Origin of the sequence: Pseudomonas sp. GD04158 (assembly GCF_029834875.1) — a bacterium.
GTDB lineage: Bacteria > Pseudomonadota > Gammaproteobacteria > Pseudomonadales > Pseudomonadaceae > Aquipseudomonas > Aquipseudomonas hydrolytica.
Map to the genome: position 1 here is coordinate 1 of NZ_JAODYT010000009.1, position 55,489 is coordinate 55,489.

Genomic DNA, 55,489 nt, shown 5'->3' on the forward strand with positions numbered 1-55,489 from the left:
GCCAGTACCTGGGCGGCGAGCAGGCTCAGGCCCAGGCAACCGGCCTGGATCAACTGCTTGTGAATCATGGCGTGCTCCTTATCGGGCATCAGAAACTGACGCCAAAGCTCAGGGCGACGAAGTCGCGGTCGGTGTTGGTGTTGAAGTCGCCGCCGAAGTAGTCGGTGTAACTCAGGCTGGCGCTGTACCTGGACAGGTAGTCGGCGTCGATGCCGATGCTGAGCGACTGGTTGCCCTCGGTGAAGGTCGGCCCGTAGCCCTCGACGTCGTGGGCGAAGGCCAGGTTGGGCTTGAGGTTGACCCCGGCGATGGCGCTGTTGAACTCGAGCATGGCGCGCAGGCGGTAGCCCCAGGAGTTCTGGGTGTAGAAGCCCTTGTCGCTGCACTGGTCCGGGTTGGCACTGTTGAGCAGCGCGGTGCACAACTGGTTGCCGCTCAAGCCCAGGCCGCTGGCCGAGTCCGGCAGCACGCCGTAGCCGTAGACGCTGCTGCGGCCGAAGCGCAGGTCGGAGCCGTCGCTGGGGCCCAGGTCGCCGATATGGCTGAAGCCGACTTCGCCGACCAGGGTCAGACGGTCGGCGCGCAGCACCTGATCGAACACCTGCACCGCGCTGAGCTGGGCCTGGGTAAAGGGCATGCGCTTGTAGCCCTGTACCCGGCTGCCCGGGGCGGTGGCAGCCCAGCCAGTGTCGAAGATGGCCAGGCCGTCGAGGCCGAGCAGGTCGTTCAGCTGGCCGACGCTGGCGGCGGTGGACACCTCGGTGCCGTTGAGCGCCAGCGGCATGTTCGGCCGATGGCTGATCTCCCCCGACAGCGCCGTACCGTTGGCCAGGCTGGTGGCGAAGCTGAGGCCGTAGAGGCGGATGTCCTCGGGGTATTCCAGGCCGTAGCGGGCGCTGGCCGGGCCGGGGGCGCCGCTGATCGCGGCGAAGCTTGGCTGGCCGGTGCGCCACGAGCTTTCCGGGGTGCGGCTGTGGTAGTTCAGCGCGTAAACGCCGAACTCGGTGTCGTTCAGCGCCGGCACCAGCCAGCGCAGCGCCACGCCGAACTGGCCGCCGTCGCGCGCCTCCTTATCCGCCAGGCGTGGCACCCAGCCGTACACCGCCGGGTCGCGGTTAAAGTCGCTGCCGAAGGTGGTCATGCCCAGGTCGCAGCCCTGGGGCGCGACGTCGCCGCCGAAGAAGGTGCCGCAGTTGTCCAGCACGGTCTTCTCCCACTGCAGCTGGTAGAAGGCTTCGATCGACAGGTTCTCGCTCAGGCCTTGGGTCAGGTAGAGCATGTTCACCGGGATCAGGCCTTCCTTGATCTCCGAACCGGGGCGGCGGAAGGCGGCGACGTCGGCCGGGTTGATGGCGTTGATGCCGTTGCCGATAAAGGTGCTCTCGCCCCAGCTGACCACCTGGCGACCGGCGCGCACGCTGCCGGGCAGCTCGCCGAGCTGGTAGTTGTGGTAGACGAAGGCGTCCAGCAGTTCGCTGCCCGAGGCCTTGGCGGCGCGGTCGCGGCCGCTGTCGTCGATATCGTAGAGCAGGCGGCTCTCGTCCTTGAGCTCGAAGTCGTACCAGTACTTGCCGCGCAGGAACAGGCCGCTGTCGCCATAGCTGAGCTGCAGGTCGTGGATGCCCTTGAAGATCTTCGAAAAGGTCTCGCCGCGCTTGAAGTTGAGGCGGCCGTCGTCGCTGGTGCGGGTCGAGGCCGTGCCGCCGTTGGCGCGGCCGATGAAGCGCTTGTCCGGTGCGTCCATCGCCCAGCTGGCGCCTATCGACAGCGAGGAGTCGAAGCGCGCCTCGATCTCGCCGATGTTGAAGCTGGCGGCCTGCGCCGGCAGCGTGGGAGCCAGGCCGAGGGCCAGGCTCAAGACCGTCGGACGCAGGGCGCCGAGGCGGGTTGTTGTTGTCATGCCGTACTCCCCTGATATCTGCTCGATGTCCGCCTGCGGTTCTGGTGCCGCAGGGCGTGCAGCCTGGGAACAGGTGCGCGGCCATGCTAAGGGCGGGATCGGCCGGCTGACCTCTGAATAATCCTTATGCCCATAGCCAAAGGTGAGAGCGGCGCTGCGCGCCGGCCGGAGAACCCCCTGGCAGGGACCCGGCGGCATAACCGCCGGTTATCCCGATAGGCAGGACGGCCGCTTCGCGGCGCTTGCCGCCGGTGGCCGGGCCTGGTGTATAACGGACGGGCAGCCGTATCCGCCGCCGGAGGATTGCCCGTGAACCAAGCCATCGAAACCGACAGCGCGGTCTACAAGACCCTGCTCGAATCGACCCGGGCGATCCCCTGGAAGATCGACTGGAAGACCATGACCTTTGCCTACATCGGCCCGCAGATCGAGACGCTGCTGGGCTGGTCGCAGGCCAGCTGGGTCAGCGCCGAGGACTGGGCCGCGCGCATGCACCCGGAGGATCGCGAGCGAGTGGTGGGCTTCTGCGTGTCGCAGTCGCAGAACGGTGTCGACCACGAGGCCGACTACCGCGCGCTGACCGCCGCCGGCGACTACGTGTGGATTCGCGACGTGGTGCACGTGGTGCGCGACGACAAGGGCGAGGTGGACTCGCTGATCGGCTTCATGTTCGACATCAGCGAACGCAAGAAGACCGAGGAGCAGCTGCTGACCCTGCAGAAGCAGCTGGAGGAGTATTCCTACCAGGACGGCCTGACCGGCGTGGCCAACCGGCGCATGTTCGACCGGGTACTCACCAGCGAGTGGGCCAGTGCCCAGCGCAGCCAGCAGCCGCTGTCGCTGATCCTGCTGGATATCGATCACTTCAAGCAGTACAACGATCATTACGGCCATGTTCAGGGTGATGACTGCCTGAAGAGCGTCGGCCAGGCCCTGACCCGCGCTGCCAGCCGCCCGCGGGACTTCGTCGGGCGCTTCGGTGGCGAGGAGTTCGTGCTGGTGCTGCCGGAAACCGACGAGGCCGCCGCCCGGCATATCGCCGAACGCTGCCGCCAGCAGGTGCGCCAGCAGCGCATCGCCCATGAACGCTCTGCGGTGTCGTCCCTGCTCACCATCAGCCTTGGGGTCGGCACCATGGTGCCGGGCGCGCAGGATCGGGCGCTGGATTTCCTCAACGCCGTCGACAAGCTGCTCTATCAGGCCAAGCAGCGCGGGCGTGACCGCCTGGAAGTGGCGAGCATGACCTCCCGATCCTCGGGGGGCGATGCCGCCGACGCCCGTGTTTGAGCAATCGTTAACCTGAGCGTAACGATTGCGCGTCCTGCTTGATTGATGACCCGAGGGTCACGCTCCTAAGGTGCCTCCACGACAGCGGAACTCGTGGAGTCATCGATGACAACAACAATATCCCCACCGCCGCAGTGGTCGCGCCGTCGCGCGGAAAAGGCGCGGCGACTCGATCAGGTGCGTCACCTCGCCGATGGCGTGGTACTGCCCGGCGACAAGATCGTGGCAGCCCTCGAAGCGCTGATCGCCCCCGGCGATCGCGTGGTGCTCGAAGGCAACAACCAGAAGCAGGCGGATTTCCTTTCCCGCTCGCTGGCCAAGACCGACCCCGGCCGTCTGCACGACCTGCACATGATCATGCCCAGCGTCAGCCGCGCCGAGCACCTCGATCTGTTCGAACGCGGCATCGCGCGCAAGCTCGACTTCTCCTTCGCCGGGCCGCAGAGCCTGCGCATCGGCCAGCTGCTGGAAGACGGGCAGATGGAAGTCGGCGCCATCCATACCTATATCGAGCTGTACTCGCGCCTGCTGGTGGATCTGATTCCCAATGTCGCGCTGGTCGCCGGTTTTCAGGCCGACCGCCACGGCAACATCTACACCGGCCCGAGCACCGAGGACACCCCGGCACTGGTCGAGCCCACCGCGTTCAGTGACGGCATCGTGATCTTCCAGGTCAACGAGATCGTCGACGAGCTGCCGCGCGTGGATATTCCCGCTTCCTGGGTCGACTTTGTGGTGGTGGCCGACAAGTCGTTCTACATCGAGCCGCTGTTTACCCGCGACCCGCGCCATATCAAGCCGGTGCACGTGCTGATGGCGATGATGGCGATCCGCGGCATCTACGAAAAACACCAGGTGCAGTCGCTCAACCATGGCATCGGCTTCAACACCGCCGCCATCGAGCTGATTCTGCCCACTTACGGCGAGTCCCTCGGCCTGAGGGGCAAGATCTGCCGCAACTGGACGCTCAACCCGCACCCGACGCTGATCCCGGCCATCGAGACCGGTTGGGTCGAGAGCGTGCACTGCTTCGGCACCGAGCTGGGTATGGAGGGCTACATCGCCCAGCGCCCGGACGTGTTCTTCACCGGCCGCGACGGTTCCATGCGTTCCAACCGCATGATGTGCCAACTGGCCGGGCAGTACGCGGTGGACCTGTTTATCGGCGCCACCTTGCAGGTGGACGGCGATGGTCATTCCTCCACCGTGACCCGTGGGCGCCTGGCCGGCTTCGGCGGTGCGCCGAACATGGGCCACGACCCGCGCGGCCGACGCCATAGCACGCCGGCCTGGCTGGACATGGCGACGCCTGGCGGCGAAGGCCCGGTGACCCTGCTCGAGCGCGGCAAGAAGCTGGTGGTGCAGATGGTCGAAACCTTCCAGGAAGGCGGCAAACCCACTTTCGTCGAGCAGCTCGATGCCGTCGACGTGGCGAAGAAGGCCGGCATGCCGCTGGCGCCGATCATGATCTACGGCGATGACGTCACTCACCTGCTCACGGAAGAGGGCATCGCCTACCTGTACAAGGCGCGCACCCTGGAAGAGCGCCAGGCGATGATCGCCGCGGTGGCCGGGGTGACTGCCATCGGCCTGCGCCACGACCCGAAAGAGACCGCACGCATGCGCCGCGAAGGGCTGATCGCTCTGCCCGAAGACCTCGGCATTCGCCGCACCGATGCCAGCCGCGAACTGCTCGCGGCCAAGAGCATCGCCGAGCTGGTCGAGTGGTCGGGCGGCCTGTACAACCCGCCCGCCAAGTTCAGGAGCTGGTGATGAATGCACTCACTGCAATTCAGCCACAGCTCTCTTTAGGCGACTGGCTGGCGGATCTGGCCGTCGACGCGCTGATTGACGAGGCCGACCTGTCGCCCAAGCCGGGGCTGGTCGACCGCCGTGGCAGCGGTGCGCACACCGACCTGCACCTGGGCCTGATGCACGCTTCGGCGCTGGCCCTGTGGCCGAGCTTCAAGGCCATGGCCGAGGCTGCCCAACAACGTGGCGAGATCGATCTGCACCTGCGTGAAGCGGTGGGCCGTATCGGCCGCGAGGGCGAGGGAGAGATGCTGCGCGTCACCGGCGGCGTCAACACCCATCGCGGTGCGATCTGGGCGTTGGGGCTGCTCAGCAGCGCGGCCGCACTGGACGTCAGCGAACTGGCTCCCGCCCAGGTCGCCCTGCGCGCCGCCCGCCTGGCCTTGCTCAATGACCGGGCTGCGCCCGTCACTGGCGACAGCCATGGCGCCCAGGTCTGCCGCCTGTACGGCGTGCATGGAGCCCGCGAGGAAGCGCAGCTGGGCTTTCCATCGGTGATCCAGCAGGCGCTGCCGCAACTGGCGCGCAGCCGCGCCGCTGGGGCCGGGGAGCAGAACGCCCGCCTGGATGCGCTGCTGGCGATCATGACCCAACTGGCCGACACCTGCGTGCTGTACCGTGCCGGCGTGGCCGGGCTGACCCGCATGCAGAGCGGCGCCCGCGCGGTGCTCGCCGCCGGCGGTTGCGCCAGCCTCGACGGGCGTCGCTGCCTGCGCGAGCTGGAGCGCGACATGCTGCACCTGCGTGCCTCGCCTGGCGGCGCTGCCGATCTGCTCGCCGCCACCCTGTTCCTCGACCGCCTGCAGCATGGCCTGCCGGCGCAGCTTGGGAGTCTGTGAAATGGAAACCCTGTCTTTTCAATTCCCCGCCGGGCAGCCGGCCAAGGGCCGCGCGCTGGTGGGCTGCGTCGGTTCCGGCGATCTGGAAGTGATGCTCGAACCCGGCCAGGCCGGCACCCTGGCCATCGAAGTGATCACCTCGGTCAACGGCAGCGCGCCGCGTTGGCAACTGCTGTTCGAACGCATGTTCCGCGAGCAGCAACTGCCGGCGCTGAACATCGCCATCCATGATTTCGGCGCCACGCCCGGCGTGGTGCGCCTGCGCCTGGAACAGGGCCTGGAGGAACTGAGCCATGGCTGAGCAGAACATCCAGCGTCTGCTGGCGCAGCGCAGCTTCACCGAACTTGGTGCCCGCGAGCGGGCCCGCGCATTGCTCGATGCCGGCAGCTTCCGCGAGCTGCTCGATCCCTTCGCCCGGCTGATGTCGCCCTGGCTGCCCAAGCAGGGCATCGTGCCCCAGGCCGACGACGGCGTGGTGGTGGCCAAGGGGCTGATCGACGGCGCGCCTGCGGTAGTCATCGCCATCGAAGGCGCCTTCCAGGGCGGCAGCCTTGGCGAAGTGGGCGGGGCAAAGATCGCCGGCGCCCTGGAGCTGGCCGCCGAGGATAACAAGGGCGGCACACCGACCCGCGCCGTGCTGCTGCTGGAAACCGGCGGCGTGCGCCTGCAGGAAGCCAACCTGGGCCTGGCGGCCATCGCCGAGATCCAGGCCGCCATCGTCGAATTGCGCCAGTATCAGCCGGTGATCGGGCTGGTGGCCGGGCCGGTTGGCTGCTTCGGCGGCATGTCCATCGCCGCCGGGCTGTGCAGCTACCTGCTGGTCACCCGCGAGGCGCGCCTGGGCCTCAACGGCCCGCAGGTGATCGAACAGGAAGCCGGGCTGGATGAATACGACTCGCGCGACCGTCCCTTTATCTGGAGCCTGACCGGCGGCGAGCAGCGCCATGCCAGCGGCCTGGTCGACGGCTACGTGGCCGATGACGTCGAGGCCATTCGCAGCGAACTGCACGGCCTGTTCGCCAAGGGCAAACCTGAGCTTGAGCGCAGCCGGCGCCATGCCTGGTTCCTCGAGCGCCTGCGCGCCGTCGATACCTCGGTCCAGGCCGATGCCGCTGCCGTGCGCAGCGCCTACCAAGGAGCATGAACATGACAACAGCACAGGAACAACGCGGCCTGCACTGGTTCCAGGCCCTGGCCGGCGATGCTCAGTCGATCCCCGGACTGCCTGCCTCGCTGCGGGTGGCCGATGGCGAGCTGGCGGGGCAGGCGGTGCGCTATCTGGCGGTGATCGCCGATGCCAACAATTCCTTCCCCCGCGCCCGCAATGGCGAGGTCGGCCTGCTCGAAGGCTGGGGCCTGGCCCAAGCCGTGGACGAGGCCATCGAAGCGGATCGCGATCAGTCGCACAAGCGCGCGCTGATCGCCATCGTCGATGTGCCGAGCCAGGCCTATGGCCGCCGCGAGGAAGCCTATGGCATCCATCAGGCGCTGGCCGGCGCGGTGGACGCCTATGCCCGTGCTCGTCTGGCCGGCCATGCGGTGATCGGCTTGCTGGTGGGCAAGGCCATGTCCGGCGCCTTTCTCGCCCACGGCTACCAGGCCAACCGCCTGATCGCCCTGCGCGACGCCGGGGTGATGGTGCACGCCATGGGCAAGGCCGCCGCCGCGCGCATCACCCTGCGCAGCGTCGACGAGCTGGAAGCGCTGGCCGCCAGCGTGCCGCCCATGGCCTACGACCTGGACAGCTATGCCTCGCTGGGCCTGCTGGCGGAGGTGCTCGACATCGAGCAGGTGACGCAGCCGACGGCCGCCGACCTGGCCCGCGTGCAGGACGCCCTGAGCCGGGCATTGGCCGATATCGCCGAGGCCCCGCGCGATCTGCGCAACCGCCTGGGCGCCGCGAATCGCGCGGCTTCCTCGAAGGTGCGCGAGGCCCTGCGCGCGCAGTGGTGAACATGAACGCCGCCGTAGGGTGCGCCGTGCGCACCACAGCGGTATCTGCTTATAGCCCGGTGCGCACGGCGCACCCTACGGCCGAGGATCATTTGATGTATCACAACCCCCGTCCACATGATCTGCTCTGGGGCCTGCGCCCCGAGCGCCTGCCACAGGAGGCGCCGGGCTGGGCTAGTGCCGCCCTGAGCGGGCATGTGCCGGTGGTGGTGCGCCGTGCCCCGGCCGAGTCCGGTTGGGTGGCGGTCGGTATCCGCGGTATGGCGCGCGAACAGCGGCATGCCACCTGGATGCGCGTGAGCGAGATCAGCCGTCTGGTCAGCCCGCAGGCGGTGGCCCGGGCCGGGCACTGGCGCAGCCACGCTCAGCCGCAGTGGCCGGCATTGCGGGCGCTGAACCAGGTGGCGCCGCGGCTCGACGATCTGGGCCTGGCCTGGGGCGTGACCGGAAGCCTGGGCTTCGAGCTGGCCAGCGGCATCAGCGCCGCGCACCCGGACAGCGATCTCGACCTGTCGCTACGTGCGCCCCATCAGCTTTCGCGCGCCGAGGCGCAGACATTGTGCGCACTGCTGGATCAAGCGCCGGGTCGTATCGACCTGCAACTGGAAACCCCGCACGGCGCTGTGGCGTTGCGCGAATGGGCCGGCGAGGCGCCGCGCGTGCTGTTGAAAACGCAAAACGGCCCGCTGCTGGTCGGCGACCCCTGGCATCTGCAGCAGGTGGCGGCGTGAGTTCGCTCTGGGCCTTCCCCGGCCAGGGCGCGCAGCAGCCCGGCATGCTGCATGCCTTGCCCGAGGCACCGGTGGTGCAGGCCTGTACCGAGCAGGCCGGCGAAGTGCTGGGTGAGGACGTGCGTCTGCTCGATTCGGCCGAAGCGCTGCAAGATACCCGCGCCGTGCAGCTGTGCCTGCTGATTGCCGGCGTCGCCGCCGCGCGTTTGCTCTGCGAGCGCGGCCATCGCCCGGATTATGTTGCCGGTCTGTCCATCGGCGCCTATGCCGCCGCCGTGGTGGCCGGCGCGCTGGAGTTTGCCGATGCCGTGCGCCTGGTCGCCCTGCGTGGCGAGCTGATGCAGCGTGCCTATCCCGATGGCTACGGCATGACCGCCATCCTCGGTCTCGACCAGGCCCGCATCGAGCGCCTGCTGGCCGAAGCCGAAGGCCCGGTGTACCTGGCCAATATCAACGCCGAAACCCAGCTGGTGATCGCCGGCAGCGATGCCGCCATGGCCAAGGTCGCCGAGCGTGCCCGCGCGCTGGGAGCGGGCGCCGCGAAACGGCTGGCCATGAGCGTGCCGTCGCACTGCGAGCTGCTCGATGAGCCCGCTCGCGAGCTGGCTGCCGCCTTTGCCCACATCGACTTGCGCGCGCCACAGGTGCGCTACCTGAGCGGCAGCTCGGCGCGTCTGATCCGTGACCCCGAGGCCCTGCGCGACGACCTGGCTTACAACATGAGCCGCGTCGTCGACTGGCAGGCCACGCTTGTCACCGCCTATGAACGCGGCGTGCGCCTGCATCTGGAACTGCCACCCGGCGGCGTACTGACCGGGCTTGCCCGGCGCGTCTTCGAACCCGGCCAGGTGATCGCCTTCGAGAGCGCGCGGCTGCATACACTCGACGCCATGTTGCGTCAGGAGGTAAGCCTCGACCGCTGAGCGTGGCCTTTACCGAAGCACAAGAACAACAACTTCAAACGAGGACAACGACAATGATCATCTACGGTGTCGCCTTTCTGGCGTTCTGCACCCTGGCAGGCATCTTCATCGGAGAGCTGCTGGGCAAACTCATCGGCGTACCCGCCAACGTCGGCGGTGTCGGCATCGCCATGCTGCTGCTGATCTTCCTCGGCAGCTACCTGAGCAAACGCGGCCTGTTCACCGGCAAGTCGGAACAGGGCGTGGAGTTCTGGAGCGCCATCTACATCCCCATCGTGGTCGCCATGGCCGCCCAGCAGAACGTTTACGGCGCCCTCAGCGGCGGCCCGATGGCAATTCTCGCCGGCACCGCCGCCGTTGCCCTGGCTTTCGTGCTGGTGCCGGTACTGAGCCGCGTCGGACAAAAGAAGTCCGCTAGCGAAACGGCCCCCTCCCTGACCAAAGCACCGCGGTGACCGCCATGTACGAATCTTTGATGAAAGTCATCTCCGGCTACGGGATGCTCAGCGGTTTCGCCATCATCGGCATCACCATGTGGGTGTCGTACTGGATGTCCGACAAATTCACCAAGGGCCGCCTGCACGGCTCGGCCATCGCCATTCTGCTTGGGCTGCTGCTGTCCTATATCGGTGGCCTCTACAGCGGCGGGCAGAAGGGCCTGGTGGACATCCCGTTGTTCGCTGGCCTGGGCCTGCTGGGCGGCGCCATGCTGCGCGATTTCGCCATCGTCGCCACGGCTTTCGGTGTCAGTGTGGAGGAGCTCAAGCGTGCCGGTTTCGCCGGGGTACTGGCGCTGTTCGTCGGTGTGCTGTCGTCCTTCGTGGCCGGTGTCGCGGTGGCCATGGCCTTTGGCTACACCGACGTGGTCAGCCTGACCACCATCGGCGCCGGAGCGGTGACCTATATCGTCGGCCCGGTGACCGGCGCGGCGTTGGGCGCCAGCTCCGACGTGATGGCGCTGTCCATCGCCGCCGGCCTGATCAAGGCGATTCTGGTGATGGTGGCCACGCCCTTCGTCGCCCCCTATATCGGCCTGAACAACCCGCGCAGCGCGGTGATCTTCGGAGGTCTGATGGGCACCTCCAGCGGCGTGGCCGGCGGCCTGGCGGCTACCGATCCCAAGCTGGTGCCCTACGGCTGCCTGACCGCAGCCTTCTACACCGCCCTGGGCTGCCTGCTCGGCCCGTCGTTGCTCTACTTTCTGATGCGCGGCCTTCTGGGCTGACTCTTTGCCCGCCCTTGTGGCGGGCTTTTTATTCCGCAGTACCGGGGCGCCATGGCGTGTGCCGTCTGAATACCCCGGTGCGCGCGGCGCATCCCCCAGGGGCTCAATCCCAGCGCGGCGCAAACCCCGGGTTGGCCACCCGCTCGCCGCGCTCCAGGGTAGCGATGGCGGCCATGTCTTCGGTGCTGAGGCGCAACTCGGCAGCCGCCAGATTGGCAGCCAGGTTCTCGCGCTTGGTCGAGGAGGGGATCACCGCATAGCCCTGTTGCAGCGACCAGGCCAGGGCGACCTGCGCCGGGCTGACGCCATGGGCGGCGGCGATGCGCTGGATCTCCGGCTCGGCCAGCACCTTGCCGTAGGCCAGCGGCATGTAGGCGGTGAGGTGGATACCCTGCTGGCGGGTGAAGTCGACCAGCTTGCGATTCTGCAGCAGCGGGTGAATCTCGACCTGGTTGGTGGCGATCTCGTCGGCACCCACTGCCTCGATAGCCTGCTGCAGATGGGCGATGGTGAAGTTGGACACGCCGATGGCCGCGGTCAGTCCCTGGCGCTTGGCCTCCAGCAGCTCACCCAGGTACTGCGCCACGGGGATCTCGTCACCCGGCGACGGCCAGTGGATCAGGCACAGGTCGACCCGCTCCAGGCCCAGGCGTTGCAGGCTCTCCTGCAGGCTGGCGATCACCCGGCCAGGGCCGAGGTTCTCGGTCCAGATCTTGGTGGTGACGAACAGCTCGTCGCGCGCCACGCTGCTGGCGGCGATGGCCTGGCCGACCTCGGCCTCGTTGCCGTAGATCTGCGCCGTGTCGATATGCCGGTAGCCCAGCTCCAGGCCGGTGCGCACCGAGTCGATGGCGACCTGATCCTTGAGGCGAAAGGTGCCAAGGCCGAAGGCAGGGATGAATTTCATGGGCAATCTCCTTGATGACGAACAGGTGGCCGACCGCCAGAGCGGACCGGGACAGAAAGGTTCGGCCCGAGCACACGCAAAAAAGTTGCAGGTCCAGGGCCAGGCCGCCTGCTGACGTGGCTAGCAGGGTTGATGGGGAGCAGTATCCGCGCCAGACTCCTGCGGAAAAAAGCCGAGAACATGGCAAAGACTTTTGACTGAAGATCAACGATGAAGATCAGCCTGGAAGAAATGCTCGCGTTCGTTCGCGTGGTCGACAGCGGCTCCATCAGCGCGGCGGCCGAGCAACTGGAGCAGACCGCCTCTGGCGTCAGCCGCGCCCTCGGTCGTCTCGAGGAGAAGCTCGCGGTGACGCTGCTGCGCCGCACCACCCGACGTCTGGAACTGACCGAGGAGGGCGAGGTGTTTCTCGTCCAGGCGCGGCGCATTCTCGACAGCGTCGAGGAGGCCGAGGAACAGATGGCCGTGCGCCGCCAGGCGCCGGCCGGACGCCTGCGCATCAATACCGCCTCGCCCTTCATGCTGCATGTGATAGTCCCGCTGATCGGCGATTTTCGCGCTCTTTATCCGCAGATCGAGCTGGAGCTGAACAGCGATGACCGCATCATCGATCTGCTGGAACGGCGTACCGACCTGGCCATCCGGATCGGCCATCTGCCCGACTCCAGCCTGCATGCACGCCCGCTATGCCATAGCCGCCGTCGCGTGCTGGCCAGCCCGGAGTACCTGGCCAGGCATGGCCAGCCGATGCGCACCGAGGAGCTGGCCGGGCACAGCCTGATCGGCTTCACCGAACCGGACAGCCTCAATGAATGGCCGCTGCGCCATGCCCTCGGCGAGCGCTGGCGCATTACACCCAGCCTGCACGTTTCCAGTGGCGACACCGTGCGTGAGCTGGCTCTGGCGGGTCAGGGCCTGGTCTGTCTGTCGGACTTCATGACCGACGCCGACCGCGCCAGCGGCCGTCTGGTGGAGGTGCTGGCCGAGCAGCGCGTGGAGGTGCGCCAGCCCATCAACGCGGTGTACTACCGCAATACGGCGCTGGCCTCGCGCATCACCTGTTTTCTCGATTTTCTCAGCGAACGACTAGGCTCGCCCGGGCTGACGCCCCACGACTGACGACAACCGACGGTAGCCCGGACTGCATCCGGTCACACGACAGCACAACGAAAAAGGGCGACTCATCGAGTCGCCCTTTTTGTATCAGCGCCAGGTCACTGCGCGGCCTGCATGCTCCATTCGGTCAGCTTCTGCTGCTTGTAGCTGAGCGCGGCGGCCGGCACCGGCGTCACCTTGCCGGTCTCCATCCAGCGCTTGAGGCGGTTGGCGTCGGCCATATGGGTGTACTTGCCGAACGCACCGAGCACGACGAAGGCCACCGAACGCTGGTTCATCGAGGTGAGCATCACCAGGCAGCGCCCCGCGGCGTTGGTAAAGCCGGTCTTGCTCATGCCGATGTCCCAGTCGGGCTTGCGCACCAGTGCGTTGGTGTTGCGAAAGCCCAGGGTATAGGTCGGCTTGCGGAAGGTGACGGTCGCCTCGGAGTCGGTGCTGAACTGGCCGATCAGCGGGTACTGCTGGGTGGCCTTGATCATCAGCGCCAGGTCGCGGGCGGTGGCGACGTTGCGCTCGGACATGCCGGTGGGCTCGACGAAATGGCTGTTGTGCATGCCCAGCGCCTTGGCCTTGGCGTTCATCGCCGCGACGAACGCCGCGTGGCCACCGGGATAGTGGTGGGCCAGGCTGGCGGCGGCGCGGTTCTCCGAGGACATCAGGGCCAGATGCAGCATGTCGCGCCGGCTGATCTCGCTGCCGATGCGTACGCGCGAGTAGACGCCCTGCATCTCCTTGGTGTCGCGGATGGTGATGGGCAGCACCTCATCCAGCGGCAGCTTGGCATCGAGCACCACCATGGCGGTCATCAGCTTGGTCACCGAAGCCACCGGCAGACGCAGGTCGGGGTTGCTGGAATAGAGTTCCTTTCCGGTCTTCAGGTCGATCAGCAATGCGCTGCCCGCGGCAAGTTCCTGTTGCGGCTGGGCCGGCGCGGCCTGAAGGTTCGAGACAACAAGGCCGGCGCTCAGCAGCAGGCCCAAAATCGAATATCGGAGTTTCACGGTTCACTTCACCAGTTGGCTGGAGGACTGCAGGGTGGAACTCTCAGCAGTATAGGGAAGTTACAGGCGCGGCGCCCTAGGATGCGGCCTGCGCATGGCATGCGCCGACCTGCGGCTAGATCGCGACACCCGCCCAGCCACCTCGCGGCGGCTGCCGCTGCAGGCTGGCCAGCTCGTCCTGCAGCCAGTCGACGAAGCAGCGCACCAGCCGCGCACGCCGCTTGCGCTCGGGCATCACCACGTAATAGCCATAGGCCGAGCGGATCGAGGTATCCAGCATGCGCACCAGCAGCCCCTGGGCCAACAGCTCGTCCACCAGGTAGCGCCAGCCGATGGCCACGCCCTGGCCGGCGATGGCGGCCTGGATCAGCAAGGTGTAGTTGTCGAAGCGCAGGGCGCCGGCAGAAGGGGGCTCGACAATGCCCAGGGCGCGGAATACGCCATCCCAGGCAAACCAGTTGGCGCGCGCCTCCGGGCGCAGATGCAGCAGTGGCAGGCGCGCCAACAATGCCGCCGAGTCCACCGGCTCGCGGCCGTGCAGCAGGTGCGGACTGCACACCGGAAACACTTCCTCGCCGAACAGCAGCAGGCTCTCGCCGTGCTTGCAGCGGCCGTCGCCGAAACTGATGGCCACGTCGATCTCGCCCGGCAGGTTGCCGCCCAAGTCGCGCTCGGTGGTCACCAGGCTCACGTCCACCTCCGGGTGCAGCTGATGGAAGCGCTGCAGACGCGGCATCAGCCAGTAGGCGGCGAAGGCGAAATCGGTGGCCACCTGCAGCACCTCATGCTGCTGCCGCGCGACCACCGCCTGCAGGCCGCTGTCCAGGCTGTGCAGGCCCTCCTGCACGTAACGCAGCAACAGTTCGCCCGCTTCCGTCAGCACCAATCCGCGATGCACGCGGTCGAACAGGCGTACCGCCAGCTGCTGTTCCAGGCGCTTGATCTGCTGGCTGATGGCCGGCTGGCTGCTGCCCTGCTCGTTGGCCGCCGCGGTGAAGCTCAGCAGGCGGGCGGCCGATTCGAACACCCGCAGGCTGTCCAGGGAAATCTCATCGAGCACTTTACGCATAAGCCATGCTTATCCAAACCATGTTTAGTCCGCGGGTTTACCGCGTCTTACGCTGAAACCATCATGAGGCAAGGCAATCTCGCATAAACATAAGATATGGGACACCGGCACAGCATGAAACGCCCGAACATCCTCTTCATCATGGCCGACCAGATGGCCGCACCGATCCTGCCGCTGCACGATGCCGCCTCGCCGGTGCAGATGCCCAACCTGATGAAACTGGCCGAACGGGCCGTGGTGTTCGACTCGGCCTACTGCAACAGCCCGCTGTGCGCGCCGTCGCGCTTCACCCTGGTCAGCGGCCGGCTGCCGTCGCAGATCGGCGCCTATGACAACGCCGCCGACTTTCCCGCCGACGTGCCCACCTACGCCCACTACCTGCGCCGCCTCGGCTACCGCACGGCGCTGTCGGGCAAGATGCACTTCTGCGGCCCGGACCAGCTGCACGGCTACGAGGAACGCCTGACCAGCGACATTTACCCGGCCGACTACGGCTGGGCGGTGAACTGGGACGAACCGGACGTGCGTGCCAGCTGGTACCACAACATGTCCTCGGTGCTGCAGGCCGGCCCCTGCGTACGCAGCAATCAGCTGGATTTCGACGAGGAGGTGGTGTTCAAGGCCCGCCAGTGCCTCTACGACCACGTGCGCCTGACGCCGGAGCAGCCGTTCTGCCTGACCGTGTCGATGACCCACCCCCATGACCCCTATACCATCCCGGCCGAGTACTGGGAGCGCTACGAAGGCGTGGACATTCCCATGCCGCGCCAGCACATCGAGCAGGCCGAGCAGGACCCACATTCGCAGCGCCTGCTCAAGGTCATCGACCTGTGGGACAAGCCGCTGCCAGAGGACAAGATCCGCGACGCCCGCCGCGCCTACTTCGGCGCCTGCAGCTATATCGACGACAACATCGGCAAGCTGCTGAAGACCCTGGAGGAATGCGGCCTGGCAGACGACACCCTGATCGTCTTCTCCGGCGACCACGGCGACATGCTTGGCGAGCGCGGCCTCTGGTACAAGATGCACTGGTTCGAGATGGCCGCCCGTGTGCCGCTGCTGGTGCATGCGCCGCAGCGCTTCGCCGCGCACCGGGTCAGCCAGTCGGTTTCCACCCTCGACCTGCTGCCCACACTGGTGGAACTGGCCGGCGGCCGGGTCGAGGAGGGCCTGGCGCTGGAGGGCCGCTCGCTGCTGGCGCACCTTGAAGGTCGCCAGGGCCACGATGAAGTCATCGGCGAATACATGGCCGAAGGCACCACCAGCCCGCTGATGATGATCCGCCGCGGGCCGTGGAAATTCGTCTACTCGGAGCAGGATCCGCTGCTGCTGTTCCATCTCCAGCAGGACCCGCAGGAGCGCGAGAATCTGGCCGGCTCGGCGGACCACCAGGGCGTGCTGGCCGAGTTCCTCGCCCAGGCAAGGGCGCGCTGGGACATCCCGGCGATCCACGCCGCCACCCTGGCCAGCCAGCGCCGTCGGCGCCTGGTGGCAGAGGCTCTGAGCCAGGGCAAGTTGACCAGCTGGGACCATCAGCCCTGGGTCGACGCCAGCCAGCAGTACATGCGCAACCATATCGATCTCGACGACCTGGAACGTCGCGCCCGCTATCCACAGGTTTGAAACGCACTGCCTCCCACTACTATCAGAACAAAGGAGATACGCCATGAACCGAATCAACGCACTGTTGCTGGCCGGGGCGCTGTCCGCCAGCGCCAACGTCTGGGCTGAGGACGCGGCCTGCGCCACGGTCAAGCTGGGCGATCCGGGCTGGAGCGACATCGCTGTGACCAACGGCATCGCCAGCTTCCTGCTCGAAGGCCTCGGCTACCAGACGCAGAGCCAGACCCTGGCGGTGCCGATCATCTACGCCGGGCTGCAGAAGGGTCAGCTCGACGTGTTCCTCGGCAATTGGATGCCGGCGCAGCAGAGCAACTACGACAAGTTCGTCGCCAGCGGCGAGGTGGACCAACTGGCGCAGAACCTCGACGGCACCGAGTACACCCTGGCGGTGCCGACCTATGCCTACGAGGCCGGGGTGAAGACCTTCGCCGACCTCGACAAGCACGCCGACAAGTTCGGCAAAAAGCTCTACGGCATCGCCTCCGGCTCGCCGGCCAACGAATCGATCAAGCAGATGATCGCCGCCGACGAGTTCGGCCTGGGCGACTGGCAACTGGTGGAGTCCAGCGAGCAGGCGATGCTGGTGCAGGTCGGCCGCGCGGTCAAACGCGAGCAGTTCGTGGTGTTCCTCGGCTGGACCCCGCACCCGATGAACGTGCAGTACGACATGAAATACCTGCGCGGCGGCGAGAAGTATTTCGGCGACAGCGGCCAGGTCAACACCCTGGCGCGCAAGGGCTATGCCCAGCAGTGCCCCAATGCCGGCAAGCTGCTCGCCAACCTCAAATTCACCCAGGAGATGGAGAACAGCATCATGGATCGGGTGCTCAGCAAGCAGGCCAGCAACGCCCAGGCGATCAAGGACTGGCTGCAGGCCAACCCGCAGGTGCTCGATGCCTGGCTGGACGGGGTCACCACCCGCGACGGCGGCGACGGCCTGGCCGCGGTCAAGGCGCGGCTTTGAAATAGCCGGGGCAATTGCGTAGGGTGGGACGCAGCGCGTAGCCCGGATGCGATTCGGCGCTACGCTAGGCTCCCGCTAACTGCCCGAATCGAATCCAACCTGCCTGGCCCCAACGATGCCGCTACCCGACCTGCAGACCCTGTTGCCCTTCCTGCGCTGGCTGCCCGGCACCAGTCGCAAGACCCTCGGCAACGATCTGCTGGTCGGCCTCACTGGCGCGGTGCTGGCCCTGCCGCAGTCGCTGGCCTACGCGCTGATCGCCGGCCTGCCGGCCGAGTACGGCCTGTACGCGGCCATAGTGCCGGTGATCGTCGCCTGCCTGTGGGGCTCATCCTGGCACCTGATCTGCGGGCCGACGGCGGCCATCTCCATCGTCCTGTTCACCAGCGTCAGCCCGCTGGCCAAGGCCGGCAGCGAGCAGTTCATCGCCCTGGTGCTGCTGCTGACCTTCCTCGCCGGGCTGTTCCAGTGGCTGCTCGGCCTGCTGCGCTTCGGCGCCCTGGTCAACTTCGTCTCGCAATCGGTGGTGCTCGGCTTCACCCTGGGCGCGGCGCTGGTCATCGCCATCGGCCAGATTCCCAATCTGCTGCGGGTGGAGATCGTCAGCCAGGCCACCGCCCTGGCCAGCCTGCTGCAGATCGGTCAGCACCTGAACGACGTGCACTGGCCAAGCCTGGCCCTGGCCGCCTTCACCCTGCTGCTCTGCCTGGCGGTACGGCGCCTGTGGCCGAAGGCGCCGGCGTTGCTGGTCGGCCTGGTCGCCGGCAGCGCGCTGGTGTGGCTGCTGCCGGAACGCCTGGTCGGCGGCATCGCCCTGGTCAGCGCCTTCGAAGGCGGCCTGCCGCCCTTCACGCCGCTGCAGTTCGACCTCAACAGCCTGCTGCAGCTGCTTCCGGCGGCGGTGGCCTGCGGCATGCTCGGGCTGGTCACCAGCCTGTCCATCGCCCGCGCTCTGGCGGTCAAATCGCACCAGTTCCTCGATGCCAATCAGGAAGTGCGCGCCCAGGGGCTGTCGAACATGCTCGGGCCCTGGTTCGCCGGTTCGCTGTCGGCCGGCTCCTTCACCCGCTCGGCGCTCAACCTGCAGGCCGGCGCGCGTACGCCGCTGGCCGGGGTGTTCTCGGCGTTGCTGGTGGCGCTGTTCGCCCTGTTCGGCGCCGCGCTGCTGGCGCATATTCCGCTGCCGGTGATGGCCGCCGGCATCCTGCTGATCTGCTGGGGCCTGGTCGATCTGGCGGCGATCCGCGCCCTGCGCCGCGTCAGCCGCGCCGAGTTCGCGGTGATGCTGCTGACGCTGCTGGCCACCCTTCTGCTGGAGTTGCAGACGGCGATCTACGCCGGGGTGCTGGCCTCGCTGTTCTTCTACCTCAAGCGCACCTCACAACCGCGCGTGCGCCTGTGGCAGGACGGCGACGACGAGGTGCTGCGCATCGAGGGCTCGATCTTCTTCGGCGCCTGCCACTACATCCAGCAGCTGCTGCAGCGCAGCCGCGGCCAGCGCCTGGTGATCGACGCGCGGCATATCAACTTCATCGACTACGCCGGGGTGGAAATGCTGCACCAGGAGGCACGCCGCCTGCTGGCCGGACAGCGCAGCCTGGTGTTGCGCCAGGCCCGGCCGCAGGTGGTGGAGGAGATTCTCAAGCTCGAAGGCGCCGAGCGCTGCCCGGTGCAGTTCGAGGATTGAGCGAGAGGGGCGCGGTGCGCTCGGTGCTACACCAACCGCTGCCGCGTGGTGGCGATCAGGCGGTGCACCTGACGCTCCACCGCCGGCTCGATCGGCTGCTCCGGCCCACGCCCATGCGGGCAGGGCAGGTTCGGCGTGGTGCCGAACAGCCGGCAGATCAGCGGGCGCTGGTCATACACCTCGCAGCCGTTCGCTCCCAGATGTACGCAGTTGTACTCGGCCAGCGCCGCGTCGTGCTCGGCATCGCTTTTGACTGGCAGACGCGCCAGCTCCTCGGACGAAGCGGTGACCGGCCCACAGCAGTCGTGGCAGCCGGGCACGCAGTCGAAACGTGGGATCTGCCGGCGCAGGTGGTCGATCTTGCGGTCGGTGCAGCTCATGTTCGGACGCCTTGGGTAACGATGCCGACAGTCTACTGCGCGACGGTGATGCACGGGCAACGTAGCCCGGATGCAATCCGGAAGCTGTTGGGCGAGCGCGGAGCCTGACGCAGGTGTCTACCTCTCGCGACGCACCCTGCTGAGAGCGCTTTTTTCCCCTCCACCCCTTGGCGGCGAACGGATTCCGCGCTTATGCTGCGTTGAATTTTCCACACACAAAAATCAGGATTTCGCACATGAACGCCCGCGTTCACCAGCCCGTCCATGGACCGCAGCACGCCGCCTCCTATTACGCCGCCAGCGTCAATCGCCAGTTGGCCTACCCGCCGCTGGGCGGCGAGTTGCAGGTGGATGTGTGCGTGGTCGGTGGCGGCTTCAGCGGCCTGAACACCGCCATCGAGCTGGCGCAGAAGGGCCTGTCGGTGGCGCTGCTGGAGGCGCGCAAGATCGGCTGGGGCGCCAGCGGGCGTAACGGCGGACAGCTGATCCGCGGCGTCGGCCATGGCGTCGAGCAGTTCGAGTCGTTGGTCGGCAAGGACGGCGTGCGTCAGTTCAAGCTGATGGGCCTGGAAGCGGTGGAAATCGTGCGCAGCCGCGTGGCGCAGTTCCAGATCGACTGCGACCTGACCTGGGGCTATTGCGACCTGGCCAACAAGCCGTCTCATATGCAAGGTTTCGCCGAGGACAAGGCGGAGCTGGAAAGCCTCGGCTACCGCCACGAGCTTCGCCTGGTGCCGAAGGAGCGCATCCATGAGGTGGTCGGCTCGGACAACTATCACGGCGCCATGATCGACATGGGCTCGGGCCATCTGCACCCGCTCAACCTCGCCCTGGGCGAAGCGGCTGCCGCCCAGTCACTGGGGGTGCGGCTGTTCGAGGACTCGCCGGTGACCCGCATCGACTACGGCCCCGAGGTTCGCGTGCACACCGCCCACGGCCGGGTACGGGCCAGGCATCTGGTGCTGGCCTGCAACGCCTACATCAACGGCCTCAACCCGCACCTGAGCGGCAAGGTGCTGCCCGCCGGCAGCTACGTGATTGCCACCGAGCCGCTGTCCGAGGAGCAGGCCCGGCAGTTGATCCCGCAGAACATGGCGCTGTGCGACCAGCGCGTGACGGTGGACTACTACCGCCTCTCGGCCGACCGTCGTCTGCTGTTCGGCGGCGCCTGTCATTACTCCGGGCGCGACCCGGCGGACATCGCCGCCTACATGCAGCCGAAGATGCTCAAGGTCTTCCCGCAACTGCAGGGCGTGCGCATCGACTACCAGTGGGGCGGCATGATCGGCATCGGCGCCAACCGCCTGCCGCAGATCGGCCGCCTCGAGGATCAGCCCAACGTGTTCCACGCCCAGGCCTACTCGGGGCATGGCCTCAACGCCACGCACCTGGCCGGCAAGCTGCTCGCCGAAGCCATCGCCGGGCAGGAAAGCCGTGGCTTCGATCTGTTCGCTCAGGTGCCGCACATGACCTTCCCTGGCGGCCGCTACCTGCGCTCGCCGCTGCTGGCGCTCGGCATGCTCTGGCACCGACTCAAGGAAGTGCTGTAGCGGTTACGCGCTCATAGCTGCCAGAACGGCAGACGTGCCTCGCGCTCGGCCTGGGCGCGGGTCAGGCCGACATCGGCCAGAGCCTGATCGCTCAGACGCAGCAGCGCCCGACGGGTGCGCAGGCGCCGCCAGAAGCTCGGCCAGTCGCGACCGAAGCTGCGGGGCTGGCAGGGCCGCACAGTCCGGGCACTGCCGCCCGCCACACCGGCCATTTCATCGAAGGTACGCATGGCGCCGTCCTCCTGGTTCGCTCATGGGAGACCAGAATGCGCCTGCAAGAAAAACCATGACAGATTCAAATAACCTCTATTAAATCCGTACAGATACGACGTATCTGCATCTGAATTGTCGCTTTCGCTGCAATCTGTACTGGTTCACACCGAGGTGCCCCATGACGCTCTACCTGAACCTCGCCGAGGAACTGGCCGCCCGCATCGAGCAGGGGCTGTTCCGTCCCGGTGAACGTCTGCCTTCGGTGCGAACCCTGAGCCAGGAGCACGGGGTCAGTCTCAGCACCGTACAGCAGGCCTACCGCCAGCTGGAGGATCAGGGCCTGGCCACGCCACGGCCGAAGTCCGGCTATTTCGTCAACCAGCTGCGCCAGCAGCCGGAGCTGCCGCAGATCAGCCGCGCGCCGCAACGCCCGGTGGAGGTCTCGCAGTGGGAGCAGGTGCTGGAGCTGGTCAGCGAGCCGCCCAGCAGCGACGTGCTGCAGCTCAGCCGGGGCATTCCCGACATCGACGTGCCCACGCTCAAGCCGCTGCTGCGCAGCCTGTCGCGCCTGAGCCGACGGCAGAGCCTGCGTGAGCTGAGCTACGGCGCAGTCGAGGGGGAGATCAGCCTGCGCCAGGAAGTCGCCCGCCTGACGCTGGACTCCGGCTGCCAGCTGGCCGCCGAGGACATCGTCATCACCACCGGCTGTCATGAGGCGCTGTCGGCGGCGCTGCGCGCCATCTGCCAGCCCGGCGACATCGTCGCGGTGGACTCGCCGAGCTTCCACGGGGTGATGCAGGCGCTCAAGGGCTTCGGCATGAAGGCCCTGGAACTGCCCACCGACCCGCTTACCGGAATCAGCCTGGAAGCGCTGGAGATGGCCCTGGAGCAGTGGCCGATCAAGGCCATCCAGCTCACCCCCAGCTGCAACAACCCGCTCGGTTACGTGATGCCGGAAGCCAACAAGCGCGCCCTGCTGGCGCTGGCGCAGCGCTTCGACGTGGCGATCATCGAGGACGACATCTACGGCGACCTCGCCTATCACTACCCGCGCCCGCGCAGCATCAAGTCGTTCGACGAGGACGGCCGCGTGCTGCTGTGCAGCTCCTTCTCCAAGACCCTGGCGCCCGGCCTGCGCATCGGCTGGATCGCCCCCGGCCGCTACCTGCAGCAGGTGCTGCACATGAAGTACATGGGCACGGGGATGAGCGCCCAGCTGCCGCAGCTGGCGATCGCCGAATTCATTCGCGACGGCCTGTACCAGCCGCACCTGCGCCAGATGCGCAAGCAGTACGCCCGCGGCCGCGAACAGATGACCGGTTGGGTCAGCCGCTACTTTCCGCCGGGTACTCGGGTCAGCCAGCCGCAGGGCGGCTTCATGCTCTGGGTGGAGATGCCGCAGGGCTTCGACAGCCTGCGCCTCAATCGCCGCCTGGCCGCATCCAAGCTGCAGGTGGCGCCCGGCAGCATCTTTTCCGCAGCGGGCAAGTACCGCAACTGCATCCGCCTGAACTTCGCCTGCAGCCATCAGCCGAGCATGGAGGCGGCGATTCGTCAGGTCGGCGAAACCGTTACCCAGCTGCTGGCCGAAGACGCCTGATCAGGGCAGGCGCTCCACCAGTTCCACCCGCCGGTTGAGCGCACGCCCGGCCTCGTCGCGGTTGCTCGCCACCGGCGCCGCCATGCCCACGCCCACCGCGCTCAGCCGCTGACGGGCGATACCGTGTTGGCTGACCAGGGCTTCGACGATCGACTGCGCCCGGCGCTGCGACAGGTCGCGGTTGTAATCCAGCGCACCCTGGGCGTCGGTATGCCCCACCACCAGCACCTGCAACTGCGCGCTGGCCTGCAGCAGCTTGGCGATCTCGGCCAGCTGCGGCTGCGAGTCGGCGCGCATGTCCGCCTTGTCGGTATCGAAATACAGGCCATACAACGCCACCCGCCCCTGAGCGTCCAGGCCACGCTGCAACTCGCCCGCCTCGACCAGCACCATGCGCTGCTCCATCGCCTTGCGCTCGAGCACGTCCAGCTGGATCAGGCTGCGGCCCTTGTTCGGCCCGCCGCCGGACTGATTGAGCACCACGTAGAGAGCGGCATACAGATCCCCCTCGGGGCGTGGCAGGCGGGCATACAGATAGCGCTGATCCTGGTGGTACTCGCGAAAGTGCATGTCCAGGGTGATGGCGTGGTTGAAGTTGCGCCCGCCGCAGTCCTCGCGTTCGCAACTGTAGAGCGTCTCGAAACCGGCCTCGCTCAGCGCCTGCTGGTAGTTGCGAAACACCTCCAGCGGCGTGCGCTCGGCCGGCGCGCGATAGCTCAGGCGGGTCAGCTTGCCTTCCAGCGTCTCGGTGGCGTCGAGGTTCTTCTGCAGGCCGCCATAGACGGTCGCCGGCGCTCTGAAGAAGCGCCAGTCGGTATAGGCCTGGGTCTGGTAGGCGTAGATTTCCGCCCCTTCGTAACGGGGGATGGCCGGGTGATCGGCGCTACCGGCCACGTCCGCCGCGGCCCCGGCCGCCCACAGCATTCCCAGGCACAGCCCAGCGATGATGCGCATGCTCGTTCTCCTTTGCGCGCCCGGCCATCGTCGACCGCTGACGTTCAGAAAAACTAGCCGGCAACGCCAGAGCGCGCCAGGCGTGCTTCAGCGCTCGGCCTGCGCCAGATCGGAGCCGAGCGAGCCGCGAAACGCCAGCACGATGAAACCGGCCGCACCGAGCGCCATCATCAGCGGCAGGGCGTGGCCGCTGACCCACTGGCTGACCGCGCCGGTAGCCAGCGGCCCGATCAGGCAACCGATGCCCCAGAGCTGGGCGACATGGGCATTGGCGCGCACCAGCTCATCGTCGCGATAGCGCTCGCCAATCAGGATCAGCGACAGGGTGAACAGACCGCCGGCGCTGGCGCCGAAGGCCACCAGCACGGGCCAGATCACCGGCGTGTGCAGCAGCACCGGGATCGCCAGGCTCGACGACAGCAGCACCACGCCGCAGGCGCGGAACAGGGTCTGCCGCGACATGCGGTCGGCCAGCCAGCCAATCGGCAGCTGCAGCGCCGCATCGCCGACCACCACCACGCTGACCATCAGTAGCGCCACCTCCTGGGTAAAGCCCTGGCGCAGGCCGTAGATCGGCAGCAGGGTGAGCATCATCGCCTCGAAGGCGGCGAACAGCACCACCGCCCAGGCGATCGCCGGCAGCTTGCGGCAGAATGCCGGCAGGCCACGGCCCGAGGCGCTGTGCGCATCGACGCGGGGCGCACCGCTGCGCCCGAGCAGCACCAGCGAGCCGCCAATCAGCAGGCCGACGCCCGTCCAGAAGCCGCTGTCGGTGGCGGTGCCGATGGCCGTCAGCAGCAGCGGGCCACTGAGCTGACTGAGCGCATAACCGGTGCCATACAGGGCCACCAGACGCCCCCGCCACTTCTCCACGGCCAGCTGGTTGATCCAGCTCTCGCCGAGGATGAACACCACGGTCAGGGCCACGCCGAGGAACAAACGCAGGACCACCCACACCGCGTAGTTCTGCACCAGCGCCAGCAACGCCACCGACAGCGCACCCAGCAGCAGGCACAGCTGCATCAGCCTGGTGGTGCCGACGCGTGCGGCCAGGCGCCCGGCCAGCGAGGCGCCGAGCAGCACCCCGACCGCCGGCGTGGCCGCCATCACGCCGATGGCGAAGGAGTCGTAGCCCCAGCTCTCCAGGCGCAGCGACACCAGCGGCATGGTCACGCCCAGCGCCAGACCGATGCTGATCACCGCGGCGCAGACTGCGAAATAGGTTCCCCAACGCATTGCCAGACTCCTTTATGTCGTGGCCCTGAAACAAATGACCATGCCCCTGCTCGGCAAGGACACTGGGTGGCGTGCGCTGCCTGCGCCAGCACCAGGTGACAAACGCTGGTGCGCGCGGCGCACCCTACGCTCCCGGACCATCGCGCACTCGTCGATGACAGCTGGCCTACACGGCATTGATCCATCGCCAAACAAAACGGCCGGACTTCCCCAAGGAAACCCGGCCGCAGGTGTGACTCATGACGAGTCGGCCCCGAAGGGCGGACCTTCAGGCGGCCAACGGCCGCCCGTGACGCAGCGTTACAGCTTGATCCAGGTGGACTTCAGCTCGGTGTACTTGTCGAACGCGTGCAGCGACTTGTCGCGGCCGTTGCCGGACTGCTTGAAGCCGCCGAACGGCGCGGTCATGTCACCGCCGTCGTACTGGTTGATCCACACGCTGCCGGCACGCAGGGCCTTGCCCACCAGGTGAGCGCGCGACAGATTGCTGGTCCACACCGCCGCGGCCAGGCCGTAGATGGTGTCGTTGGCAATGGCGATGGCCTCGTCCTGATTGTCGAAACCGATCACCGACAGCACCGGGCCGAAGATTTCCTCCTTGGCGATGCGCATGGCGTTGTTCACGCCGTCGAAGATGGTCGGCTCGACGTAGGTGCCGCCGGTCTCTTCCATCACTCGCTTGCCGCCGGCCACCAGCTTGGCGCCGTCGTCGTGGCCGGCCTGGATGTAGCTCAGCACGTTGTTCATCTGCGTGGTGTCGACCAGCGCACCGACATTGGTCGCCGGGTCCAGCGGGTTGCCCGGTTTCCAGGCCTTGAGCGCCTCGACCACCATGGGCACGAAGGTGTCCTTGATGGAATTCTCCACCAGCAGGCGCGAGCCGGCGGTGCAGACCTCGCCCTGGTTGAAGGCGATGGCGCTGGCGGCCGCCTCGGCAGCGGCCTTGAGGTCCGGCGCGTCGGCGAAGACGATGTTCGGGCTCTTGCCGCCGGCTTCCAGCCAGACGCGCTTCATGTTCGATTCGCCGGCATAGACCATCAGCTGCTTGGCGATCTTGGTCGAACCGGTGAACACCAGGGTGTCGACGTCCATGTGCAGGGCCAGGGCCTTGCCGACGGTGTGACCGAAACCCGGCAGCACGTTGAACACGCCGGCCGGAATGCCGGCCTCGATGGCCAACTGGGCGATGCGGATACCGGTCAGCGGCGACTTCTCGGAGGGCTTGAGGATGATGGAGTTGCCGGTGGCCAGCGCCGGGCCGAGCTTCCAGCAGGTCATCAGCAGCGGGAAGTTCCACGGCACGATGGCGGCGACCACGCCAACCGGCTCGCGGGTGACCAGGCCCAGCTCGTCATGAGCAGTGGCGGCGACTTCGTCGTAGATCTTGTCGATGGCCTCGCCGCTCCAGCGAATGGCGTTGGCGGCGCTGCTCACGTCGATGCTCAGCGAATCGCTGATCGGCTTGCCCATGTCCAGGGTTTCCAGCAGGGCCAGCTCCTCGCCGTGCTGCTCGATCAGCTCGGCGAAGCGGATCATCACCTTCTTGCGCTTGACCGGGGACAGGCGCGACCACACGCCGGACTCGAAGGTGGCGCGCGCATCCTTGACCGCCAGTTCGGCGTCGGCCTGGTCGCAGCTGGCCACCAGGCCGAGCAGACGACCGTCGACCGGGCTGATGCATTCGAAGGTCGCACCGGACTCTGCCGCGCGATATTCGCCGTGGACGAAGGCGCGGGTTTCGATGGTCAGGGTCTTGGCACGCTGTTCCCAGTCGGCACGGGTCAGGCTAGTCATTGCGGCATCCTCTCGGGTGAACGTGGCGCCTCGTCGAGGTGCGCACTGTAAATAATTCTGCAAGGCCGCCGGAGCGGTCGAATCCTGTGCGCCACACTAAACCAGAGGGCTGTGGCTTTTCAATATTTTTGACAGAGCCTGGCAAAACCCCTTGTATCGTTCGTTTTTTTAAACATAGACTGCGAACAGATTTTTCCTGCTGCGGCCTTCGGACCGCACTGTCGTCGCCACCGAACACCACGGAACCCTCAGATGAACATCGAGCAGATCGTCGACTTCGCCCAGGCCGCCACGGCCGCCGACCACTATCGCCCCGCCCCGGAGAAAGTGCTCAAGGGCGACCCCGAGCAGAGCGTGCGCAACCACTACGGCAGCCCCTGTGGCCAGTTCAGCAGCGGCATCTGGGAAGGCGCGGTGGGCCAGTGGACGGTGAACTACACCGAGCATGAATACTGCGAGATTCTCCAGGGTGTTTCCGTATTGCGCGATGCCGATGGCAACGCCAAGACCGTACGTGCCGGCGACCGCTTCGTCATCCCTGCCGGCTTCTCCGGTACCTGGGAGGTGCTGGAAGCCTGCCGCAAGGTCTATGTGATCTTCGAGCCCAAGTAAACGCCCCGGTTCCTGTTGCTTGTCACCCTTTGGCCCGCCTCGCGCGGGCCTTTTTCTGCGTGCGCGCTGACCATTCACGCACCTGGAGCACGGGCGCCGGCCGAACGCGCCAGGCCGCCGGCAAGCGCCAGCAGGGTGAAGACGATCACCGCATGATCCAGGGTCAGCCAGCTCAGCAGCAGACCGAAGGCCGGCGCGCCGAGCATCTGGCCGATGGCGATGCTGAGAAAGCTGATGGTCAGCCCGGTGGCCGGGCGCTCGGGTAGCGCGCACACGCCCCAGACCAGATAGACGCCGGTGAGCATGATGTACGCCGCGCCGAACAGCACGCCGCCAACCAGTGTCAGGGCCGGCTGGGTCCCCATGCCGACCAGAAGGATGGCCAAGGCCATCGCAGCCAGCGACAGGCGGTGCACCCAATCGATACCCAGCCTGCCGATCAGGCTGCCGGCGCCAGCGCCGGCGATGCCGGCAACGCCGATGACCACCCAGAGCAGGCCGGCCCCGGCACTGCCCCAGTCCAGGCGCTGCGCCAGGATCTGGCTGCCGAACGACCACAGCGCCGTACTGGCCGCGCCCATCAACAAGGACGCGACGATCAGTTGCCTGAGCATGGCATTGAGCGCGGGCCGACCGGGCGAAGGCTGCGCTCGCGGCCCGGCCGTACTCGGCACGCAGAAACTGGCCAGCACCGCCAGGACCAGCGCCGAGGCGGCGAACACGCCATAGGCCAGCCGCCACTCGGCACCGATCAGCAGCGCCACCGGCCCGGAGAGGATCACCCCGGCGCTGGTTCCGGAATTGATCAGGGTATTGGCCGCATCCTGCCGCTGCGGCTGCACGATGGCCGCCACGGCGGCGGCCATGGGGGGCGACACCAGCCCGGTGCTGATTCCGGCCAGCAGCACCGCTGCGGCCAGCCAGAGCGCCGAGGGTGCCAGGGCGATGCCGAGCATGCCCAGCGCGGCGATCAGCCCGGCAGCCATGGCCACGGCTCGCGCGCCGACCCGCTCGGTCAGCTGCGCGGCGACGACGATGGCGATGCAGTAACCCAGGAACGAGCCGCCGGCGATCAGGCCCCCCACGGCCGCCGGCAGGTCGAGCTCGGCATCGATCTGTGGCAGAAACAGCCCGAAGGCGAAGCGGGCGAAGCCGTAGCACACGCCGATCAGGCCGAACCCGGTAATGCCTAGGCGCAGCGCGGGGCTCAAGGTCGCACCTGCCGCAGCAGCAAGGTCGCAGCCCTGCGCGCCACCGCCACCGCCTCTACGCCACGGTAGCTGGCAGCGGCCGTGGCTCCCTCGAAGAGGATGACGATCTGCTCGACCAGCTCATCCTCGACGCCGGTGCCGAGTTGGCGCGTCAGCACCTGGTGAACCGCGTCGCTGAAACGCGCCTTGTAGGCGGCGACGGCTTCGCTGATCTCGCGTATCTGACCGCCGGTTTCGCCCTGCACGCGCAGAAACAGGCAGCCGCGTGCCCCTTCCTCGCGCAGCCAGCTCGCCAGTGCATCGAACAGCGCCTCGACGCTGTCTACCTCGAGACGCTGCAGGAAACGCTGCCCACGCGTCATCAGCACGGCCGCGATAAGCTCATTCTTGCTGCCGGCATGCTTGTACAGCGTGCGGCTCGACATGCCGGCAGCCTGCGCCAGCCGATCCATGCCGGTGGCGTTGAAACCGTATCGGCCGAACAGCTCTTCGGCCGTTGATATCAGCTTTGAATCGATATTCATGGAGGCAAGGTAAAACCATCGTTTTACCTCGTCAACCATAATATCTATTCAGGCCAACGGAATGCCAAGGCAACTTCCATGTCGGCCAGTCCTCAGCTTTGCGCCCACACGCGCGGCTCGTTGACATGCGGATTGGAGGCGACCCTGGGCGAGTTCTGGTTCATGGCATTGCTCAGGCCATCCTTGGCGAAGTCCCTGGCCTGATCTTTGGCGTAGTCTTTCAAGCCATCCTTGGTGCCCTGAATCGCGGCATCCTTGAACTCTCGTTTCGCGGTTTCCTTGACCGTGTCCTTGGCCACCTCCTTCACGGTGTGCTGGGCGGCCTGCTTGGCCGCCTCCTTCGCTACGGTAGTCGCGGCGACCCGTCCTGCAGTCGCGGCCAGGGTGGCGGCGCCAGCGCCCGGAATCAGCATCATCACGCCGGAGGCGACATAGCTGAAGATTTCCAGAAACTTGAAGATACCGCCGCCCTTTTCCTTTTTCTGATCGGGTTGGGTTTCCTGCCCCATGTGCATATCGTTCTGCGCCGCAAGCGCCGCGCCGGTGGCGGGCTTGGCGAGCTGCGGTGGGCCCGCGACCTCGTTACTGCCTTTCTGCAGGAAGGCATTCAGGTCGCCCTTGCTGATGTTGCGGTCATTGGCCTTGTTGAAGAAATTGCCGCCGGCACCATGCTTGGCGTTGTCGAGCATGGAGAACAGCATCGAATTGGGCTGGCTCAGCAGGTTGGCGGCATCGCGAACCTCCTGGCTGTTTTGCGGGTCGTTGGCGATCTTGGCCAGTTTGTCCGGCTTGATGCCGCCGCCCTTGAAGAAGATGTCCTGGTTGTTCTTGAGCGTCTCCAGCGCCTTGCTCTCCTGGGGTGAGAGCTTGATGTTCTCGGTCGCCAGGTCGCACAGGCGATCGCGGGAGATCTTCGCCGAGGGATCATCCTTGCCGCTGAATTGCTGCCATTTGTCCGGGTTCTGGACAAAGAACTTCGCTGCGGCCGCGACCTGCGGCGGGCACTTGCCCATCGACTGGGAACCATCGGCGATCTTGCCGAGGGTCTCCAGATTGAGTTTCTTGGGCAGGCTTTCCGAGTACAGATACAGCTCGCGCATTGCATCGTTCTCGGTCATCTCCCGCGCGGCAGAACCGGGCGCAGCGTCGGAAGGCACGTAGTTGTGGGTGTAGGTTTCCGCCTTGGCGTCGGCGTACTGCCTGATCAACGGGTGCTGCTGCAGTTTCTGCACGTCCTTGGCGCTGATCTTGCCGTCCGTGCTTCCGGTCTTCGCCTGATCCAGAGCTTCGTAGTACGCGGGGTTCTTCAGCACCGCATCCAGCGCCTTTTTCGCATCCGTCGGTGTGTTGGGGTCGTCGCGCAGCTTTTCCAGGCCTTCGCGATCACGCGGCTTCTTTAGCAGGTTCTCGTTGCGCCCAAGGACCGAGACCACTTCCTCGAAGGGCATCTCATCGCTGCTCTCCTTTGCCGCCTCCGCCGCCATATTGCGCTGGGTGGCCGGTTGCGAGGCCGACTGGACTTCAGTGGCGCTCGGCGCAAACAGCCTCAGCACCGCCTCTCTCAATGCCGCCAGCCCCTGACCGCGCAGGGTATCGCCGGCGGCAGCGGAGTGACTCGGCGTGGTCTGACTCTGACCTTGCGGCGCCCAAGAAACGCCACCGCCACCACAGGCAGATTGCCGCGGGTTCGCCGGTGCCTGGGGCTTTGCACACTCACGGGATGGCTCACGGCCGTCGAGCGCGGGAGGAATCGAATTCGAGAAACCTGAAACACGCATCGTCGTAATCCTTCGCTGGGTAGCCTGTTGCCGCTGAGTGGCGATCAGCCGCCTGCGGTTCCACGACAGGTGAGATCGGTCGCACATCACCGCTGAAAGTGCTTACGCGACCCAAACGAAAGACGAGTGCCAGTAGACCTAGGCAGAGATGACGAGGAAAGGACAGCCAGCGCGGCTGCAGAACGAGACACGGCCAGCTACGCGTAGCTGGCCGTGCAGGAGAACAGTGCGGACACGCCAGGGCGGCGTGCCCGCTATCGGGCTCAGGCCAGTTCGTCGAAGCACTCGGCGACGATGGCGATGCCTTTTTCCAGCTGCGCGTCCGGGATGGTAACGGGCATCAGGAAGCGGATGACGTTGTAGTAGGTGCCGCACGACAGCAGGATCAGGCCCTTCTCGCGCGCACGGGCGACGATCTTGCCCACCAGCTCGGCCGCCGGCTTGCTGTGGTCGCCGCCTTCGAACAGCTCGATGGCGACCATCGAACCCAGGCCACGTACGTCACCAATCACCTTGTGCTTCTCGGCGATGGTCTTGAGGCCGGCCTTGAGCTTCTCGCCCACGGCCTGGCTGCGCTCCAGCAGTTTCTCCTCGTCGAACACCTTGAGCACGGCCAGGGCCGCGGCGCAGGCGATCGGGCTGCCGGCGTAGGTGCCGCCCAGGCCACCGGGGGCGATCTTGTCCATGATCTCGGCCTTGCCGCACACGCCGGAGATCGGGAAGCCGCCGCCGACGGACTTGGCGAAGGTGGTCAGGTCCGGTACCACGCCCAGTTGTTCGGTGGCGAAGAAGGTGCCGGTACGGCCCGCGCCGGTCTGCACTTCGTCAGCGATCAGGAGGATGCCGTGCTGGTCGCACAGGGCGCGCAGGCGCTGCATGAAGGCCGGGGAGTTGACGTAGAAACCGCCCTCGCCCTGCACCGGCTCGATGATGATCGCGGCGATGTCCTGCGGCTGCGCGTCGTTCTTGAAGATGCGCTCGATGCTGGCGATGGACTCGTCCTCGCTCACGCCATGCAGCGGGCACGGTGCCTGGGCGCGGTACACGCCAGCGGGCATCAGGCCCATGCCGGCGGAGTACGGTACCACCTTGCCGGTCAGCGACAGGGTCATCATGGTGCGGCCGTGGTAGGCGCCGGTGAAGGCGATCACGCCGGCGCGGCCGGTGGCGGCGCGGGCGATCTTCACGGCGTTCTCGACGGCCTCGGAGCCGGAGGTGACCAGCAGGGTCTTCTTGGCGAAGTTGCCCGGCACGCGCTTGGCGATTTCTTCGCACAGCTCGATGTAGGGCTCGTAGGCCAGCACCTGGAAGCAGGTGTGCGACAGCTTGGTCAGCTGCTCCTGAACAGCGGCGACCACCTTCGGATGCAGGTGGCCGGTGTTCAGCACGGCGATACCGCCGGCGAAGTCGATGTACTCGCGGCCTTCGACGTCCCACACGGTGGCGTTCTCGGCGCGCTCGGCGACGATCGGGTGGATCTGGCCGACACCGCGCGGTACGGCGGCGGCACGGCGTTGCAGCAGGGATTCGTTGGTCTTGCTCATGGTGTCCTCATGGCCGTCCCCGGCGGGTGATCGATTCAGCATGCGATGATCGACTGAACCGGGCCGCAAGGGACTCAATAGGGTTACGACTTACAACCGGGGCGCCGCACGCTCTTTCGCACCTTGCCCCGTCTTGGCATCAGATGCCGCCCAGGCACATGTACTTGATCTCGAGATAGTCTTCGATCCCGTACTTGGAGCCTTCGCGGCCCAGGCCGGAAGCCTTCACGCCGCCGAACGGCGCGACTTCGTTGGAGATCAGGCCGGTGTTGATGCCCACCATGCCGTACTCCAGCGCCTCGGCCACGCGGAACACGCGGCCCAGGTCGCGGGCATAGAAGTAGGAGGCCAGGCCGAACTCGGTATCGTTGGCCATGGCGATCACCTCGGCCTCGTCCTTGAAGCGGAACAGCGGCGCCAGCGGGCCGAAGGTTTCTTCCTTGGCCACGGCAGCGGTTTTCGGCACGTCCACCAGAATGGTCGGTTCGAAGAAGGTGCCACCCAGGGCATGCGGCTTGCCGCCCAGGGCCAGCTTGGCGCCCTTGTTCACCGCATCGGCGATGTGCTCCTGCACCTTGGCCACGGCCTTCTCGTCGATCAGCGGGCCGGTGGTGGTGCCATCTTCCAGACCGTTGCCGATCTTCAGCTTGGATACAGCGGCGATCAGCTTCTCGGCGAAGGCGTCGTAGACGCCGTCCTGCACGTAGATACGGTTGGCGCAGACGCAGGTCTGGCCGTTGTTGCGGTACTTGGAGATCAGCGCGCCTTCGACGGCGGCATCCAGATCGGCGTCATCGAAGACGATGAACGGCGCGTTGCCGCCCAGCTCCAGCGACACCTTCTTGATGTCCTGGGCGCATTCGGCCATCAGCTGGCGACCGATCTCGGTCGAGCCGGTGAAGGACAGCTTGCGCACGATGGGGTTGCTGGTCAGCTCGCCACCCACTTCGCCGGCGCTGCCGGTGACCACGCTCAGCACACCTTTCGGGATGCCGGCGCGCTCGGCCAGCTCGACCAGGGCCAGGGCGGAGAACGGCGTCTGCGAAGCCGGCTTGATCACCATGGTGCAACCGGCGGCCAGTGCCGGGCCGGCCTTGCGGGTGATCATCGCGGCGGGGAAGTTCCACGGGGTGATGGCGGCGGTGACGCCGATCGGCTGCTTGATCACGATCAGGCGCTTGTCCGGCTGGTGACCGGGGATCACGTCGCCGTAGACGCGCTTGGCTTCCTCGGCGAACCACTCGATGAAGGAGGCGGCATAGGCGATCTCGCCCTTGGCTTCGGCCAGCGGCTTGCCCTGCTCCAGGGTCATCAGGCGACCGAGGTCATCCTGGTTCTCCATCAGCAACTCGAACCAGCGGCGCAGCTTGTTGGCGCGCTCCTTGGCAGTCAGTGCACGCCAGGCCGGCAGCGCCTTCTCGGCGGCCTCGATGGCACGGCGCGTCTCGGCACGGCCCATCTTCGGCACATGACCGATGATCTCACCGGTGGCCGGGTTGTTCACGGCGATGGTCTGACCGCTGTCGGCGTCCAGCCACTGGCCATCGATATAGGCCTGTTGGCGCAGCAGCTGGGGGTCTTTCAGTTGCATGGCAGTCTCCTTCAGTTCCGACACCCGGGCGTCGGCGTAAAGTCGTTGGAGTCACGGGCAGAACCCGCAAGGCTGGACAGCGAGCCGTGCGAGGGCCTGGTAATGGTTTCAGAGCCGTTGAACGTGCGGGGGTTCAGAATGACCGAACGCGCCGTTTGAAATCTCAAACGAATCCTAGGGTCGAAGGGGGCAAAGGGCAATAGCCTGTTCGAAAAAACAGACGAAAAATTCAGCGCCATGATGCACCGCTACAGGGGCCGTAGGGTTTTGCACGAGCGTTCAATATCGCGAACGCCCCTGAGCGTGGACGCCCAAGGCCGAGATGCGTATGATTGCGCCCCGCAACGCATCCGTAGCTCAGCTGGATAGAGTACTGCCCTCCGAAGGCAGGGGTCGTGGGTTCGAATCCCGCCGGATGCGCCATTTTAGAAGCCCGCCACTGTGCGGGCTTTTTCGTTTCCATGCGCCCGTTACAGCTTACTCTGTGCCCTCTGAGCTTTTAGCATCGGAGCCCGGCAATGGAGGGAAACGCATGGACATTCTGCCGCTGATCGCTATCGCATTCGTGGTGCTTTTCATCTATTCGTGGCAACGCTCAAGGTCCAAGTCACACGCGGGTAAAAGGAGAAGAGGCGGCCTGAGCGGGCAGGACTCCAACACCGACTTCGGCAACAGCGATTTCGGCGGCGGTGGTGATGGCGGTGGAGGCGGAGACTGAGCCGTAAAGTACAAGGCCCAGGCGCCGAACCCAAGCCTTGTGCATTGTCGACGCTCTCGCAGTTGCCCATCAGCACCGGGGCATTCGCAGGCAAGCTAGAGGTCCCTGGAAGGATCACCCTCGCGTTGATCCGTGCCAGACCTGCGACGCAGCCAGCGGCGAATATCACCGATGATCATCACGACGGCACCAATGATGGTGAGCGCAACGAAGGCAAACACGAATTGGGCGAGCAGTTCCGTTGCGCTCGCGGCAAGACGCCGATTGCCATATTCGAAACTGGCCAGCGCCAGGTCGTGAAAACCCAGCGTCAGCAGTACGGGAAGAGCTGCCTTGAATACTCGCAGGCTTTTCAAAACGACAGGGCTCATCGTGTTGCCTCGTAGATATCACGGGGCAGCATGACGGTATCGACGACGAAATCCACGGGCATCGAATAAACCGTCAACACCGGGCAGGCTATCGAGGCCCAGCACCAGAGGGTGGCAGGAAAGTAACCGCGATTGAGTTCATCGGAGCCGAACAGCAGGCCAAAGTTGTAGGCAGTGCCGGAATAGTAATCGGGCCCGTAAGAGCCGCCTGAGGAGCGTCCGAACAGAGTGCCGCAGCCAGACAGTGCGCTCACCAGAACGGCCAGCGCGAAGATTCGATAAATACGCTTGAGCATGAAATCCTTTTCCATTCGAGGCCATCATGGCCGCGAGGCAGGGTACGCATCTGTATGCCAGGCCACAACCTCGACTATCTCCTCCAAGCCTGAAGACGCGGCTTAGATCACGCCCAGCGTCAGCGCCTTCAAGGTCGCCGCCGCGCGCGTCGAACACTGCAGCTTGCGGAATACGCTCTCGACATGGGTGCGCACCGTGCTCGGGCTGATGCCCAGGTCGCGCGCCACTTCCTTGTTGCTCGCCCCGCTGCTGATGCGCTGCAGAATCTGCGTCTCGCGCTCGCTGAGCAGGCCGTTGCCGGGCTTGCCGGCCAGCGGTGCCTGCTCGCCATGCGCGGCGCTGATCACCGCCTGGCAGGCGCGTGGGTCGAAGCGGCCCTGCTCGGCTTCATCCAGCAATACGCGGGCGGCCTGCTCATCGCTGAAGGCAGCGCGCCAGGGGCGTTCGCCACGCAGCGCCAGCCAGGCCAGCGCTGCGTTCAGCAGACGATGCTCGGCCTGCAGCGCCTCGCCACTCAACGAGCGGAAATAGCCGCTGCCATCCAGTCGTTCGTAGGCATGCGCGGCCAGTTGTCCGGCTTCGTTCAGGCCGCCGATCTGGCTGCAGGCGCGATGCGTCCAGTAGGGCACCAGGCGCACCGCTTCGAGATCACCGTCGAGCAGCGGGCCGGGCGTGCTCCAGATTCGATTGGGCACGGCCGCCCGGCCCAGGCCATGGATCAGCGCGGCCTTGGCCAGCAGTTCGATGCGCGCTTCGGGCAAGCCCCAGAGCCGAGCAGCGTCGCGCACCAGGCTCGCGGCCTGGCGTGAATAGCCGGCCAGCCAGGGCAGTTTGAGGTCGATCACATCGCCCACCAGGGTCAGGGAAACCTCCGGCCCGGCGGCAGACTGCGCGCCCTCGGGTATGCGCAGCGCTTGCAGCCAATCCGCTGCATGGCGGCTGAGCAGGTCGGCAAGAGCAGCGGGATAACGACGATCACCCTGCGCGCCGATCCACTCCAGCGCCGCATCCAGGCCGTGGGCCCGCGAGAGGATTTCCAGATCGCCCGCCAATACGACCTGATACACCACCGGCGGGACATCGGGGTGGCGCAGGCCCAGCGGGCGGCCGCTGCCGTCGAAGCACTCGAAGATATGGCGCAGACCTCGCTCGACCTCCACGCCCAGCGCCAGGGTGCGGGCGATATCGCCGGCGACCTCGCAATGCACCTGGGCCAGCGGCGTGGTGCGCAGCATGGCGCGCTGGCCAGCGGCATCCAGGGTTTGCGCCAGCATGGCGCGGCGGCCGCCGACGTCGTCGCCGAGCAGACGCATGAAGCCATCGGCGTTGGCGGTACAGCCGGACCAGCGCAGCAGCGCCACCTGCCGGGCCGCATCGATTTGCGCCTGATCACCGCCACCGGCCTGCGCCAGCCATTGCGCCAGGCGCGCGGTACGCCGCGACTGATCGATGGGCTGCCCCATGCTCAGATCGCCGACCATGGCCAGTGCCAGCATGACGTCTTCCAGCGCGACGGCGTCATTCACCTTGCAGCTCTCCTTTTTTGCAGGCCTCGGATAAACGACCGATACCGGGACACCGGCGCATTATCGACACTGAACTCCCCCAAGCACAGGAGATTCAATCATGTTCAAAGCCAAGCCGCTGCTCCTCGCCCTGGCCATCGCCAGCCCCTTCTTCGCCCTGAGCGCCCAGGCCGCCGACGCCAAGCCCTCGGTAGTGATCGTCCACGGCGCCTTCGCCGACGGCTCCGACTGGGCCAAGGTCGTGCCGCTGCTGCAGGATAAGGGCATCAAGGTTACCGTGGTGCAGAACCCGCTGACCTCGCTGGCCGATGACGTGGCCGCCACCCAGCGCGTGCTGAACAACCAGGACGGCAACGTGGTGCTGGTCGGCCACTCCTGGGGCGGCACGGTGATCAGCCAGGCCGGTACCGACGACAAGGTGCGCAGCCTGGTCTATGTCGCGGCCTTCGCGCCGAATGCGGGCCAATCCACCGGCGAGCTCTACGGCGGCTATCCCACCGCGCCGGGCTCGAGCCAGATTGCGGCGGACAAGAACGGCTTTCTCTACCTGACGCCGCAGGGCATGGCCGCCGACTTCGCTCAGGATCTGCCTGCCAAGCAGACGGCGATCATGACCGCCACGCAGGGTCCGATCCGCGCTGCCGCCTTCGATGACCGCACCAGCGTCGCGGCCTGGAAGCAGAAGCCGTCCTGGTACATCGTTGCGAGCGACGACCGCATGATCGTGCCGGAAATGCAGCGCGACTTCGCCAAGAAGATCGGCGCGCAAACCACCGAGGTCGCCGCCAGCCATGTGCCGCAGCAGTCGCGCCCGGGCGATGTGGCCAAGGTGATCATCCAGGCGGTGGAGAAAACCCAGGCCGCTGCCAAATAAGGATGCCGCCACCTGAATGGACAATGCCGCACCCAAGGGTGCGGCATTGTTCGTTGCAGCGCTGCGATCAGCTCAGTGCATCGCGAGTATGCACGCCGTCGACCAGACGCTGAATGCCCAGCGGGTTGGCGTTCTGCAGCGCCTCCGGCAGTACCTCGTCCGGGTAGTTCTGGTAGCACACCGGACGCAGGAAGCGCTGGATCGCCAGGGTGCCGACCGAGGTGCCGCGAGCGTCGGACGTTGCCGGATACGGGCCGCCATGGACCATGGAATCGCAGACTTCCACGCCGGTCGGGTAACCGTTGAGCAGTACGCGGCCGGCTTTGACTTCCAGCAGCGGCAGCAGGTCGCGGAAGGCAGCGAGGTCATCAGGCTCGGCGATCAGGGTCGCGGTCAGCTGGCCGTGCATGCTCTGCAGGGCACGGGTCAGCTCGGCGCCGTCGGCGACTTCGACGACGACGGTGGTCGGGCCGAAGACTTCTTCCTGCAGCAGGTGGTCGCCCTCGAGCAGCATGCTCACGTCGGCCTTGAACAGCTGCGGCTGTGCCTGGTTGCTGGTCTGCTCGTTGCCTGCCAGACGGCTGACCTTGGCATGGCTGCTCAACTGCGCCACACCGTTGGCGTAGCTGCGCAGCGTACCGGCGTTGAGCATGGTCTGCGCCGGCTGGCTGGCGATGGCATCGCCAAGCCCTGCGACGAATTCGCTGAACTCGGCGCTACGAATACCGATGACCAAACCAGGATTGGTACAGAACTGGCCGCAGCCCAGCACCACGGAACCGGCCAGCTCCTTGGCCACGGTGGCGCCACGCGCCTTCAGGGCGCCCGGCAGGACGATCACCGGGTTGACGCTGGACATCTCGGCGAACACCGGGATCGGCTGCGGACGGGCAGCGGCCATGTCGCACAGGGCACGACCGCCTTTCAGCGAACCGGTGAAACCGACGGCCTGGATGGCCGGGTGCTTGACCAGAAGCTCGCCGACACCGCCGCCAAAGATCATGTTGAACACGCCCTTGGGCATGCCGGTTTTCTCGGCGGCGCGGATCACCGCATCGGCTACGCACTCGGCGGTGGCCATATGGCCGCTGTGCGCCTTGAACACCACCGGACAACCGGCGGCCAGGGCCGACGCGGTGTCACCACCGGCAGTGGAGAAGGCCAGCGGGAAGTTGCTGGCACCGAACACGGCAACCGGGCCGACACCGATCTGGTACTGACGGATATCCGGGCGCGGCAGTGGCTGACGATCCGGCAGGGCGCGGTCGATGCGCGCGCCGTAGAAGTCGCCACGACGCAGCACCTTGGCGAACAGGCGCATCTGACCACTTGTACGACCACGTTCGCCCTGGATGCGGGCAGCCGGCAGTGCGGTCTCGCGGGTGACCAGGGCGACGAAGTCGTCACCCAGGGCGTCGAGCTCATCGGCGATGGCATCGAGAAATTCGGCGCGACGCTCGGCCGACAGGTTGCGGTAGAGCGGGTAAGCGGCGGCGGCGGCCTGGGCGGCAGCGTCGACCTCCTCCGGCGTGGCCTGGGTGAAGGCGTAGGGCAGCGCTTCACCGCTGCTGGCATCGCTGCTCTCGAGCAGGGTGGTGCCAGCGGCGCGGCGCTCACCACCGATGTAGTTGTGGCCAGTCAGACTCAGCATTGCGTTCTCCTGTCAGTTGGGGCGAGGACATTGCCCCGGGACGATCAATGAGCCCTCAGCGCGGTCGCCGAGGTTTCGCAACCGCCTGCGCAGTTGTAGGACGTATGATAAGTGACAACTGACTCTTTTGTCCCGCATCCGGCATGAAAGGATTTCACGCAGCGCTCTAGCTGCTGAAGCAGAGAGGGATAGCCTGGTGCAGGCCGGCTGCGCCCGACTCGAATCGTCGCCAGGCGCAGCGCCGCTGTCAGACCGGGGCGCTGGCCTGCATCGAGGGGCGCTGGGCAAACGCCTGCTGGAAGGCTGCCAGGCGGGGATGCGCAGCGCGCCAGTCGAGATCGGCAAAACGGAAATCCAGATAACCCAAGGCGCAGGCCACGCCGATCTGCGCCATGTCCATGGGCCCCTGCAACCGCTCGGTCTGGCGTTCCAGCTCCGCCAGGGCGCGCTTGACCTTGCCCAGCTGGCCATCGAGCCAGGCCGGGGATTGCTGCTCGGGTTGGCGCGCAGCTTTTTCGTAGCGCGCCAGCACGGCGGCATCCATCAGCCCGTCGGCCAACGCCACCAGGCGTAGCACCGCCCAGCGCGTGTCGTCCTGCGGCAGCAGGCGCGGGCCGTCGTGCAAGGTGTCGAGGTACTCGCAGATCACCCGGCTGTCGTACAACGCCTCACCGTCATCGGTGAGCAGTACCGGAATCTTGCCCAGCGGATTGCGCGCGTTGACCTGCTCGTTGAGAGTGATCGGCAGCACCATGGTGTCGAGCAGCTCGATGCGTGCCAGCAGACCGGTTTCATGGGCGAGTACCCGGACCTTGCGGGCGAAGGGTGAGGCAGCGGCGTAGATCAGTTGCATGCGCATGTTCCTGTGGCGTGTTGTGAGAGGGCCGGCCGAAGCCTTAGGCTTGTGGGCACCTCAACCGGCGTGAATGTCCCATGGTCATCGAGAAAAAGATCAACACGGCGTCCGTGACGCTGAAGTCGCTGGATCCGCTCGACCATAGCCTCGAGTTGCTGCATTTCGGTTTCCGCGGGCTGACGGTGGAGGCCGACCGCTTTCTCGAGGCGCGTGGGCTGTCCCGTGTCCACCACCGCATTCTGTATGTGATCGCCCGTGCCGATGCAATCAGCATCGGCGAACTGGCCACCACCCTGGGCGTCAGCAACCAGGCGCTACATCGCCCGCTGTCGCACCTGTTCGAACAGGCGCTGGTGCAGTACAGCCGCGACCCAGGCCGGCATCGCTTCAAGCTGCTGGCGCTGAGCGAGGCGGGCACGGCGCTGGAAGCCGAGGCCACCGAACTGGAGCGGCAAACCCTACGTGACGCCTTCGCCACCACCGACGCCGAGGGCCAGGAGGCCTGGCGTCGGGTGATGCGGGCACTGGCCGAGCAGCTCAACTGAGCCGACTCAGGTGATGCGCTCGCGCACCACGATGCACTTGGTCAGCGGCTGAATCAGCGCCTGCGGCGCGTCCTCCCAGCCCACCACCTGCGGCTCGACCAGCAGCGGATCGCAGCAGCCGCTGTGCACCAGGTCGAGCACCTTGGGGATATGCTGCTGCACGCTGCAGGCACCCACCGAGAAGGTGACGTCGCGCAGATACATGTCGAACAGCGGAATCTTCGGATCATCGAAGATGATGCCGATGCACGAGCAATGTCCGCCGGGTGCCAGCGCCAGCAATCCACGCCGCAACGCCTGATGATCGCGGGTGGCGGAGATCACCAGGTCATAGCTGCGGTCGAGATCGCGCCCCATCAGATCGACACCGGCGCCACTGCGCGCGGCGAGCTGCTGGCGCAGTGGATGCTCATCGAGATAGTCCACGCTGGCCGCCCCGGCGGCCCGCGCCATCTGCACGGCGAGCACGCCAAGGCTTTCCGTGCCGCCGACCACCAGCACACGGGCATCCTGCCGTGTAGCCAGCGGCCGGCTGGCGGCCACCCAGGCATCGGTGAGATTGTCGCTGGCGCTGGAAACCGCCAGCGGGTCGAGCCCGGCAGGCAAGGGCACCAGCATGGCGTCGGCGAAGGGCACCAGTACCTGCTCGGAAAACAGCCCACCCCAGTGCCCGCCCGCCGGCACGCCGTAGCAGGCCATGCGCGGCACCGCGGTGCAGGCGCTGGAGCGCCCGACCAGGCACTGGGCGCAGCTGCCGCAGGCGATCTTCCAGGGCACCGACACCAGATCGCCACGACGCAGGTTGCGCACGGCCGACCCAACCTCCAGCACCTCGGCCACACATTCATGACCCAGCGCGAACGGCGGCTTGAACGGCGTGGTGCCGGCGATCAGGCGTCGATCCAGATCGCAGGAGGCCGAAGCGATGGGCCGAACCAATGCGCTGCCTGGCGTGGTGAGCCGTGGATCGGGCGCCTCGACCCAGGCCAGCTGGCCGGGGCCCTGAACCATGAGCGCCTTCATGATCTGGCCGCTCCGATGACGAAGGTGGTGGTGGCCTTGGCGCACAGCTTGCCCTGCGCGTCGAGGATGTGCGCATCGCAGATCGCCAGGCTGCGCGTGCGCTCGACCACCCAACCGCGCACCTGATAGACCTCGTCAGGGCGCAGGGGACGCACGTACTTGACGTTGAGATCCACCGTCGAATGCGGCACGTCCGCCTCCAGAATGGAGAACAGCGCCAGCGCGGCGGCGCCGTCCAAGCAGGTAGCGGCGAAGCCGCCATGCACGGCGCCGGCCGGGTTGAGATGACACCGATCCGGACGGCCCTCCAGGGTGATGCTGCCTGCCTCCACCTGCACCGCGCGGATACCCATGGTCTCGCCAATGGACGGCGCCGGCAGCTCGCCGCGGATCAATGCTTGCAGGGCCTTCAAGCCGGAAGTCGCGGGCAGCGAAGCGAAATCGTTCATGGCGGTACTCCTCGAGCAGGGGGGAGCCTGACGCAGGCATTGCCTGTGCCGATGCGGGACTGCTTCTACGGTAGTGCCTGCCCGCCACTCATATCAACACTATTTAAATGACAAACGACCGGCCATTTCAGACAACGCGCCCTCTGCCAGCAATGTTGCACGGACTGCTCACCGCTCGGTCCTGTGGATGCGGCACAATGGCTCATCGCGTCTCGGGAACTGCACGATGCTGATCGATGAAGAACTGACCCTGAAAAAGCTGGAGGTCTTTCTCGCCTTCATGCGCAGCGGCAATCTGGCGCGTGCCGCCAGCGAACTGCAGACCAGCAACGTCAGCGTGCACCGCGCCATCCATTCGCTGGAAAGCGCGCTGCGCTGCCCGCTGTTCAAGCACGAGGGGCGCAATCTGATTCCGCTGGAAAGTGCCTACATGCTGGAGGAAAAGGCGCAAAAGCTGATCCAGGACGCCCAGGAGATGGTGCGCCTGACCCGCGAGGCGGCCGGCTTCGGCGCCGAGCGTTTCAAGCTCGGCTCGCTCTACTCGCTGACGGTAAAGACCGTGCCGCAGCTGATCATGGGCCTGAAGCTGCGCCGCAGCGAGCTGAACATCGACCTGGTGCTCGGCTCCAATGTCGACCTGTTGTACAAGCTGAAGAACATGGAGCTGGACGCCATCCTCATCGCCCTCGACGACAGCGTCAGCGACCCGGATTGCGAGCAGCTGGCGCTGTTCTCCGACGACATCTTCCTCGCCGCGCCCAACGACTCGCCGTTTGCCGATCACACCGAAGTCGACCTGGCAGACCTGCGCGACCAAACCTTCATCACTCTGACTCAGGGCTACGCCACCTTCCGCGACGGCGCGCGGGTGTTCCAGCAGGCCGGCTTCGAACCCAAGGTGGCGATGCAGGTGAAGGACATCTTCACCCTGCTCAGCATGGTCAGCTCCGGTGTCGGCTACGCCCTGCTGCCGGGGCGCGCGGCGGCGGTGTACGAGAATCGGGTGAAGCTGATCCCGCTGCAGGCCAAGTACCACCTGCAGCAGCATATCGGCGTGGTCTTTCTCAAGGCCAAGGAACGCGACCCGAACCTCTTGGCACTGCTGGCCGAGTGCCGGATGTACAGCCGGCAGGCGTAGGCGGATCGTAGATGCTCATCGTGATGAACCCTGCACAGCCCAGCGGTTGCCAAGGTTGTGGTACGCAGGGAGGCCAAGCCGCTCGCGTACCGCAGCCCGCGCGACCCAGATCGCTTCAGCCAGTGCGGCCAAAAAATGAGCGGATCATCAATGGGGGCATGGCCCGCGACAAAGCCCGTCGATCGACGCGCAGGTTTTAGGTGCGTCAGGTGACGCTCAACGCACCTTGTCCAGCTTGCGCAGAAACACGCTCATTTCCTTCTCGGCCTGCTTGTCGCCCTTGCTCTGGGCGGCAGCGATGCCCTGCTGCCAGGCCTGGCGCGCTGCCTCGATGTCGCCTTCGGCCTGCAGCGCCTTGCCCAGCAGTTTCCAGGCCGCGGAATAGCCGGGGTCGAACGCCACGCAGCGTTGCAGGTGCTCGGCAGCCTGGGCGGCGTTGCCGGCATCCAGATGGGCCTTGCCCAGGCCGAAGCGCAGCAGGGCGTTGTCCATGCCCTTGGCCAGCATCTTTTCCAGTGCCTCTGTGCTCATGAAGCTTCTCCGCCGGTGTAGTCCGGATGCAATCCGGGGATGAATTGCGCCAGGCCTCTCCCGGATCGCATCCGCGCTACGGTCTTGTTCAGAAGAACGTCAGGCCGGCCTGGAACAGGCGCTCGACGTCGCGGATGTACTTCTTGTCGACCAGGAACAGGATCACGTGGTCGCCGGACTCGATCACCGTGTCGTCGTGGGCGATCAGCACTTCCTCGTCGCGGATGATGGCGCCGATGGTGGTGCTCGGCGGCAGGGCGATTTCCTCGATCATGCGGCCGATGACCTTGCTCGATTTGGCATCGCCGTGGGCGATCACTTCCAGGGCCTCGGCGGCGCCGCGGCGCAGGCTGTGCACGCTTTCGATATCGCCGCGGCGCACGTGGGTCAGCAGGGTGCCGATGGTGGCCAGCTGCGGGCTGATGGCGATGTCGATCTCGCCGCCCTGCACCAGATCGACGTAGGCCGGGTTGTTGATGATGGTCATCACCTTGCGCGCGCCCAGGCGCTTGGCCAGCAAGGACGACATGATGTTGGCTTCGTCGTCGTTGGTCAGGGCAAGGAAGATGTCGGCGTCGTTGATGTTCTCTTCCACCAGCAGGTCGCGATCCGAGGCGCTGCCCTGCAGCACGATGGCGCTGTCGAGGTTCTCCGACAGGTAGCGGCAGCGCGCCGGGTTCATCTCGATGATCTTCACCTGATAGCGGCTTTCGATGGCTTCGGCCAGGCGCTCGCCGATATTGCCGCCGCCGGCGATCACCACGCGCTTGTAGCTGTCCTCGAGACGGCGCATCTCGCTCATCACTGCACGGATGTGGGCCTTGGCAGCGATGAAGAACACCTCGTCATCGGCTTCGATCACCGTGTCGCCCTGCGGCATGATCGGCCGGTTGCGGCGGAAGATCGCGGCCACCCGGGTGTCGACGTTGGGCATGTGCTGGCGCAGCTGGCGCAGTTGCTGGCCCACCAGCGGACCGCCGTAGTAGGCCTTGACCGCGACCAGCTGTGCCTTGCCGTCGGCGAAGTCGATCACCTGCAGGGCGCCGGGGTATTCGATCAGGCGCTTGATGTAGTTGGTCACCACCTGCTCGGGGCTGATCAGCACGTCCACCGGTATCGCTTCGTTGTCGAACAGCGCCTCGCGGGTCAGGTAGGCCGACTCGCGCACCCGGGCGATCTTGGTCGGGGTGTGGAACAGGGTGTAGGCCACCTGGCAGGCGATCATGTTGACTTCGTCGCTGTTGGTCACTGCCACCAGCATGTCGGCGTCGTCGGCGCCGGCCTGGCGCAGCACGGTGGGAAAGGAACCCTTGCCCTGCACGGTGCGGATGTCGAGGCGGTCGCCGAGGTCGCGCAGGCGGTCGCCGTCGGTGTCGACCACGGTAATGTCGTTGGCCTCGCTGGCCAGGTGCTCCGCCAGGGTGCCGCCGACCTGGCCGGCACCGAGAATGATGATCTTCACTGATCGCTCCGTTAGCTGTGGCTGGGCACAGCGCTCTTTATCAGCTTGGCATAGTAGAAGCCGTCATGGCCGTCCAGCTGTGGCAGCAGCTGGCGACCGTGCGCCGCTTGCAGACCGAAGTCTCCACCGATGGCGACCTCCTGCGCGTCGGGCGTACGGGCGAGGAAGGCGGCGATGGTGTCGCTGTTTTCCGTCGGCAGTACCGAGCAGGTGGCGTAGAGCAGGATGCCGCCGGGCGCCAGGGTCGGCCACAGGGCATCGAGCAGTTCGCCTTGAAGTTGCGCCAGGGCGGGGATGTCTTCGGGTTTGCGCGTCAGCTTGATATCCGGATGACGGCGGATCACCCCGGTAGCCGAGCAGGGTGCATCGAGGAGGATGCGCTGGAATGGCGTGCCGTCCCACCAGACCTTGGTCGCACGGCCGTCGGCGGCGATCAGGCGCGCCTCCAGGCCGAGGCGCTGGAGATTCTCGCGTACACGGGCCAGGCGCTTTTCCTCCAGATCCACCGCGATCACTTCGGCCAGCGCCGGTTCGGCTTCCAGCAGGTGGCAGGTCTTGCCGCCGGGCGCGGCGCAGGCGTCCAGCACCCGTTGACCCGGGGCCAGCTCGAGCAGGTCGGCGGCCAGTTGCGCGGCCTCGTCCTGCACGCTGACGCGGCCTTCCCGGAAGCCGGGCAGTGCGGTCACGTCGCAGGGCTGCAGCAGGCGCACGCCGTCGCGGCTGAAGGTGCAGGGCTCGGCAGCAAAGCCGGCGCCGCGCAGCTCCTCGAGGTAGGCGTCGCGGCTGCCATGGCGGCGATTGACCCGCAGGATCAGCGGCGGATGGGCGTTGTTGGCGGCGCAGATGGCCTGCCAGTGTTCGGGCCAGTGCGCCTTGAGCGCCTTCTGTAGCCAGCGTGGGTGGGCGGTGTGCAGCACCGGGTCGCGATCCAGGGAAGCCGTCAGGGCTTCGTGCTCGCGTTGGGCACGGCGCAACACGGCGTTGAGCAGGCCCTTGGCCCAGGGCTTTTTCAGCGCGCCGGCGCAGCCGACTGTCTCGCCGATGGCGGCGTGCTCGGGGATGCGGCTGTGCAGCAACTGGTAGAGACCGATCAGCAGCAGCGCCTCGACATCCTTGTCGGCGGCCTTGAAGGGCTTTTCCAGCAGCTTGTCCGCCAGCAGTTGCAGACGCGGTTGCCAGCGTGCGGCGCCGAAGGCCAGGTCCTGCGCCAGGGCACGGTCGTGGTGTTCGACCTTGTCCAGTTGCGGCGGCAGGCTGCTGCCCAGCGAGGCCTTGCCGGACAGCACGGCGGTCAGGGCACGCGCCGCAGCCAGACGTGGATTCATTGACCGAGTACCAGGCCGGGCGCGAACTGCTCGCGGCGGCTGTTGTACAGATCGCTGAAGGCCAGCGGCTTGCCGCCTGGCAGCTGCAGGCGAGTCAGGCGCAGCGCGCCTTCACCGCAGGCCACGGTCAGGCCGTTCTTGTCCGCGGCGAGGATGGTGCCCGGCGCGCCGCTGCCCTCACCGAGTTCGGCGGCATGCACTTTCAGGGCATCGCCAGCCAGTGTCGTGTGGCAGATCGGCCAGGGATGAAAGGCGCGGATCAGACGCTCCAGCTCGACGGCCGGGCGGCTGAAGTCGAGGCGCGCCTCGTCCTTGTTCAGCTTGTGCGCGTAGTTGGCCTGGGCGTCGTCCTGCACTTCGCCGATCAGGGTGCCGGCGGCCAGGCCATCGACGGCCTGCAGCACCGCCTGCGGGCCGAGGTGAGCCAGGCGATCATGCAGGCTGCCGCCGGTGTCTTCTGCCGAGATCGGCGTGCTGACCTTGAGCAGCATCGGTCCGGTGTCCAGGCCCGCTTCCATCTGCATCACGGTGACGCCGGACTCGAGGTCGCCGGCCTGCACCGCGCGCTGGATCGGCGCCGCGCCGCGCCAGCGCGGCAGCAAGGAGGCGTGGCTGTTGATGCAGCCCAGGCGCGGCGTGTCGAGCACCACCTGCGGCAGGATCAGGCCGTAGGCGACCACCACCATCAGGTCTGGCTTGAGCGCCGCCAGCTCGGCCTGAGCCTCTTCATTGCGCAGACTGGCCGGCTGATGGACCGGAATGCCGTGTTCCACGGCGAGCTGCTTGACCGGGCTTGGCATCAGCTTCTGGCCACGGCCGGCCGGACGATCCGGCTGGGTGTAGACGGCGATGACCTCGTGCTGGCTGGCCAGCAGGGCCTTGAGGTGTTCGGCGGCGAATTCCGGGGTGCCGGCAAAGACGATACGCAATGAGTCAGGCATGAGGGCTCGCTAAAGAAAAAGGCTTGCCGTGGCAAGCCTTCTGGATGGGGCGTCAAGCGCGTTGGCGATGCTGTTTTTCCAGCTTCTTCTTGATCCGGTCGCGCTTGAGGTTGGACAGGTAGTCGACGAACAGCTTGCCGTTGAGGTGGTCGCATTCGTGCTGGATGCACACGGCGAGCAGGCCTTCGGCGATCAGTTCGAAGGGCTGGCCATCGCGGTCCAGCGCCTTGATCTTGACCTTCTGTGGGCGATCGACGTTCTCGTAGAAGCCGGGCACCGACAGGCAGCCTTCCTGATACTGGTCCATCTCGTCGGTCAGCGATTCGAACTCGGGGTTGATGAACACCCGCGGTTCGGACTTGTCCTCGGACAAATCCATGACCACCACGCGCTTGTGCACGTTGACCTGCGTCGCGGCCAGGCCGATACCGGGCGCGTCATACATGGTCTCGAACATGTCGTCGACCAGCTGACGGATGGAGTCGTCCACGACGTCCACCGGTTTGGCGATGGTACGCAGGCGTGGATCAGGAAATTCGAGGATATTCAGGATCGCCATATGCGTTTGTGATGCACTTGTGGAATAAAGTCAAAATCCGCTGCTAAGATGATGAACAGCATTGAAAAACGGCTTCACGCCGCGTAATCAGCGGGTTTGGCACGCGGCGCTAGGGCGCTTCACGTGAAGACACATAATAAAGGGATTCACCGTATGAGGAAATCACTACTCGCCCTGCTCTTTGCAGCTGGCGGACTGGCCCTGACCAGCTTGGCTCAGGCCGAAGTGCAACTCAAGGACGGTCACCCGGACCGCTACACCGTGGTCAAGGGCGATACCCTCTGGGACATTTCCGGCAAGTTCCTGCGTCAGCCGTGGAAGTGGCCGGAGATCTGGCACGCCAACCCACAGGTGGCCAACCCGCATCTGATCTACCCCGGGGACACTCTCAATCTCGTCTATGTCGACGGCCAGCCACGCCTGATGCTCAACCGCGGCGAGTCGCGCGGTACCATCAAGCTGTCGCCGCAGGTGCGCAGCACGCCGATGGCCGAGGCGATCCCGACCATTCCGCTGGAGGCGATCAACAGCTTCCTGCTGAGCAACCGGATCGTCGATACCCCCGAGGAATTCAGCGGCAAGCCTTACGTCGTTGCCGGCAACGCCGAGCGTGTGGTCAGTGGCGCCGGTGACCGCGTCTACGCTCGCGGCCAGTTCGACGAACAGCATCCGATCTACGGCATCTTCCGTCAGGGCAAGACCTACGTGGACCCGGAAACCAAGGAATTCCTCGGCATCAACGCCGATGACATCGGCTCCGGCGAGATCGTCGCCGAGGAAGGCGATATCGGTACGTTGGTGCTGAGCCGCTCGACTCAGGAAGTGCGCTTGGGTGACCGCCTGTTCCCCACCGAAGAGCGGGCGATCAACTCCACCTTCATGCCCAGCGAGCCGACGAGTGAAATCAATGGCCTGATCCTCGATGTACCGCGAGGTGTGACGCAGATCGGTCAGTTCGACGTGGTCACCCTGAACAAGGGCGCGCGCGACGGCCTTGAAATCGGTAACGTGCTGGCGGTGTACAAGACCGGCGAAACCGTGCGCGACCGCATCACTGGCGAGAGCGTGAAGATTCCGGATGAGCGCTCCGGCCTGCTGATGGTGTTCCGCACCTACGACAAGCTCAGCTACGGCCTGGTGCTTGGGGCGACCCGGCAGCTGGCGGTGATGGACAAGGTCCGCAACCCGTAATACCCGACGAGCCCCGCTATTGCGGGGCTCGTGCTTTCTGCCTGTGCCACCAGGACGGTGACACGCACGATCAAGGACGATCTGCCATGCCCCTACCTTCCTCGCCTTCTCCCGCCGAGCTTGAAGCCCGCCTGCGCCTGCATTTGCTGCCGGAGCTTGGCCCGCGGCGCTTTCGCAAGCTGCTCAGTGCCTTCGGCAGCGCTTCGGCCGCGCTCAGTGCTCCGGCCAGCGCCTGGCGCTCGCTGGGCCTGCCGGCCGTGTGCGCCGAGCCGCGACGCAGTGCCGAGATCCGGCAACGCGCCGCCGCGGCTATGCACTGGCTCGACCAGACAGATCAGCACCTGCTGATGTGGGATGACCCACGCTATCCGGCCCTGCTCGCCGAGCTGGCGGATGCGCCGCCGCTGCTGTTCGTGGGCGGAGACCCGCTGCTGCTGGAGGCACCGCAACTGGCCATGGTCGGAAGCCGCCGCGCCTCTCGGCCGGGTCTGGACAATGCGCACGCCTTCGCCCGCAGCCTGGCCGCCGGCGGTTTCGTGATCACCAGCGGGTTGGCCCTGGGCATAGATGGCGCCGCGCATCAGGGCGCGCTGGATGGTGGCGGCAAGACCGTGGCGGTGCTGGGTACCGGCCTGGAGTGCCTGTATCCGGCACGGCACAAGCGGCTGGCGGCGCAGATCATCGAGCAGGGCGGTGCTCTGGTTTCCGAACTGCCGCTGGACTGTCCGCCGCAGGCGAGCAACTTCCCGCGACGCAACCGGATCATCAGCGGCCTGTCACTGGGCGTGCTGGTGGTCGAGGCCAGTCCTTCCAGCGGTTCGCTGATCACCGCGCGTCTGGCTGCCGAGCAGGGTCGCGAGGTGTACGCCATTCCCGGCTCGATCCACCATCCAGGGGCGCGCGGCTGTCATCAGCTGATTCGCGACGGCGCGACGCTGGTGGAAAGTATCGAACATATCCTTGAGGCCCTGCGCGGCTGGCAGACACCAAGCGGACAGCAAGCTTCGGCTGTGCAGCCTGGCGCCGAGCAGCATCCCCTGCTGAAGCTGCTGCATGCCGCGCCACACAGTAGCGAGGCCTTGGCGCATAGCAGTGGCTGGCCACTCGCGCAGGTGCTGGCGGCGCTGACCGAACTGGAGCTGGACGGCCTGGTCTGCTGCGAGGCCGGGCGCTGGCTGGCGCGCGGTCCATAAGGGCCATGGCAGCCACTGTCTGGCTTGGATAGACTGCCGCCCATTCGAGTGGCGGGAGACAACCCAATGGCCAGCAACTGGCAGGTACAGCAAGCGGCGCGGGTGGTGTGTGAAGGCGGCGTGATCGCCTACCCCACCGAAGCGGTCTGGGGTCTGGGCTGCGACCCCTGGAACGAAGTCGCCGTGGACCGCCTGCTGGCTCTCAAGGAGCGGCCCGTGCACAAGGGCCTGATTCTGGTGGCCGACGACATCGAGCAGTTCGACTTTCTCCTCGATGATCTGCCGGAGATCTGGCAGGAGCGCCTGGCAGCCAGTTGGCCGGGGCCGAACACCTGGCTGGTGCCGCATCAGGACCGTCTGCCCGCATGGATCACCGGCGTGCACGACAGTGTGGCCCTGCGCGTCAGTGATCATCCGCTGGTACGTGCCCTCTGCCGGCTCACCGGACCGCTGATTTCCACCTCGGCCAATCCGGCAGGCCGCCCCGCGGCGCGCTCGCGGCTGCGCGTCGAGCAGTATTTCCCACGCCAACTGGACAAGGTGCTGGGCGGCGCCCTGGGCGGGCGCAAGAACCCCAGCCTGATTCGCGACCTGCGCACGGGCGATGTGATTCGCCCGTCCTGATCCTGCGCTGCGCAGGATGATTTACCTGCCGTAGGGTACGCAGGCCCGGTTCACGGCAGCAGAATGGTCGAGCCGGTGGTCTGCCGGGCGCTCAGCGCGTCCTGCGCGGCGGCGGCGTCCTTCAGCGCGTAACGGTTGCTGATCTCCACCTGCAGCTGGCCGCCGGCGATCATGCCGAACAGCTCGTCGGCCATGGTCTGCAGACGCTCGGGGGTATCGGCGTAGCCGGCCAGGGTCGGCCGGGTGACGTACAGCGAGCCCTTCTGCGCCAGGATGCCCAGGTTGACCCCGGTCACCGCACCGGAGGCGTTGCCGAAGCTGACCAGCAGGCCGCGCGGCGCCACGCAGTCCAGCGAGGTTTCCCAGGTGTCCTTGCCGACGCCGTCGTAGACCACCGGGCACTTCTTGCCGTCGGTCAGCTCCAGCACGCGCTGCACGACGTTCTCATGGCTGTAGTCGATGGTCGCCCAGGCGCCCTGCTCTTTTGCCCGCGCCGCCTTCTCGGCCGAACTGACCGTGCCGATCAGATTGACCCCCAGCGCCCGCGCCCACTGGCAGGCGAAGGAGCCGACGCCGCCCGCCGCGGCATGGAACAGAATGGTCTCGCCGCCCTTGAGCTCATAGGTCTGGCGCAGCAAGTACTGCACGGTCAGGCCCTTGAGCATCACCGCCGCGGCCTGCTCGAAGCTGATGGCCTCCGGCAGTCTGACCAGCTTGTCCGCCGGCAGCACGTGCAGCTCGCTGTAGGCGCCGAGCGGGCCGGTGGCATAGGCCACGCGGTCGCCGACGGCGAAGTTGCGCACCTCGCTGCCCACCGCCTCGACCACGCCAGCGCCTTCGGTACCCAGGCTGGAGGGCAGTGCCGGCGGGGCATACAGACCGCTGCGGAAATAGGTGTCGATGAAATTCAGGCCGATGGCGCGGTTGGCCACCCGCACTTCGCGCGGGCCGGGGGCCGCCGGCTGATAGTCGCGGTACTCCAGCACCTCGCTGCCGCCGTGCTGGCTGAACTGGATACGCTTGGCCATCTGGGATTCCTTCTGCTTGAGCCGCCGAGGGGCGGCGAAAGGGTCTATCCAAACGCCCTGATCGACCGCCGTCAACTGCGAAGGCGCGTCCGTGAGTGCTATGCTGCCCGCCGATTTCGATTCGCTCCCGCTCAAGGTGCCGCCGTGACTGACCGTACCGAGGCCGTGAAGGCCTATCTGCTCGACCTGCAAGATCGCATCTGCGCCGCCCTCGAGGCCGAGGACGGCCAGGCCCTGTTCCGTGAGGACGCCTGGCAGCGTCCGGCTGGCGGCGGCGGCCGCACGCGGGTGATCGAGAACGGCGCGCTGATCGAAAAGGGCGGGGTCAACTTCTCCCACGTGTTCGGTGACAGCCTGCCGCCCTCGGCCAGTGCCCATCGCCCCGAACTTGCCGGCCGCGGCTTCCAGGCCCTCGGCGTGTCGCTGGTGATCCATCCGGAGAATCCCTACGTGCCCACCTCGCACGCCAACGTGCGCTTCTTCAGCGCGGAGAAGGAAGGCGAGGAGCCGGTGTGGTGGTTCGGCGGTGGGTTCGACCTGACCCCCTACTACGCCAACGAGGACGATTGCCGCTACTGGCATCAGGTGGCCTTCGATGCCTGCGCGCCCTTTGGCGCCGAGGTCTATCCGAAATTCAAGGCCTGGTGCGACCGCTACTTCCACCTCAAGCACCGCGGCGAGCCGCGCGGCATCGGCGGGTTGTTCTTCGACGATCTCAACGAATGGGACTTCGACACCTGCTTCGCCTTCATGCGCGCGATCGGCGACGCCTACATCCAGGCCTACCTGCCGATCGTCCAGCGCCGCAAGCTGACTCCCTTCGGTGAGCGCGAGCGCGAGTTTCAGGCGTTCCGCCGCGGTCGCTATGTCGAGTTCAATCTGGTGTTCGACCGCGGCACCCTGTTCGGCCTGCAGTCCGGCGGGCGTACCGAGTCGATTCTGATGTCGCTGCCGCCGATGGTACGTTGGGGCTACGACTGGAAGCCCGAACCGGGCAGCGAGGAAGCGCGCCTGACCGAGTATTTTCTGACTGATCGTGACTGGCTTTCGGGGGCCTGATTCCGGGCCACGCAACCTGCGTAGGGTGCGCTGCGCGCGCCAGAGAGTATCCGGTGCGCATGGAGCACCCTACGAGAAAAGCCGGCAACTTCCTTCAAGGATCATCCATGGACCGCTACTGCGTCTTCGGCAACCCCATCGGCCACAGCAAATCGCCGCTGATCCACCGTCTGTTCGCCGAGCAGACCGGCCAGGCGCTGACCTACGAAGCGCGGCTGGCGCCGCTGGACGATTTCATCGGTGACGCGCGCGCCTTCTTCGCCGAGGGGCTGGGCGCCAACGTCACCGTACCGTTCAAGGAAGAGGCCTTTCGCCTGGCCGACGAGCTGAGCGAGCGCGCCCGTCGCGCCGGCGCGGTGAACACCCTGAAGAAACTGGAAGGCGGCCGCCTGCTCGGTGACAACACCGATGGTGCCGGATTGACCCGCGACCTGCAGGACAATGCCGGCTTCGCCCTGACCGGCAAGCGCATCCTCGTGCTCGGCGCCGGCGGCGCGGTGCGCGGCGTGCTCGAACCCTTCCTGGCGCAGAAGCCGGCCGTACTGGTGATCGCCAACCGCACCGTGGCCAAGGCCGAGCAGCTGGTGCGCGAATTCGCCGACCTCGGCCCGCTGGTCGCTGCCGGTTTCGACTGGCTCGACGCGCCGGTGGACCTGATCGTCAACGGCACCTCGGCCAGCCTCGGCGGCGAACTGCCGCCGATCGCACCGAGCCTGATCCAGCCGGGCCATACGCTTTGCTACGACATGATGTATGGCAAGGAGCCCACCGCCTTCAACCGCTGGGCCTTTGATCAGGGCGCGGCGCGCTGCCTGGATGGCCTCGGCATGCTGGTCGAGCAGGCCGCCGAAGCCTTCGAGCTATGGCGCGGCGTGCGCCCGAACACCGCGCCGGTGCTGGCCGAATTGCGCCGCCAGCTGGCGGGCTGAGGCGGCTCAATCCGGCACTGGCAGCGCCAGCGACTCCTTCACCTCTTCCATGACGATGTAGCTCTTCGACTCGCGCACGTGCGGCAGCTTGAGCAGGATGTCGCCGAGCAGCTTGCGGTAGCTGGCCATCTCGTTGATGCGCGCCTTCACCAGGTAGTCGAAGTCGCCGGACACCAGGTGGCATTCCAGCACGTGCGGCAGCTTGAGTACGGCGCGGCGGAATTCCTCGAAGGTGTCGCCGGACTTGTAGTCCAGGCTGATCTCGACGAACACCAGCAGGTTGGCCTTGAGCTGCTGCGGGTTGAGGCGGGCGTGGTAGCCCATGATGATGCCTTCGCGCTCCAGGCGGCGTACGCGCTCGGTGCAGGGCGTGGTGGACAGGCCCACGCGCTCGCCCAGTTCGGTAAAGCTGATGCGCCCGTCCTCCTGCAGGATGCGGAGGATGTTGCGGTCGATCTTGTCCAGTTCACGACGGCTTTGATGCTGGGTTCTCATGGGGAATCCGCCTCTGCAAAACGGCTTTTTGCCAAGAATTCTCGCCAAATATAGCTGTGTATATGGTGAAAAGCACTGCACGGCTCTCCCTATACTGCGCGCATCAACAACCCTGGTTCGTAACGTCCGTGCCTCAAGGCGCGGCGGGGAGAAAAGCATGCGTGTTCTGGTTCTCGGCAGTGGTGTCATCGGTACCGCCAGTGCGTACTACCTGGCCCGGCAGGGCCATGAGGTAGTGGTGGTCGATCGCCAGAACGGCCCGGCCCTGGAAACCAGCTTCGCCAATGCCGGCCAGGTGTCGCCCGGTTACGCTTCGCCCTGGGCCGCTCCGGGTGTGCCGCTGAAGGCCATCAAGTGGCTGCTGCAGAAGCATGCGCCGCTGGCGATCAAGGCCACCGGCGATGTCGATCAGTACCTGTGGATGGCGCAGATGCTGCGCAACTGCACCGCCGCCCGCTATGCGGTGAACAAGGAGCGCATGGTGCGTCTGTCCGAGTACAGCCGCGACTGCCTCGACGAGCTGCGTGCCGAAACCGGTATCGCCTATGAAGGTCGCCAGCTCGGCACCACCCAGCTGTTCCGCACCCAGGCCCAGGTCGACGCTGCCGCCAAGGACATCGCCGTGCTGGAAGCCTCCGGCGTGCCCTTCGAGCTGCTCGACCGTGACGCCATCGCCCGC

The 55,489-nt window shown here is 66.4% G+C and carries 55 protein-coding genes and 1 tRNA gene (1 of these 56 cut by a window edge); 28 read left to right on the forward strand and 28 right to left on the reverse strand.

Annotation, left to right across the window (positions count from 1 at the left end; translation table 11 throughout):
* Positions 1-88: 88 nt before the first annotated feature.
* Positions 89-1,900: a DUF1302 domain-containing protein gene (locus N7333_RS05695; protein ID WP_096824954.1), complete on the reverse strand. Its 1,812-nt coding sequence runs from the start codon at positions 1,898-1,900 to the stop codon at positions 89-91.
* Between the two features lie 309 nt (positions 1,901-2,209).
* On the opposite strand from N7333_RS05695, the gene N7333_RS05700 reads away from it, so the two are divergent.
* The 10 genes from N7333_RS05700 to madM all read left to right on the forward strand — a co-directional run bounded on the left by N7333_RS05700 (position 2,210) and on the right by madM (position 10,671).
* The gene (locus N7333_RS05700) at positions 2,210-3,187 is read left to right on the forward strand and encodes a sensor domain-containing diguanylate cyclase (RefSeq protein ID WP_129483290.1); all 978 of its coding nucleotides are present in this window, start codon (positions 2,210-2,212) and stop codon (positions 3,185-3,187) included.
* 105 nt (positions 3,188-3,292) lie between these two features.
* On the forward strand, positions 3,293-4,960 hold the full coding sequence (mdcA, locus tag N7333_RS05705) for a malonate decarboxylase subunit alpha (RefSeq protein WP_129483291.1): 1,668 nt from the start codon (positions 3,293-3,295) through the stop codon (positions 4,958-4,960).
* Complete coding sequence (locus tag N7333_RS05710) at positions 4,960-5,838, forward strand: triphosphoribosyl-dephospho-CoA synthase (RefSeq protein ID WP_129483292.1); 879 nt, start codon at positions 4,960-4,962, stop codon at positions 5,836-5,838. The genes mdcA and N7333_RS05710 overlap by 1 nt, the downstream gene beginning before the upstream one ends.
* A gap of 1 nt (position 5,839) precedes the next feature.
* The gene (locus tag N7333_RS05715) at positions 5,840-6,139 is read left to right on the forward strand and encodes a malonate decarboxylase subunit delta (protein WP_129483293.1); all 300 of its coding nucleotides are present in this window, start codon (positions 5,840-5,842) and stop codon (positions 6,137-6,139) included.
* Positions 6,132-6,983: a biotin-independent malonate decarboxylase subunit beta gene (locus N7333_RS05720; protein WP_129483294.1), complete on the forward strand. Its 852-nt coding sequence runs from the start codon at positions 6,132-6,134 to the stop codon at positions 6,981-6,983. The genes N7333_RS05715 and N7333_RS05720 overlap by 8 nt, the downstream gene beginning before the upstream one ends.
* 2 nt (positions 6,984-6,985) lie before the next feature.
* Positions 6,986-7,792 (forward strand): biotin-independent malonate decarboxylase subunit gamma, encoded by an 807-nt coding sequence (gene mdcE / locus N7333_RS05725; protein WP_129483295.1) that lies wholly within the window; start codon positions 6,986-6,988, stop codon positions 7,790-7,792.
* A 95-nt stretch (positions 7,793-7,887) separates the two neighbouring features.
* Entirely contained in the window at positions 7,888-8,523 is a 636-nt protein-coding gene (locus N7333_RS05730; protein ID WP_129483296.1) for a malonate decarboxylase holo-ACP synthase, read from the forward strand.
* On the forward strand, positions 8,520-9,446 hold the full coding sequence (gene mdcH / locus N7333_RS05735) for a malonate decarboxylase subunit epsilon (protein WP_129483297.1): 927 nt from the start codon (positions 8,520-8,522) through the stop codon (positions 9,444-9,446). Before N7333_RS05730 ends, mdcH begins: the two co-directional genes overlap by 4 nt.
* Before the next feature lie 53 nt (positions 9,447-9,499).
* Positions 9,500-9,901, forward strand: coding sequence for a malonate transporter subunit MadL (madL, locus tag N7333_RS05740; protein ID WP_003242268.1), 402 nt, complete (start codon positions 9,500-9,502; stop codon positions 9,899-9,901).
* Positions 9,902-9,906: 5 nt separating this feature from the next.
* Positions 9,907-10,671, forward strand: coding sequence for a malonate transporter subunit MadM (gene madM, locus N7333_RS05745; protein WP_003242271.1), 765 nt, complete (start codon positions 9,907-9,909; stop codon positions 10,669-10,671).
* A gap of 103 nt (positions 10,672-10,774) precedes the next feature.
* On the opposite strand, the gene dkgB is transcribed toward madM, so the two are convergent.
* On the reverse strand, positions 10,775-11,578 hold the full coding sequence (dkgB, locus tag N7333_RS05750; RefSeq protein ID WP_011920413.1) for a 2,5-didehydrogluconate reductase DkgB: 804 nt from the start codon (positions 11,576-11,578) through the stop codon (positions 10,775-10,777).
* Between the two features lie 210 nt (positions 11,579-11,788).
* On the opposite strand from dkgB, the gene N7333_RS05755 reads away from it, so the two are divergent.
* A complete protein-coding gene (locus N7333_RS05755; protein ID WP_129483298.1) occupies positions 11,789-12,697 on the forward strand; it encodes a LysR substrate-binding domain-containing protein in 909 nt (302 codons plus the stop codon).
* A gap of 95 nt (positions 12,698-12,792) precedes the next feature.
* On the opposite strand, the gene pbpG is transcribed toward N7333_RS05755, so the two are convergent.
* Positions 12,793-13,695 (reverse strand): D-alanyl-D-alanine endopeptidase, encoded by a 903-nt coding sequence (gene pbpG / locus N7333_RS05760; RefSeq protein WP_036986992.1) that lies wholly within the window; start codon positions 13,693-13,695, stop codon positions 12,793-12,795.
* Between the two features lie 115 nt (positions 13,696-13,810).
* The gene (locus tag N7333_RS05765; RefSeq protein WP_129483299.1) at positions 13,811-14,764 is read right to left on the reverse strand and encodes a LysR substrate-binding domain-containing protein; all 954 of its coding nucleotides are present in this window, start codon (positions 14,762-14,764) and stop codon (positions 13,811-13,813) included.
* A 114-nt stretch (positions 14,765-14,878) separates the two neighbouring features.
* Between N7333_RS05765 and betC the strand changes: the two genes are divergently transcribed.
* From betC to N7333_RS05780, 3 genes are all read left to right on the forward strand, one after another.
* Positions 14,879-16,387: a choline-sulfatase gene (gene betC / locus N7333_RS05770; RefSeq protein ID WP_279858573.1), complete on the forward strand. Its 1,509-nt coding sequence runs from the start codon at positions 14,879-14,881 to the stop codon at positions 16,385-16,387.
* Positions 16,388-16,430: 43 nt separating this feature from the next.
* Entirely contained in the window at positions 16,431-17,351 is a 921-nt protein-coding gene (locus N7333_RS05775; RefSeq protein ID WP_129483301.1) for a choline ABC transporter substrate-binding protein, read from the forward strand.
* A 115-nt stretch (positions 17,352-17,466) separates the two neighbouring features.
* On the forward strand, positions 17,467-19,038 hold the full coding sequence (locus tag N7333_RS05780; RefSeq protein ID WP_096824939.1) for a SulP family inorganic anion transporter: 1,572 nt from the start codon (positions 17,467-17,469) through the stop codon (positions 19,036-19,038).
* Positions 19,039-19,064: 26 nt separating this feature from the next.
* Here the strand turns inward: N7333_RS05780 and N7333_RS05785 are convergent, their stop codons facing one another.
* Complete coding sequence (locus N7333_RS05785; RefSeq protein ID WP_003242280.1) at positions 19,065-19,418, reverse strand: YkgJ family cysteine cluster protein; 354 nt, start codon at positions 19,416-19,418, stop codon at positions 19,065-19,067.
* A gap of 236 nt (positions 19,419-19,654) precedes the next feature.
* Here N7333_RS05785 and N7333_RS05790 point away from each other — a divergent pair, with 236 nt between their 5' ends.
* The gene (locus N7333_RS05790; protein ID WP_129483302.1) at positions 19,655-20,968 is read left to right on the forward strand and encodes an FAD-binding oxidoreductase; all 1,314 of its coding nucleotides are present in this window, start codon (positions 19,655-19,657) and stop codon (positions 20,966-20,968) included.
* 11 nt (positions 20,969-20,979) lie between these two features.
* Here N7333_RS05790 and N7333_RS05795 read toward each other — a convergent pair whose 3' ends face one another.
* The gene (locus N7333_RS05795) at positions 20,980-21,198 is read right to left on the reverse strand and encodes a DUF1127 domain-containing protein (RefSeq protein ID WP_011920543.1); all 219 of its coding nucleotides are present in this window, start codon (positions 21,196-21,198) and stop codon (positions 20,980-20,982) included.
* Positions 21,199-21,359: 161 nt separating this feature from the next.
* Between N7333_RS05795 and N7333_RS05800 the strand changes: the two genes are divergently transcribed.
* Positions 21,360-22,781, forward strand: coding sequence for a PLP-dependent aminotransferase family protein (locus N7333_RS05800; protein WP_129483303.1), 1,422 nt, complete (start codon positions 21,360-21,362; stop codon positions 22,779-22,781).
* Here the strand turns inward: N7333_RS05800 and N7333_RS05805 are convergent, their stop codons facing one another.
* From N7333_RS05805 to N7333_RS05815, 3 genes are all read right to left on the reverse strand, one after another.
* Positions 22,782-23,735, reverse strand: a complete 954-nt coding sequence (locus tag N7333_RS05805; protein WP_129483304.1) for an OmpA family protein — start codon at positions 23,733-23,735, stop codon at positions 22,782-22,784. It abuts the gene before it with no gap.
* Between the two features lie 87 nt (positions 23,736-23,822).
* Positions 23,823-24,971, reverse strand: coding sequence for an MFS transporter (locus N7333_RS05810; RefSeq protein WP_129483305.1), 1,149 nt, complete (start codon positions 24,969-24,971; stop codon positions 23,823-23,825).
* Between the two features lie 300 nt (positions 24,972-25,271).
* Positions 25,272-26,765: an aldehyde dehydrogenase gene (locus N7333_RS05815; RefSeq protein WP_129483306.1), complete on the reverse strand. Its 1,494-nt coding sequence runs from the start codon at positions 26,763-26,765 to the stop codon at positions 25,272-25,274.
* A gap of 252 nt (positions 26,766-27,017) precedes the next feature.
* Between N7333_RS05815 and N7333_RS05820 the strand changes: the two genes are divergently transcribed.
* Positions 27,018-27,377: a cupin domain-containing protein gene (locus N7333_RS05820; RefSeq protein WP_003242293.1), complete on the forward strand. Its 360-nt coding sequence runs from the start codon at positions 27,018-27,020 to the stop codon at positions 27,375-27,377.
* 74 nt (positions 27,378-27,451) lie between these two features.
* Here N7333_RS05820 and N7333_RS05825 read toward each other — a convergent pair whose 3' ends face one another.
* From N7333_RS05825 to gabD, 5 genes are all read right to left on the reverse strand, one after another.
* Positions 27,452-28,588, reverse strand: coding sequence for an MFS transporter (locus N7333_RS05825; RefSeq protein ID WP_129483307.1), 1,137 nt, complete (start codon positions 28,586-28,588; stop codon positions 27,452-27,454).
* Entirely contained in the window at positions 28,585-29,112 is a 528-nt protein-coding gene (locus tag N7333_RS05830) for a TetR/AcrR family transcriptional regulator (protein WP_011920539.1), read from the reverse strand. Before N7333_RS05830 ends, N7333_RS05825 begins: the two co-directional genes overlap by 4 nt.
* A gap of 92 nt (positions 29,113-29,204) precedes the next feature.
* Entirely contained in the window at positions 29,205-30,890 is a 1,686-nt protein-coding gene (locus N7333_RS05835; RefSeq protein WP_129483322.1) for an HrpF/NolX family T3SS translocon protein, read from the reverse strand.
* A gap of 263 nt (positions 30,891-31,153) precedes the next feature.
* Complete coding sequence (gabT, locus tag N7333_RS05840) at positions 31,154-32,434, reverse strand: 4-aminobutyrate--2-oxoglutarate transaminase (RefSeq protein WP_003242299.1); 1,281 nt, start codon at positions 32,432-32,434, stop codon at positions 31,154-31,156.
* A gap of 139 nt (positions 32,435-32,573) precedes the next feature.
* Positions 32,574-34,025, reverse strand: coding sequence for an NADP-dependent succinate-semialdehyde dehydrogenase (gene gabD, locus N7333_RS05845; RefSeq protein ID WP_003242301.1), 1,452 nt, complete (start codon positions 34,023-34,025; stop codon positions 32,574-32,576).
* A gap of 346 nt (positions 34,026-34,371) precedes the next feature.
* On the opposite strand from gabD, the gene N7333_RS05850 reads away from it, so the two are divergent.
* Both N7333_RS05850 and N7333_RS05855 read left to right on the forward strand, forming a co-directional pair.
* Positions 34,372-34,448, forward strand: a tRNA-Arg gene (locus tag N7333_RS05850).
* 109 nt (positions 34,449-34,557) lie between these two features.
* Positions 34,558-34,743, forward strand: a complete 186-nt coding sequence (locus tag N7333_RS05855; RefSeq protein ID WP_041772778.1) for a hypothetical protein — start codon at positions 34,558-34,560, stop codon at positions 34,741-34,743.
* A gap of 95 nt (positions 34,744-34,838) precedes the next feature.
* Here N7333_RS05855 and N7333_RS05860 read toward each other — a convergent pair whose 3' ends face one another.
* The 3 genes from N7333_RS05860 to N7333_RS05870 form a co-directional block, all read right to left on the reverse strand.
* Positions 34,839-35,114, reverse strand: coding sequence for a hypothetical protein (locus N7333_RS05860; RefSeq protein ID WP_041772777.1), 276 nt, complete (start codon positions 35,112-35,114; stop codon positions 34,839-34,841).
* The gene (locus N7333_RS05865; RefSeq protein ID WP_049767415.1) at positions 35,111-35,410 is read right to left on the reverse strand and encodes a YceK/YidQ family lipoprotein; all 300 of its coding nucleotides are present in this window, start codon (positions 35,408-35,410) and stop codon (positions 35,111-35,113) included. The genes N7333_RS05860 and N7333_RS05865 overlap by 4 nt, the downstream gene beginning before the upstream one ends.
* 102 nt (positions 35,411-35,512) lie before the next feature.
* Positions 35,513-36,937, reverse strand: a complete 1,425-nt coding sequence (locus tag N7333_RS05870; RefSeq protein WP_129482040.1) for an HD domain-containing phosphohydrolase — start codon at positions 36,935-36,937, stop codon at positions 35,513-35,515.
* Positions 36,938-37,037: 100 nt separating this feature from the next.
* Here N7333_RS05870 and N7333_RS05875 point away from each other — a divergent pair, with 100 nt between their 5' ends.
* Entirely contained in the window at positions 37,038-37,811 is a 774-nt protein-coding gene (locus N7333_RS05875) for an alpha/beta hydrolase (RefSeq protein ID WP_129482039.1), read from the forward strand.
* A gap of 67 nt (positions 37,812-37,878) precedes the next feature.
* On the opposite strand, the gene N7333_RS05880 is transcribed toward N7333_RS05875, so the two are convergent.
* Positions 37,879-39,462, reverse strand: a complete 1,584-nt coding sequence (locus N7333_RS05880; RefSeq protein WP_279858576.1) for an aldehyde dehydrogenase (NADP(+)) — start codon at positions 39,460-39,462, stop codon at positions 37,879-37,881.
* 247 nt (positions 39,463-39,709) lie between these two features.
* On the reverse strand, positions 39,710-40,315 hold the full coding sequence (locus N7333_RS05885) for a glutathione S-transferase (protein WP_129482037.1): 606 nt from the start codon (positions 40,313-40,315) through the stop codon (positions 39,710-39,712).
* A gap of 80 nt (positions 40,316-40,395) precedes the next feature.
* On the opposite strand from N7333_RS05885, the gene N7333_RS05890 reads away from it, so the two are divergent.
* Entirely contained in the window at positions 40,396-40,863 is a 468-nt protein-coding gene (locus N7333_RS05890) for a MarR family transcriptional regulator (protein ID WP_003242311.1), read from the forward strand.
* A gap of 6 nt (positions 40,864-40,869) precedes the next feature.
* Here the strand turns inward: N7333_RS05890 and N7333_RS05895 are convergent, their stop codons facing one another.
* Positions 40,870-41,886: an alcohol dehydrogenase catalytic domain-containing protein gene (locus N7333_RS05895; protein ID WP_129482036.1), complete on the reverse strand. Its 1,017-nt coding sequence runs from the start codon at positions 41,884-41,886 to the stop codon at positions 40,870-40,872.
* Positions 41,883-42,335, reverse strand: coding sequence for a PaaI family thioesterase (locus tag N7333_RS05900; protein ID WP_129482035.1), 453 nt, complete (start codon positions 42,333-42,335; stop codon positions 41,883-41,885). Before N7333_RS05900 ends, N7333_RS05895 begins: the two co-directional genes overlap by 4 nt.
* Positions 42,336-42,561: 226 nt before the next feature.
* Between N7333_RS05900 and N7333_RS05905 the strand changes: the two genes are divergently transcribed.
* Complete coding sequence (locus N7333_RS05905; RefSeq protein ID WP_129482034.1) at positions 42,562-43,473, forward strand: LysR substrate-binding domain-containing protein; 912 nt, start codon at positions 42,562-42,564, stop codon at positions 43,471-43,473.
* A gap of 216 nt (positions 43,474-43,689) precedes the next feature.
* Here the strand turns inward: N7333_RS05905 and N7333_RS05910 are convergent, their stop codons facing one another.
* The 5 genes from N7333_RS05910 to def form a co-directional block, all read right to left on the reverse strand.
* Positions 43,690-44,004, reverse strand: coding sequence for a tetratricopeptide repeat protein (locus N7333_RS05910; RefSeq protein WP_129482033.1), 315 nt, complete (start codon positions 44,002-44,004; stop codon positions 43,690-43,692).
* 88 nt (positions 44,005-44,092) lie between these two features.
* Complete coding sequence (gene trkA, locus N7333_RS05915; RefSeq protein WP_003242320.1) at positions 44,093-45,466, reverse strand: Trk system potassium transporter TrkA; 1,374 nt, start codon at positions 45,464-45,466, stop codon at positions 44,093-44,095.
* Positions 45,467-45,477: 11 nt separating this feature from the next.
* A complete protein-coding gene (gene rsmB / locus N7333_RS05920; RefSeq protein WP_129482032.1) occupies positions 45,478-46,791 on the reverse strand; it encodes a 16S rRNA (cytosine(967)-C(5))-methyltransferase RsmB in 1,314 nt (437 codons plus the stop codon).
* The gene (gene fmt / locus N7333_RS05925) at positions 46,788-47,732 is read right to left on the reverse strand and encodes a methionyl-tRNA formyltransferase (protein WP_129482031.1); all 945 of its coding nucleotides are present in this window, start codon (positions 47,730-47,732) and stop codon (positions 46,788-46,790) included. The genes rsmB and fmt overlap by 4 nt, the downstream gene beginning before the upstream one ends.
* A 52-nt stretch (positions 47,733-47,784) precedes the next feature.
* Positions 47,785-48,291, reverse strand: a complete 507-nt coding sequence (gene def / locus N7333_RS05930; RefSeq protein WP_003242326.1) for a peptide deformylase — start codon at positions 48,289-48,291, stop codon at positions 47,785-47,787.
* Between the two features lie 153 nt (positions 48,292-48,444).
* Between def and N7333_RS05935 the strand changes: the two genes are divergently transcribed.
* The 3 genes from N7333_RS05935 (at position 48,445) to N7333_RS05945 (ending at position 51,299) form a co-directional block, all read left to right on the forward strand.
* A complete protein-coding gene (locus N7333_RS05935) occupies positions 48,445-49,482 on the forward strand; it encodes a LysM peptidoglycan-binding domain-containing protein (RefSeq protein ID WP_003242328.1) in 1,038 nt (345 codons plus the stop codon).
* 86 nt (positions 49,483-49,568) lie between these two features.
* Positions 49,569-50,675, forward strand: a complete 1,107-nt coding sequence (dprA, locus tag N7333_RS05940) for a DNA-processing protein DprA (RefSeq protein WP_129482030.1) — start codon at positions 49,569-49,571, stop codon at positions 50,673-50,675.
* A 66-nt stretch (positions 50,676-50,741) separates the two neighbouring features.
* The gene (locus N7333_RS05945) at positions 50,742-51,299 is read left to right on the forward strand and encodes a Sua5/YciO/YrdC/YwlC family protein (RefSeq protein ID WP_129482029.1); all 558 of its coding nucleotides are present in this window, start codon (positions 50,742-50,744) and stop codon (positions 51,297-51,299) included.
* A 50-nt stretch (positions 51,300-51,349) separates the two neighbouring features.
* Here the strand turns inward: N7333_RS05945 and N7333_RS05950 are convergent, their stop codons facing one another.
* Entirely contained in the window at positions 51,350-52,327 is a 978-nt protein-coding gene (locus N7333_RS05950) for an NADPH:quinone reductase (protein ID WP_003242333.1), read from the reverse strand.
* A gap of 144 nt (positions 52,328-52,471) precedes the next feature.
* On the opposite strand from N7333_RS05950, the gene hemF reads away from it, so the two are divergent.
* On the forward strand, positions 52,472-53,386 hold the full coding sequence (gene hemF, locus N7333_RS05955) for an oxygen-dependent coproporphyrinogen oxidase (protein WP_003242335.1): 915 nt from the start codon (positions 52,472-52,474) through the stop codon (positions 53,384-53,386).
* Between the two features lie 107 nt (positions 53,387-53,493).
* The gene (gene aroE, locus N7333_RS05960; RefSeq protein WP_129482028.1) at positions 53,494-54,315 is read left to right on the forward strand and encodes a shikimate dehydrogenase; all 822 of its coding nucleotides are present in this window, start codon (positions 53,494-53,496) and stop codon (positions 54,313-54,315) included.
* Between the two features lie 6 nt (positions 54,316-54,321).
* Here the strand turns inward: aroE and dadR are convergent, their stop codons facing one another.
* Positions 54,322-54,810 carry a transcriptional regulator DadR gene (dadR, locus tag N7333_RS05965; RefSeq protein WP_011920545.1) on the reverse strand — a complete coding sequence of 163 codons (489 nt, stop codon included), beginning with the start codon at positions 54,808-54,810 and terminating at the stop codon, positions 54,322-54,324.
* A 157-nt stretch (positions 54,811-54,967) separates the two neighbouring features.
* On the opposite strand from dadR, the gene dadA reads away from it, so the two are divergent.
* A protein-coding gene (gene dadA, locus N7333_RS05970) for a D-amino acid dehydrogenase (RefSeq protein ID WP_003242341.1) crosses the window boundary here: on the forward strand, positions 54,968-55,489 show its beginning. It continues 777 nt past the right edge of the window; only the first 522 of its 1,299 coding nucleotides appear in the window; its start codon is at positions 54,968-54,970; its stop codon lies beyond the right edge, outside the window.

Excerpts from the sequence above, each read along its gene's own strand:
- N7333_RS05905 (WP_129482034.1), top strand. The coding sequence starts at position 42,562 with ATGCTGATCGATGAAGAACTGACCCTGAAAAAGCTGGAGGTCTTTCTC.
- N7333_RS05695 (WP_096824954.1), bottom strand. The coding sequence starts at position 1,900 with ATGACAACAACAACCCGCCTCGGCGCCCTGCGTCCGACGGTCTTGAGC.
- dprA (WP_129482030.1), top strand. The coding sequence starts at position 49,569 with ATGCCCCTACCTTCCTCGCCTTCTCCCGCCGAGCTTGAAGCCCGCCTG.
- N7333_RS05810 (WP_129483305.1), bottom strand. The coding sequence starts at position 24,971 with ATGCGTTGGGGAACCTATTTCGCAGTCTGCGCCGCGGTGATCAGCATC.
- mdcA (WP_129483291.1), top strand. The coding sequence starts at position 3,293 with ATGACAACAACAATATCCCCACCGCCGCAGTGGTCGCGCCGTCGCGCG.
- N7333_RS05720 (WP_129483294.1), top strand. The coding sequence starts at position 6,132 with ATGGCTGAGCAGAACATCCAGCGTCTGCTGGCGCAGCGCAGCTTCACC.
- N7333_RS05785 (WP_003242280.1), bottom strand. The coding sequence starts at position 19,418 with ATGAGCTGCACCGACCGCAAGATCGACCACCTGCGCCGGCAGATCCCA.
- def (WP_003242326.1), bottom strand. The coding sequence starts at position 48,291 with ATGGCGATCCTGAATATCCTCGAATTTCCTGATCCACGCCTGCGTACC.
- N7333_RS05780 (WP_096824939.1), top strand. The coding sequence starts at position 17,467 with ATGCCGCTACCCGACCTGCAGACCCTGTTGCCCTTCCTGCGCTGGCTG.
- N7333_RS05815 (WP_129483306.1), bottom strand. The coding sequence starts at position 26,765 with ATGACTAGCCTGACCCGTGCCGACTGGGAACAGCGTGCCAAGACCCTG.
- N7333_RS05790 (WP_129483302.1), top strand. The coding sequence starts at position 19,655 with ATGAACGCCCGCGTTCACCAGCCCGTCCATGGACCGCAGCACGCCGCC.
- N7333_RS05830 (WP_011920539.1), bottom strand. The coding sequence starts at position 29,112 with ATGAATATCGATTCAAAGCTGATATCAACGGCCGAAGAGCTGTTCGGC.
- N7333_RS05710 (WP_129483292.1), top strand. The coding sequence starts at position 4,960 with ATGAATGCACTCACTGCAATTCAGCCACAGCTCTCTTTAGGCGACTGG.
- N7333_RS05775 (WP_129483301.1), top strand. The coding sequence starts at position 16,431 with ATGAACCGAATCAACGCACTGTTGCTGGCCGGGGCGCTGTCCGCCAGC.
- aroE (WP_129482028.1), top strand. The coding sequence starts at position 53,494 with ATGGACCGCTACTGCGTCTTCGGCAACCCCATCGGCCACAGCAAATCG.
- madL (WP_003242268.1), top strand. The coding sequence starts at position 9,500 with ATGATCATCTACGGTGTCGCCTTTCTGGCGTTCTGCACCCTGGCAGGC.
- gabT (WP_003242299.1), bottom strand. The coding sequence starts at position 32,434 with ATGAGCAAGACCAACGAATCCCTGCTGCAACGCCGTGCCGCCGCCGTA.
- N7333_RS05860 (WP_041772777.1), bottom strand. The coding sequence starts at position 35,114 with ATGAGCCCTGTCGTTTTGAAAAGCCTGCGAGTATTCAAGGCAGCTCTT.
- N7333_RS05950 (WP_003242333.1), bottom strand. The coding sequence starts at position 52,327 with ATGGCCAAGCGTATCCAGTTCAGCCAGCACGGCGGCAGCGAGGTGCTG.
- fmt (WP_129482031.1), bottom strand. The coding sequence starts at position 47,732 with ATGCCTGACTCATTGCGTATCGTCTTTGCCGGCACCCCGGAATTCGCC.
- N7333_RS05935 (WP_003242328.1), top strand. The coding sequence starts at position 48,445 with ATGAGGAAATCACTACTCGCCCTGCTCTTTGCAGCTGGCGGACTGGCC.
- gabD (WP_003242301.1), bottom strand. The coding sequence starts at position 34,025 with ATGCAACTGAAAGACCCCCAGCTGCTGCGCCAACAGGCCTATATCGAT.
- N7333_RS05795 (WP_011920543.1), bottom strand. The coding sequence starts at position 21,198 with ATGCGTACCTTCGATGAAATGGCCGGTGTGGCGGGCGGCAGTGCCCGG.
- N7333_RS05855 (WP_041772778.1), top strand. The coding sequence starts at position 34,558 with ATGGACATTCTGCCGCTGATCGCTATCGCATTCGTGGTGCTTTTCATC.
- N7333_RS05765 (WP_129483299.1), bottom strand. The coding sequence starts at position 14,764 with ATGCGTAAAGTGCTCGATGAGATTTCCCTGGACAGCCTGCGGGTGTTC.
- N7333_RS05880 (WP_279858576.1), bottom strand. The coding sequence starts at position 39,462 with ATGCTGAGTCTGACTGGCCACAACTACATCGGTGGTGAGCGCCGCGCC.
- rsmB (WP_129482032.1), bottom strand. The coding sequence starts at position 46,791 with ATGAATCCACGTCTGGCTGCGGCGCGTGCCCTGACCGCCGTGCTGTCC.
- N7333_RS05895 (WP_129482036.1), bottom strand. The coding sequence starts at position 41,886 with ATGAAGGCGCTCATGGTTCAGGGCCCCGGCCAGCTGGCCTGGGTCGAG.
- N7333_RS05910 (WP_129482033.1), bottom strand. The coding sequence starts at position 44,004 with ATGAGCACAGAGGCACTGGAAAAGATGCTGGCCAAGGGCATGGACAAC.
- N7333_RS05715 (WP_129483293.1), top strand. The coding sequence starts at position 5,840 with ATGGAAACCCTGTCTTTTCAATTCCCCGCCGGGCAGCCGGCCAAGGGC.
- N7333_RS05945 (WP_129482029.1), top strand. The coding sequence starts at position 50,742 with ATGGCCAGCAACTGGCAGGTACAGCAAGCGGCGCGGGTGGTGTGTGAA.
- N7333_RS05875 (WP_129482039.1), top strand. The coding sequence starts at position 37,038 with ATGTTCAAAGCCAAGCCGCTGCTCCTCGCCCTGGCCATCGCCAGCCCC.
- mdcE (WP_129483295.1), top strand. The coding sequence starts at position 6,986 with ATGACAACAGCACAGGAACAACGCGGCCTGCACTGGTTCCAGGCCCTG.
- N7333_RS05730 (WP_129483296.1), top strand. The coding sequence starts at position 7,888 with ATGTATCACAACCCCCGTCCACATGATCTGCTCTGGGGCCTGCGCCCC.
- N7333_RS05865 (WP_049767415.1), bottom strand. The coding sequence starts at position 35,410 with ATGCTCAAGCGTATTTATCGAATCTTCGCGCTGGCCGTTCTGGTGAGC.
- N7333_RS05805 (WP_129483304.1), bottom strand. The coding sequence starts at position 23,735 with ATGCGCATCATCGCTGGGCTGTGCCTGGGAATGCTGTGGGCGGCCGGG.
- N7333_RS05835 (WP_129483322.1), bottom strand. The coding sequence starts at position 30,890 with ATGCGTGTTTCAGGTTTCTCGAATTCGATTCCTCCCGCGCTCGACGGC.
- betC (WP_279858573.1), top strand. The coding sequence starts at position 14,879 with ATGAAACGCCCGAACATCCTCTTCATCATGGCCGACCAGATGGCCGCA.
- N7333_RS05885 (WP_129482037.1), bottom strand. The coding sequence starts at position 40,315 with ATGCAACTGATCTACGCCGCTGCCTCACCCTTCGCCCGCAAGGTCCGG.
- N7333_RS05820 (WP_003242293.1), top strand. The coding sequence starts at position 27,018 with ATGAACATCGAGCAGATCGTCGACTTCGCCCAGGCCGCCACGGCCGCC.
- N7333_RS05890 (WP_003242311.1), top strand. The coding sequence starts at position 40,396 with ATGGTCATCGAGAAAAAGATCAACACGGCGTCCGTGACGCTGAAGTCG.
- N7333_RS05800 (WP_129483303.1), top strand. The coding sequence starts at position 21,360 with ATGACGCTCTACCTGAACCTCGCCGAGGAACTGGCCGCCCGCATCGAG.
- N7333_RS05900 (WP_129482035.1), bottom strand. The coding sequence starts at position 42,335 with ATGAACGATTTCGCTTCGCTGCCCGCGACTTCCGGCTTGAAGGCCCTG.
- dadR (WP_011920545.1), bottom strand. The coding sequence starts at position 54,810 with ATGAGAACCCAGCATCAAAGCCGTCGTGAACTGGACAAGATCGACCGC.
- madM (WP_003242271.1), top strand. The coding sequence starts at position 9,907 with ATGTACGAATCTTTGATGAAAGTCATCTCCGGCTACGGGATGCTCAGC.
- dkgB (WP_011920413.1), bottom strand. The coding sequence starts at position 11,578 with ATGAAATTCATCCCTGCCTTCGGCCTTGGCACCTTTCGCCTCAAGGAT.
- N7333_RS05755 (WP_129483298.1), top strand. The coding sequence starts at position 11,789 with ATGAAGATCAGCCTGGAAGAAATGCTCGCGTTCGTTCGCGTGGTCGAC.